This window comes from Arthrobacter sp. R1-13, assembly GCF_054161475.1.
Map to the genome: position 1 here is coordinate 1,769,462 of NZ_CP096420.1, position 56,641 is coordinate 1,826,102.

The following is a 56,641-nucleotide window of genomic DNA, read 5'->3' on the forward strand; positions in this document are numbered from 1 at the left end:
TGAGGGGATCGTTGAACGGCGTGATGGCCGCAATGATTCCTACCGGTTTCCGGCTGTACCAGCCGATCTTGTTCCCCCCAGCCACGCTGTCCTCAAAGCCCAGTGTCCGGCCCGCCAGCTCGGTCGAAGCCGCCGCGGAAAGCCGCAGGGTTTCAGTGCAGCGGCGGACCTCATGCTCTGCTTCGGTGATGGTCTTGCTGCTCTCTGCCGCAATGATGTTTGCGAAGCGCTCAGACTGTTCAGCCAGCAATTGTGTTGCCTTTTCAAGCGACTGTCGACGGGACCGCAACGGCCAGTCGTCTGCCTGGAGGTGGCGGTGAATGTGGTCTATGGCACGCCTCACATCCTGTGGCGTCGAGTCGCATACCCGCCCGATCAACCGGCCGTCTTCCGGATCCCTGACCTCAAGGGTCAGGCCGGCGGTCTGCCACTTGCCTTCGAAGAAGGCTCCTCCGGGAACGTCGGCATATCTGGAGCGTTTGTCCGGGCGTGCTGCCACTGGTTCAGTGTTCGCTCCGGAGACGGTGGTTGATGAAAGCATGAGGTCCTCTGTCCTGCATAACTGAACTTGGTCTTTGGATGGGCCGCCACCGCTGATGGGCAGCGGCAAGCACGGATGGTCGAAGAGCTAGTCAGCCGGCTGGGCTGGGAGGTCCTGAACAACCGCCATCTTGCGCAGGGTTTCATGAACAGTCCAGCTGCCCCGCCAGCCGGCTGGAGTGACGAACAGCGAGCCCGGTCCGATGTCGAAGCTGCCATTCTCGTCGGTGATGGTTGCCGTTCCACTGAGGATCTGGCAGATCTCGTTGTATCCCTCGCGCGTACTGGTGAATGTGCCCGGCGTGGCCTCCCACACCCCGGTGCGAAGACCATTGTCTTCCCAAAACTTGAAGGACACCTCGGTCTGTCCCGGTGTTGAACTGGTCGCTTTTGCTACATGCTCTCCGAGATTTACCGATGTCGTGTCGTTCAATACTGTCGCCTTGACCATGATCACTCCATATTCCGGGCAGCTTTGCCCGCGCAGATGTACGCCAACCTCTGTTGGCCTGAGAAAAAGTTTTGTAGCACCAGGAATCTCCTGAGCCCGCTGACGCCCTCAATGGGGGCGTGCCCGCCTCTTCCGGTCGCCCGTTCCGAATCCAACTGCAAGGTGCTACAGTGACGATCATACACGTTGTCCGACAATAATGAAGGACAATGTTTGAATGCCAGGTTCTGATCTGCGATCACAGGAGGAAGTCAAAGCATGATCACCCCACCCCTAGTCACGTTCCATGCCCGGACAGCGGAGCGAGGATGCAAGCCAACCGCCGGTTGGTGTGAAATGTCCGACAGCTCTTCACGAAAGGGGCTGTAAAGCCATGACTACCCTCGAAACGGACGTTGTCATTGTTGGAGTCGGCTCTGTAGGGAGCATGGCAAGCTGGCAGCTTGCCTCTCGCGGACTGAAGGTCATTGGCGTGGACCGCTTTTCGATACCCGGGCCCTTTTCTGCCTACGCCGGGGAATCGCGCCTCTTCCGCAAGGTGTACGCGGAAGGCGGGCATTACACACCGATTCTGCAGAGGTCGCAGGATTTGTGGCGCGACCTGGAAAAAATCGGCGGAATGCCCCTGCTCAACACCACAGGCTTCGTCACAATGCTTGATGAAGACCATCCTTTACTCGAATCGCTCATCGAGGCAGGGAAAACCAGTGGCCTAGATTATGAATCCCTCCGGGGCGATGAGGCGAGGGCAAAATATCCCGAACACGTGATCAGGGACACAGACGTGGCACTCTTTGACCCTGAGGGCGGCTACGTGTATTCCGAGAAAGCAGTGGCCACCGCGCTGGTGGAATCGGCCAGGCTCGGCGCGCAGTTCCTGGGAAACCGTAAGGCGCAGTCAGTTGAGCCGTATGGTGACCGGTACATCGTCCGGACCGATCAGGAAGAGATCGTTGCCTCCAGGGTGATTATCTCCCAGGGCACCGGAGCCGGAGCCGTATGCAAGGAACTTGGCGTTCATCTCTCAGTTCGGCCGCAGGTCCTGACATGGTTCCCCATCTCGGATCCGTCTGCAATCAGCCGGGAAGGTTTACCGGTGTTCATGCGCAGAATCCACGACGCTGGTTTCTATGGGTTCCCAAGTGCAGACGGTTGGACGGTTAAAGTCGCCGGCAGCGTCTACATGGACGAAGTCGAGTCCATGGAGAAACCCCTCTCTTGGGACCCGAAGTATTTGGATACCATACGAGCATGGGTAGCAGAGTACATTCCGAGTCTCGTTCCGGAACCGGTACGGGTTGCCCTGTGTGCTGACGGCTATACTCCCGATGGGACAGGCCTGCTGGGGAAGGTGCCGGGAATGGAAGGTGTCATAGCGGCAGTAGGCTTCTCGGGCCACGGCTTCAAGATGGCCTCCGCGCTGGGTGCCATCGCCGCGGACCTGGTGATAGACGGAACGACTGCCACTGACGTCAGCTTCATGAATCCGGCCCGATTCCTTGGACCAGATTCCCAACTAACCTCCTTGCCACTGAGCTAAAGGCCCGACATTTACTGGAACCGACATGAATAATGCACATGAGGCCTTCAGCGTAGGGGCCGTGGTTGCTGACCCAGGAACCACGGCGGCGGGCTACTGTTCAGTCGAGATCCACGGAAGGACACTTCGCCTTCCGGTAGTCATTGTGCATGGGGAACGGCCCGGCCCCGTCCTTGCTGTTACCGCAGGCATCCACGGGGGCGAGTACGTGTCCATGGTGGCCGTGCGGGAGTTCGTTTTTGGCTTAAATGCTTCCGCTATTCAAGGAACGGTAATCGCCTCGCTTCAGTCCAGTCCCCTTTCCTTTCAGGGCAGGAGTGCATTCGTCAACCCGATGGACGGCAAGAACCTCAACCGTGCTTTCCCCGGCAACCCGGACGGCGGCAGCACCGACCGTCTTGCCTTCTGGCTGTGGTCCAACGTCATTTCCCGCGCAGACTACTACGTCGACTGCCACAGCGGCGATATTCCCGAGGCTCTGGAAAGCTTTGCCGGCGTGAGCCCGGTGGGAACTGCGGATGTGGACGATCTGTCACGTGAACTGGCTGATCAGTTCGATGTGCCGCGCATTGTGCTGTTCGAAGCCGAGGGCTCGAGCATTCGGGCCGCTGCCAAAGCGGGGATCCCGTCCACACTGATTGAAGTGGGCGGAGAGGGCCGATGGTCTGCGGCAGAAGTGGCGATCCAGCACGAGGGCCTGCGTCGAACTGCGGGCTTCGCGGGATTGCTGGAACTGGGCCGAGAAGAGAGGAAGCCGCTGCCTGTTTTCGAGAATCAAGCCGTGATGTGTGAGGTCCCGGGCCTGTGGTACAGCAACGTCAAGCCGGGTTCATTCATCGACGCCGGGGCGTTACTGGGGGTCGTTGAGAATCCGTTCGGGACCGTACTTCAAGAGGCGAGGTCTCCCATTTCAGGAGTCCTCCTGTATGGGCTGTCCAGTCTCGCGGCGAACGAAGGGGATCTGATCGCATGTATTGCACGCCCTAAGGATGTGGACGCGTCAGCGACGCCGATAAGTTCCGACCAGGGCCGGGAACTCCCTTGGCCGGGAAATCCTCACGACTGCCTCAGCAACTGGGAGCAGGATGGAGAAGGGACAGCGAAACAACTGGTGTAATTGGTGATGCAGGCCGCGGTTGTACCGAGTCGTGTCCGTATCGTAAACAGACTAGGAGTGCCGACAATGACCGACGTACTGCGTGCAGGAATCGATTCCCGCACGGCTAAGCCCACCCGGGTTGAGGCGGTGGCTATCAGCCTGCGAAATGAGATCCTACTGGGGTTGAGGTATCCCCGCGAAAGGCTCGCGGAAGTCGCCCTGGCGGAAGAGCACAAGGTGTCCAGAGGCACCATCCGAGAGGCCCTGCAGCGCCTTGCCGCAATGGGATTCGTCGTTGGAGAACCTCACAGAGGATTCTCCGTACGGGAATTCACTTATGACGATGTCATAGGGCTGGGCGAGGTGTTCGCCATGCTTGAACTCCAGGCAACAAAGAGCATTCAATTCCCAGTCAGCACCGCGACTCTGGACGTCATGCGCGAAAGCGCTGAAGCGATGGAAGAGCTCGAGCTTCCTCGTGATTGGGACGCCCTCTGGGAACTCGATCGGAAGTTCCACGGCTCGCTCGTGGCTGAAAGCAAAAATCCCTGGCTTCTGGATACGTGGCAACGACTGCAGCCCTTTCTTAGTGTGATTACCGTCCCGCTCTTGCGTCCGGGCGTGCCGTACCCCGGCCAATTAGCCACCGCACGCCATCTTGAGCTCCTGGAAGCCATAGCGGGCGGTGATGTTTCGGTTGCACGGCGAGCGATCGAGGACCATTACCACCAACACGACGAGCACATGATGGTCCCGGAACAGCGGGCGGTGACAGTCCCGAAGAGAGGCTGAACGGCTGCTCAGAGTCTGCTTCACAGCGGGCCTAGTCTACAACGCCTGCAATCCTGTGGTGACCCACCGACAGCACGTCCAAAGTTCCACACCTGCCGGAGACCACCAACAGGTCCCTCCCAAAGCCCTGCAGATCATCAGTCCACCTGCCGGGTATTGCCCTGGCCTATCGCATCCGGTTGACGGGCGAAATTCCCGCCATCGGACCGACCTTCCGCCCCTGGGATGGCCTGCAACTTGAGGTCTGGCAAGCGATGGCAAGCAAGCGTAGCGTCTATCAAAGGATGCTAGTGGCTTGACCACAGGGCCAAGGCACGCTGTATGTGATGTGTGGGAGGCGCTGGAATGGCCGGATGGAATGCTGATACTGCCGCCGGTGCGATCGGGGTAGGTACTGTCACCTTGGTCGAGGGTTCGTCCTTCTGCATCTCCTTGCAGAACGGGGACATGCACTCCGAACAACCACACGGTCTTTTCGTCCAGGACACCCGTATCCTGTCCGGTTGGAGCCTGACCATCAACGGCCTGCCGCTTGAGCCGCTGACAGCCCTGACCCTGGAGCCCTATCGCGCGCTGTTTGCCGGGCGCGTTCACCGTTCCGACGGATATGCAGACAGCCCGCTGATCGTGGAGCGGCTACGTGAGGTGGGGGCCGGCGTCCAGGAGCAGATCACCCTCCGCAACCACTCCCGCGAAGAGGCTGAATGCGTGATCGCCCTGAGAATCGAAGCGGACTTCGCGGACCTCTTCGAGGTAAAGGAGGCTCGGATCCAGCGGCGCTGGAACAAAACCAGCCAAGTCGACGCCGACAATCTCACCATCCGGGCCGCCTGGCAGGACGTCCGGAAGGGCATCACCGTCCACGCACCCGGAGCAAGCCTTGCACCGAGCACCCTCACGTACCGGCTGTCCATTCCGCCGCACGGTTACTGGAGCACGGTCCTGACCGTGGTGCCCAACAACGAGGGAGCATTTTCCGCAGCGACGTTTGTCCACCCTGACGGGGACGGATTGTCCCCCCGCGATCTACGCCGACAGGAATGGGTGGCGAAGATTCCCGTGCTGCAGATGGGAAACCAGTCCATCCAACGGACACTGCGGCGCAGCTACGACGATCTGGGCTCCCTGCGAATAGAGGACCCGGACCACCCGGACCGCGTAGTGGTGGCCGCCGGAGCGCCCTGGTTCATGACCCTCTTCGGCAGGGACGCGCTGTGGGCATCCGAGATGGCGATGCCTGTCGATCCATCCCTGGCCCTGGGCACACTGCAGACGCTCGCTGACCGCCAGGGCAGCCTGGTGGATCCGGTGAGCGAGGAGGAACCGGGCAAGATCCTGCACGAGGTACGGCTCGATGTTTCCAGCGGGTTGTCCCTGGGCGGGAAGTCCGTTTACTACGGAAGCGTCGACGCCACTCCCCTGTTCGTCTGCTTGCTCGGGGACGTCAGCCGCTGGGGGTTTGCCCCGGACACCATCGCCGCTCTCCTGCCCCACGCGGACAGGGCCATGGACTGGATCCGGGACTACGGGGACAAGGACGGAGACGGGTTCGTCGAGTACGAACGCCTAAACCCCCAGGGGCTGATCAACCAGGGTTGGAAGGACTCCTGGGACGGCATCAACTTCGCCGACGGCACCTTGGCCGAGCCGCCGATCGCCCTCTGCGAGGTGCAGGCCTACGTCTACACTGCCTACATGGCGCGGTCGTGGATGGCGTACGACGCCGGCGACACAGCTAGAGGCAATGAACTCGCCGCCAGCGCGGCGGAGCTGAAAAAGCGGTTCAACGAACAGTTCTGGATGCCGGACCGCGGATACTATGCAGTGGCCCTCGACGGGAAGAAGCGGCAGGTCGACGCGTGTGCGTCCAATATGGGCCATTGCCTGTGGCACGGCATCGTGGATGAGGACAAGGCACCGCTCGTCGCCGAACGGCTTATGTCTCAGGAAATGTTCAGCGGCTGGGGCGTCCGGACGTTGGCCAGCGACATGGGCGCGTACAACCCAGCCAGCTACCACAACGGCTCGGTCTGGCCACACGACAACGCAATCATCGCAGCCGGCCTGCTGCGCTGCGGCTTTGTCAAGGAGGCACAACGGATCTCCACCGCCCTGCTTGAGGCCGCCGATTTCTCCGACGGCCGGCTGCCCGAACTGTTCTGCGGATTCAGCCGGCACCAGTTTCCCGAGCCTGTGCCCTATCCAACGGCGTGCTCACCGCAGGCTTGGGCAGCGACAACACCGATCATGCTTGTAACCAGCCTCATGCGGTATGACGCAGATGTTTCCAAAGGGGGCCTATGGATGGACCCGGTCCTCCCGGAGTCCTATGGCGACCTCCACATCGGCAACGCTCCCATGGCAGGCGGCCGCATCACCATCGGCATCACAAATTCCGTGCCAGGAGTACAGGGGCTGCCTGACGGGATGGTGTTCCATCAGGGGCACCGCCCATGGCTGACCGAACTGGTGGATCAGGCGGGCCGGAGCCCAAAGCGCTAGCAGGACTATGCGCTCAGCTTGCGCTGGGATCGAAACAAAAGAAAAAACATGTCCGACAATCTTGTCGAACCAAGTGGTCTGTGAGTACCATTACATAACGACGCTCCGCCGCCCCAGAACCTTCGGCGCATGAGCAATGCAAGCGATCAAAGCAAGGTATGGGGCCTCGGGTTTGCGCGCTTCAATCGGAGATAGGCGCACTGATGTGACAGCGACACCCACGCTGCATCCCCTTGGTCATTTGAGCTGGAACAGCAAAAAGGAATGTTATGCATACGGAATTCGACGTTGCCGTGATCGGCTTGGGGGCCATGGGGAGCATGGCGCTCTGGCAGCTCGCTGAGGACGGCTTAAATGTCGTCGGGTTTGAACAGTTTGGGATTGGCCATGATCGGGGTGCCGTTGGAGGCGAGTCACGATTGTTCCGGCGGATGCAGACCAGCGGTCCGGAGTACAACCCCGTGATAGATATGGCTCGCAGTCGCTGGGAGAACCTTCAGGAGTTCTCGGACGTCCAAATCCTAACCGAAACTGGAGGCCTCATGATTGGCCGTCCGGGTGATTCACGGATGGTTGCCGCTCAAGTAGCAGCGGAAAAGGCCGGTCTTGAGATGGAGTACCTCAGCGGGCTGGACATGGAGAATCGCTTCCCCGAGCACCTGCTTGACCAGGGCGAGATTGGAATGTTTGATTCCACCCAGGGATACATTCGTTGCGAACAAGCAGTTCTGACGGCAGTCGCTCGCGCAAGACATCTCGGAGCCCAGGTCCGGGACTATTCAAAGATCTCCATTAAGCACGCTTCGGCGGAGGGTGTGGTGATGACGGATGGGCAAAACGAGTGGACTGCCAAAAAGGCAATCGTGACCACCGGTTCTTGGTCCCGGGACAATCTCCCCTCTGAGCTTCGGGACAAAAGCCGTGCCGGCCGTATCAAGTTGACTTGGTTCAGCCCCCTGCCCGGGCATGACTTCAGCGCAGAAAACTTTCCTGTCTTTCAGCGTTTGGTTGATGACGGGACCCTTTATGGAGCGCCGAGCCTTGATGGTGGAGGTTCAGTAAAGATCGCTCCCGGCGGCGCGCCCACGCATATGGCCGGACCCGATGACTACTTCCGCGGCCAGACTGTGGATGAGATCCAAGACATGGAAAGACACGTCGCAAGGTATTTTCCGGGACTCAGCAAGAGTCCGATAAGGGCATGTGCCTGGACAGATTTCTATGTGGATGACTGGATTCCTTTCCTCGGCTTCCTGCCCCGCAGCGAAAGTGTTCTTCTGGCAAACGGCTTTGCGGGATTCGGGTTCAAGATGTGCCCGGGAATCGGACGAATCGCAGCGGACATGGTTCAGGGGAAAAAAGATAGAAAATTTCAATTCATGGAGCCCACGCGCTCGATCGGCTCCCACGCAGGTAAGGCATGATAACTATGCATAGTGTTCAAAGCAAAGAAAATAATCGCAGCCAGGAACCGGCGCATCGGAGCGAGGTTCCCGAAGACTCATTTCCCATTGTCCGTCAACGCCATGTCGGGAAAATTGTGGCTTCGATCATTGTGGCGGGGTTGGCCCTCGCAATGCTTATTTCCGTCCTGCTGAATGAGAATCTTCGCTGGGATGTAGTGGCTGAGTATTTCACCGCCCAGACTATTCTTGAGGGCATATTGCTGACTCTTTGGCTGACAGCGGTCTGCATGGTGCTGGGGACCGTGCTCGGTGGCGTCATCGGTGTTATGCGAATGTCAAAGAACAAGCTGCTCAATTCAATAGCAGGCTTTTACGTGTGGTTCTTCCGGGCCACGCCCGTTCTTGTTCAGCTGATTTTTTGGTTCAATTTGTCTGCACTCTACCCAACACTTGGCGTCGAGCTTCCGTTCGGTCTGACTTTCCTGCAGGTGGACACGAATGTGGTCATGACGCCCATTGTTGCTGCCATCCTGTGCCTGACCCTCAACGAGGCAGCCTACATGGCTGAAATTACCAGGGGCGGATTCCTGGGCGTCGATTCCGGCCAAACCGAAGCGGCGAAAGCCCTCGGCATGGGAAGGCTCAATACGCTCAGGATTCTCATACCTCAAGCCATGAGAATGATCATTCCTCCCACCGGTAACCAGGTCATTTCATTGCTCAAGGCCACCTCCCTCGTGAGTGTGGTGGGTATCGCTGATCTCCTGCACAGTGCGCAGCTGATCTACGCCTCCAACTACCAAACCATTCCGCTGTTGACCGTCGCCGGACTGTGGTACCTGATCATCACTTCGATCCTTAGCTATTTCCAGAGCCGAATCGAACAGCGTCTCGCACGAGGATTCACGCCCCGGAATGCTGTGTTGAAACGGGAAACAGCTCAGCCAATTGTGGCCCTACAAGAAAGCAACAACAACTGATGACTTACGATAAAGTTCTCGAAGTCAAGAATCTGCGCAAACACTTCGGTGACAATCCGGTATTGTCAGGAATCGACTTCTCAATGAACCGCGGAGACGTGGTCTGCCTTTTGGGACCCAGCGGCTCAGGCAAATCAACTCTTTTGCGCTGCGTGAATCTCTTGGAAAAACCTGACGGCGGAAGCATTTTCGTCAACGGTGAACGCATGGGTTACGAACTCAAAAATAACAAGTACTACGAACTGAATGAGAGCGGAATCGCCCGTCAACGGGCCCGAATCGGAATGGTGTTTCAAAAGTTCAACCTCTTCCCTCACATGACCGCTCTCGAAAATGTGTGCGTTGCCCCTGGCTGGGTTAAAAGGGAAAACAAGAGCGAGATAGTGAAACGCGCCCACGCTCTCCTGAAGCGGGTGGGCCTCGAAAACAAATCTGACTACTATCCAAGCCAGCTCTCCGGCGGGCAACAGCAAAGGGTCGCCATAGCCCGAGCCCTGGCCATGAACCCCGAAATGATGCTTTTCGACGAACCAACGTCCGCCCTTGACCCCGAACTCGTCGGTGAGGTTCTGGAGGTCATGAAGGAACTGGCCACTGGAGGAACCAGCATGGTCGTCGTTACTCACGAAATCGGCTTCGCCCGGGAAGTGGGTGATGAAATCGTATTCCTCGACGGCGGAGTCGTCGTCGAAACAGGTAACCCGGCCGAAGTGCTGCTACATCCCAAAAATAGCCGGACCAAAGAATTTCTCAGTCAAGTTCTCTAAAACGTTCGCTGGGAAGTCACCGAAGACTCCCAGCCGGCGCTCTAGCAATATTCCAATCCCCATTTTCGTTAGTTAGGTGCAAGATCACTATGAAACTTCAAACGACCAAGAATCGCCCGCTCCTGTTGAGTGCAGGGCTGGCCGCTGTTGTCCTGGCTCTGACAGCATGCGGAGGCACCGCGGCATCGACCGAGTCCGGCGCGTCAAAGAAACAAGTTGAGGTTCAAGGGGCGATGCCGGAACCAGCCGATCCCAAGTCCGTGAAGGAGTACACCAGCGTTGACGGAATCAAGGCCTACGAGCCTGCTGCCTCGCTGGTACCCAAGGACCTCCGCGAAAAAGGAGTTATCGTTTTCGGCGTAAGCCCAACGAATGCCCCCACCTCGTTTACCGGCTCAGACGGGAAGACGTTTGTCGGAATGGACGCGGACATATCACGCGCACTGGGAAAGATCCTCGACATCCAGATTGCCTACAAGAGCTCGACCTTCGATGCACTCATCCCAGGACTGCAGGCCAAACGCTTTGATGCTGTCATCGCCGACATGGGTGTGACCGTGGACCGTTTGAAAGTAATCGACATGGTCGGCTACGCCCGCGGCGGGTACGGCATTGCCACCAAGCCAGGAAACCCACTCAACATTGGTGAGAAGAGCATGTGTGGGCGCAAGATCGCGGTGACTTTGGGAAGCATCCAGCAAGTAACAAAGGGACCGGCCTACAGCGCCGACTGTGTTGCAAGAGGGGAAGCCCCCATCAACCTCATTTCCGTCCCCAATGGGCAAGAGATGTTTCTTCAGGTGCGCAGCGGCCAGGTAGATGCCGCCTACGCTGATGGACCGGGTGCGGCCTGGGCGAGCAAACAGAATCCGAATGAGATGGAACTGGGGGCCACAATACCGGGAACCATTCTTTCCATGGCGCTGCCAGGTGGTTCTGAACTGACCCCGGCCCTGGTACAGGCCATAAAGCACCTCGCCAGCTCGCCCGAGTACAAGGAGATCCTTAAGAAATGGGGCCTGGACTACGCCATCCTCGACGCCCAGTACCTCGACTCCTACAAAGCCGTCCCGACACCTCCCCCCGCAGCGGTTCCCACTAAGTAATCGCATAGGACAGGAGCAATACTTTCTCCAGCCCTCATGAGTATGGACATCCGGTGTGTCAGTTGACATGCCGGATGCTCATTTAAGGATCCTTCTGCTCACCACCTGGCAGGTTAGGCAGTTTCGGTAAGCGACGCTCGTGGAAGAGGTGAAGCCTCACATACATGGTTTAGGACATACCCCTGGAGGGCCGACGAAGAGCAGGTGATGCCCTCCTGCGCCTCCTTGAGCGCAGAGCTCGGCAGGCCCCAGACCATGAAAGCTCGGCAGGGTCTGCTGGATGCCGGCCCCGACATCAATCAGGTAGCCGTTGAGGCCCAGGCCCAGCGCTCGCCCGCTCATGCCACACCCTGCAGGTGCCGGGGGGGGGGGGGTGGCAAATAGTCCTCTGACTCGCGGTTCGCCTCAGAAACCAGAATATTCTGGCCTAGTATTTGCCTTTGACACCGCGGTCAGATGGTTGCAGTCACGCTCAGCCGCTACCTGGTCGCATAAAACGCAACAGCCGACGAGGCAGCGACGTTGAGCGAGTCGACACCGTTCATCATCGGAATTGTTACGCGCGCGTCGAGCATGTGGTCAGTCTCCGGCTTCAGCCCATCGCCTTCAGTTCCGAAGACCAGCGCCAGGTTCGGATGGTCCTGGGCGACCAGCTCATCGAGTGTAATGGCCCCTTCGCCAAGCGACATGCCGGCCACAAAGTAGCCTGCCTCCTTGAGGACCTGAAGATCGCCAGGCCACGACTCGATTCGCGTCCACGGCACCTGGAACACCGTGCCCATCGACACCCGGATGGAGCGTCGGTACAGCGGGTCGGCGCACTCGGGCGAGACCAGTACAGCGTCGACACCGATGGCTGCCGCGCTGCGGAAAATCGCTCCTACGTTCGTATGGTCGGTAAGGTTTTCAAGGACCGCGATCCTCGATCGTCCTCGAAGATGAGCGGTTTCCTGCCTTTGTACTTTGTATCCACTCACGTTGGTGTGGTCCACGATGTCTTCAAGGACGGCCACTCGCCGTGCGCCAGCGAGAAGCTCAATGAGCGGGACGGGCGCAGGACGTTCCATGGCAGCCATGGCGCCGCGGTGCAGGTGGAACCCGGTGATCTCTTCCAGCAGGGCCGCGCTTCCGATGAAGGCTGGCACGTCGGGATACTGCTCGAAGACGTCGCTGAGATCGGCAAGCCATTTCTCCGCCAGGAAAAAAGATCTGGGACGGTGACCGGCGGCCAGAGCCCTTCTCAGAACCCGCGAGGACTCCGCGATGTACATACCCTCGGCAGGCTCCCGGATCTTGCGGAGGTGGACATCCGTCAATTGGGTGTAATCGGACACCAGCGGGTCATCCGCGGATTCAAGGTAATGGAAAGTCACTGCCCGATTATTCCAGCAGATTCGCGATCATGAAGCCCAAGGCAACCAGCCCCAGGGTGAAGATAACCCCTCGAAGGACCGTAGGGGAAAGCCTGCGGCCGACTTTTGACCCGAAATAGCCGCCGATGACCGAGCTGACGGCGATGATGCCGACGGCCGTCCAGTTGATCCTGTCGAAGGCGAAGATCAGATAGGAGACTGCGGCTATCATGTTCACCCCGAGTACCAGGATGTTCTTCATGGCGTTGGCGTTCTGTATTGTGCCCGTCAGGAAAATTCCCAGAATGCCCACGAGCAGGATGCCCTGGGCTGCAACGAAGTAGCCGCCATAGACGCCGGCAAGGTAGACCAGCACCAGAAGGATGACGCCGTGGCTTTTGTCGCGGAGGGCGTGCTCCGGATTCTCTTCACGCTCCCGGACCCACCGCTGGAGCCGCGGCTGGAACACAACCATCAGCAGCGCGAGGATTATCAGCACGGGGGCGGCATAGTGGAAGACCTGCTCTGGAAGCTGCAGCAACAACCAGGCCCCGGTGATTCCTCCGAGGAGCGAGGCAGGTAAGAGCCTAAGCAGCTGCTTTCCGCGGCCTACCAGTTCCTTGCGGTAACCCCAGGCCCCGGCGGCATTTCCTGCCACAAGACCGGTGGCATTACTGATGGATGCTGTCACAGGGGCCATCCCCAGGGCGATCAGCACGGGGAACGTAACCAGCGTGCCTGAACCAACAACGCTGTTGATGGTTCCCGCCCATAAGCCGGCCAAAAAGATAAAGATACCGCTGAGAAACTCCACGCTGTGACTGTTAACCGCCGCTTAGCGGCGCGCGGTCGCGGTGTAGCGCCCGGCGTTCACACTCACATCCAGCGGCAATCCGAAGGTCTTGCTCAAGTGCTCGGCGGTGAGGACCTCCTGGATGGGGCCGGAAGCCACCACAGCTGCGTCCCGCATCAGCATGGCGTGAGTAAATCCGGGAGGTACTTCCTCGAGGTGGTGCGTGACCAGCACGATGGCTGGCGCGGCGTCGTCCTTGGCGAGTTCGCTGAGGCGGTGAACCAGGTCCTCACGTCCGCCCAGATCCAGGCCCGCTGCGGGCTCGTCCAGGAGCAGGAGTTCGGGGTCTGTCATAAGGGCGCGGGCAATCTGGACCCGTTTCCGCTCACCCTCGGACAGCGAAGCAAAGGGGCGGTTAAGCAGGGGGCCCATCCCCCATTCGTTGAGCAAGGTGAAGGCCCGGCGTTCGTCATCCTTCTCGTAGCCTTCGCGCCACCGGCCGGTGACACCGTAGGCCGCGGTCACCACCACGTTGAGGACTTTTTCGTGTTCCGGGATCTGGTTGGCCAAGGCAGCGGACGACAACCCGATCCGGGGGCGCAGTTCAAAGACGTCTACTGCACCGAGGATCTCCTCGAGGATCCCGGCCATGCCGCTCGTGGGGTGAAGCCGGGCTGCCGCGATCTGGAGCAGAGTGGTCTTGCCGGCTCCGTTTGGGCCCAGAATGACCCAGCGCTCGCCTTCCCTGACCTGCCAGTCGACTTTGTTCAGAAGCGTTTTGGCTCCACGGACAACGCTGACAGCAGCCATTTCAAGAACATCACTCATAGGAGTAGACACTAGGACAAAATGGGGGGCGACTGATAACCGGACCTTGAACGAAACGAATTCGGGCTGTGCACCGGCGCTGACTAAGATTACAGGCATGACTCCGAACGTGACTGCGGTCAGCTACGGCCTGAAATTGTCCTCCGACAGCCTTGAGCAGCTGCGTTCGGTATTGGTTGAATCGGGAGCGACTCTGGCTGCCGAATCCACCGCGGGAGATGGCCGGTACGAAGTCCATACGATCGACTTCACTATGGAGCAGGGCATGGCCTCGGACATCGCCGAACTTCGGGAAAGCATCGCCGGCTCCAGCGCGGAAACCATGGACATTGCGATCGTTCCGGCGTCATTGCGGAACGCGACGCGGAAGTTCCTGATCATGGACGTCGACTCCACGTTGATCCAACAGGAGGTCATTGAACTCCTGGCCGCCTACGCCGGAAAACGGGAGGAAGTGGCTGCAGTGACGGAAGCGGCCATGCGGGGAGAATTGGACTTCGCGCAAAGCCTTCACGCCCGGGTGGCTGTACTCACCGGGCTGCCTGCCGCCGTCGTCGATTCCGTGCGGGCCGAAGTGAAGCTTAGCGAGGGTGCTGCCGAGCTGGTTGCCGCGTTCAAAGCAGCTGGCCATGCAGTTGCTGTGGTGTCGGGGGGATTCAACCAGATCCTGCAGCCGATCGCCGAAGAGTTGGGCCTTGACCACTGGATCGCCAACGAATTGGAGATCGTGGACGGCGCGCTGACCGGGAAAGTCCTCGGCGCCGTTATCGACCGTGCAGCGAAGGAAAAGTACCTGCGTGAATGGGCTGCGGCGGATGGTGTGGCGATGGAAAATACTATCGCAGTCGGCGATGGAGCCAATGACCTGGACATGCTGGGTGCTGCAGGGATCGGCGTCGCCTTCAACGCAAAGCCCGCCGTACGGGCCGTCGCTGATTCCGCGATCAACATGCCCTACCTTGATGCAGTCCGGTACATAGCCGGAGTGTGAGAATCCTTGCGGCGAGGCTGGCACTGCAAACGGAAAACCAGCCCCGCCGTAGAGATCAGGAACTTCCTGGGATCAGCTTAGGGTCTTGCCGAAGTAGTCGGCGCCGCCGACATATTCCGTGTGACCGGATTCGACCTCGGCTGTCACCATTTTGGCAACCTCAGCAGCGAATTCCGAGACGGAGTACAGCTTGCCTGCCTCGGCGCGGCGGGCCTCAATAGCACCGGGGTTTGAGCGGTCCAGGAGGGTCGCCGTGACGGTTCCCTCAATCATGTCCCCCGATACCACTACGAGGGAGATACCCTTCTCAGCCAGGTGCGGCACCAGCTCGCGCAGTGCATCTTCGCCGGCACGCTTGCTTCTGGCCACAGGTTCGTATTCAGGCATGGTGGCGACGGAGTCGATGAAGTGCGCCTGGTGGCTTGTAACGAAAACCACACGGGAACCCTCGGCCATGAGCGGTGCAGCTGCGTTGAGCAGGTTGACCTGTGCATCGCGGTTGAGCTTCAGCGCGTAGCCCTCCTCCATGCCTGACTCCATTCCGCCGGAGGCGTTCAGGACAAGCACGTCAAGGGAGCCAAAGTTCTCCATCGCGGCTGTAACTAGGGCCTGCACACCCTCCTGGCTGGTCAGATCCGCGCCTACAGCAACTGCCCTCCCGCCGGCAGCCTCGATTTCAGCCACCACTTTGTTCGCCCTGGGAGCCTTTTGCCGGTAGTTCACTACGACGGCGGCACCCTCTGCCGCCAAGTACTTGGCAACCTCAGCACCAATACCCCGTGATGAACCCGTCACGATGGCGGTCTTATTGTCCAGCAGTCCCATACAAGCTCCTTTTGTCACAAATGTCTGAAGTCAGTTCGTCCGCAGTCCATCATGCCAGCGGCCCGCATGAATTCGCTTGTGCGACCTCGACAAAGAAGGACGCCCGCCCTAGTTTCAGAGCCAGGCTCTCTCTCCGGCTTTCACGGACACTGGCTGGCGGCAGGAAATGGCGCAGGCAGGCTGGACCGCCCGCCCGCGCCGTAAGTCCTGTGGCACCCGGACCTTTTCCCTGTCCAGAGGGGGGTCAGCTGTGATCGATGCGGATCTTGCGCTTCTCCCCGCCTTCCGACGGCTCCTTGGCAGGTGCCCGCACTTCCAGCACACCATCCTTGTACTGGGCAGTGATGTCTTCCTCCCTGGCGCCGGGAGGCAGTGCGATGCTCCGGTTGAACGAGCCGTAGCGAAATTCAGAACGGTAGCTGTTTTTGGACTTGTGCTCAGACTTCTCCTGGCGCTCAGCCTTTATCTGCAGCATGCCGTCGGCAACTGACACGTCAAGGTCCTGCTCGGGATCGATGCCTGGCAGTTCAGCCCTGACCACCATGCTGTCGCCCTCCATATACTGCTCCACCCGAATGGATGAGAATGTGAGATCGCCGTCAAGGAACCGCCGGATGGGTTCCATGACGTCTGACGGCGCCCACTTGAGATCGGCCATTGTCTTCCTCCTCGGGATCCGGCCTGTGCTTTGGGGGCCGGTCGATACGCCCATTACACACCCGGAGAGACGCGGTGCTTAGAGCAGAAAGTCCCGGTAGGAAAGGCGGTCAGAAGTCCTGGTCGGAAGGGGTCCGGGCTAGTGTCCCATTCCCAAGCCGCCGTCGACCGGAATCACAGCACCGGAGATGTAAGCAGCCTCATCCCCGGCGATCCAGCGGACCACGTTGGCGACTTCGGCGGCTTCAGCAAAACGACCGGCGGGAACCTTGGTCAGGTAGTCCTTTTGGGTCGCCTCAGGGAGTTCAGCGGTCATATCGGTGTTGATGAAACCGGGTGCGACCACGTTCGCCGTGATGCCTCGGGAGCCGAGCTCCCTGGTGAGGGAACGGGCAATGCCAACGAGCCCGGCTTTCGAAGCGGAGTAGTTGATTTGGCCTGGCGCACCATAGAGGCCGGAGACGGAGGAAATGAGCACCACACGACCCTTCCGCATTTTTATCATGCCTTTTGAAGCCCGCTTGATGACGCGGAAGGCGCCGGTGAGATTGGTATCAATGACAGAAGTGAAGTCGTCCTCGCTCATTCGCATCAGCAGGGTGTCCCTGGTGATGCCGGCGTTAGCGACCAGCACCTCAACAGGTCCGTGGGCGGCTTCGACTTCAGTGAAGGCTGCATCCACCGAGGACTCGTCCGTTACGTCCGCCTTGACCCCGAGGATCCCCGCCGGAAGGTCTGACTCGCTGCGGAAGGTCACGGCCACCCGGTCACCATTAGCCAGGAACGCTTCGGCTATGGCAAGGCCAATTCCGCGGTTTCCCCCGGTGATGAGGACGCTGCGGCCAGCGGGTACTGCTTCAGTCATGTGGGTCTCCGGTTTTCTGCGGCGCACGGCACCGCGGTGGGGGCTGGGTTTACCGCCTCCGATCTTAGCCCCCGTTTGGGTGGTCCTTCCGATGGTGAGAGAATTGAAGCAAGCCTTTGGAGTGTGATTATTCAGCCGTGACACTTGAACACCGACGGGCCTCCCGGGCATCCAGGGAGCCGGACAACGCCTCAGGTGACGCCGAGGTACACAGCATCACCGATGCCGCCACGGCACATTCTGAAGAGATGCGTCAGCGGATGATCAAGTATGCGGTGGCGATGGGTATCCGTATGGTCTGCCTTATCCTCGTCTTCGTTCTGGACGGCTGGTTGAAGATCATTGCTGTTGCCGGTGCGGTGTTCCTCCCTTGGATTGCTGTTGTCATTGCAAATGGCGGCGACAAGGCGGAAATTCATAGCGATTCACTATTGGAATCAGCTCCCTTGGCGGAATTAGACATGCCGGAACCGACGCAAAAGGCTGCGGACGGTGATGACCAGGTTGTGGTGCTGCAGGGAGAACTCCTGGAAGACAACGGGGACAACGTAGAGGGCGAGGACCGCGGAGCTTCATGAGTATTTTTGATCTTGCCGGGAGCGACACCGTTATCCCCGAGGCCAGGTGTTCACGGAAGGGTTGCCGTAAAGCAGCCTCGTGGCAGCTGCTTTGGAACAATCCAAAAATTCATACTCCGGAACGGCGTAAGATTTGGCTGGCGTGCGAGGAACACCGGATTTGGCTTGAGGAATACCTGCAGACGCGGGGACTTTGGAAGCAAACCCTGGAACTTGGTGAACTTCCTTCGGGTCCCGGAAATCTCCCGGCAGGCAGGGACCACTGAATGTACCGCTTTCTCTTTTCCAGCAAGTGGCTGGGCTACTTGGTGTTGGCTGCAGTCTTTGCATCGGCTTGTGTCTTTCTGGGCCGTTGGCAGATGGACAGGCGGGCCGAGACCCTGGCAGAGATCAACAGGGTGACGAGCAACTACTCGGCAGAACCCCTGGCCTTCTCAGAAGCCCGGGACCAGTTTGAGCACCTTGATCCGGAACGTGAGTGGGCGCAGGTTGAGCTGAAGGGCTCCTACGACAATCAGGGCCAACGGATTGTGCGCAACCGGCCTCTCAACGGGCAGCCCGGTTATGAGGTGCTCGTCCCGTTCCGGCTTGAGACGGGTGAGACGGTGGTGGTGGACCGCGGCTGGCTGCCCATCGGGAACAACAATCCGGGCAGACCGGATGCCATACCGGCCCCTCCTGCAGGAAAGGTCATAGTGGTGGTGCGCCTCAAGGCAGGTGAACCGCAACTTCAACGTGGCGCCCCGGAAGGCCAGCTCGCCAGCATCGATCTCCCCACTTACGCAGCAGAGCTCGGTTATCCCCTGATGACGGGCGCTTACGGCCAACTCGCCAGTGAAACTCCTCCGACAGCAGACATGCCAGTCGCCTTCCCGAAACCGTCTGTGGAGGAGGGCACGCACCTCTCTTACTCCCTGCAGTGGTTTGCGTTCGGCATCCTGATGTTCGTCGGTTTCGGCTACGCGGCGAGACAGCAGGCAAGAAACGCGGCGCTTGACGCCGAAGACGATCTGGCAGGACACTCAGGGACCGAAACCGACGTCGAGCACGCCGCCGTATCGCAGCACCGTCGTCGTCCGCTCCCCCAAAAAGCCAGGAAAGCAACCTCAGAGGAAGAGGAAGATGCCATCCTGGACGCGCAAGGCTACTGAGAGGAAGTAATTGCGATGAATCCGGACGCCGTTGCCAATGTGCAGCGAGCCCTGGTTGAAGCCGGCGTCCGGGACACGGTGAAGGTCTTTGAGACTAAGGTGCCCACGGCGTCCGCTGCAGCATGGGTGCTGGGTTGCGAACTCGGGGCCATCACCAACAGTCTGGTATTCGAACTCGACGGCGGCCCACTCCTGATCCTTGCCAGTGGAGCCGCGCGGGTGGACACGGACTACGTCGCATCACAGTTGGGCTCCGAGCGGATACGACGTGCCACAGCCCGCTTCGTCCTTGAACACACAGGGCAGGAAGTCGGCGGAGTAGCGCCGCTGGGCCACCCCCGCAAGATACGGACCCTTTTGGACTCCACACTCGAGCAGCACGAAATCCTTTGGGCCGGAGCCGGAGACCACAACTCCATGTTCTCCATCACCTACCGGGACCTGCAGCGAATCACTGACGCGGAGGTTATGGACGTCCGCTGAGACCGCTGCCAACGCTGTCAGGGCTGGTTTGCGTCAAAGAACCGGTGCTCCGACGTGACCGAACCGGCACTGCTTGATTTCTCCCGAATGAAGTCCAGGTCCTCCCTGGAGAGCGGGATCTGGCCGTGCCGGTCACATTCAATCTTCCCGGTGGCGTCCCTGCGGATCCTGGCTGACATGGTTCGCGGGAGGATTACGCATCCAGGATTCTCCAGCAGCCACGTCCGTGTCTCCGAATCAAGCCTTTCCCACTCATCTTTGAGGTTCATTACACCTTCCATTTTCGTCTTTGATCCAAGGACAAATTCGCTCCGACGATGAGGCCCGTTCCGGCGATCTCGCGGACCTTTGCTATTCCGGCGGCGGCCCGTGCTTTATCTGCATACAGGACGGAGGCAGCCAGAATTTCGCGATTCTCCGAAAGGAGCACCACCCGGAACTGGCCAGTGTCGTCGGTCAGGAGTTCAAATGTTGCGCTCACGTCTGTCCGTCTGGGGGCAGCACGGCGCGACGCCTTAGTGTTATGCGCAGGATTCGGTGGGATGGGTCAACACACAGTTCACGGTCCATGTTTCTTACCCCTGTGAGGAAGAGTCATGGGCCGCTGCTTGACCTCCGCCCCAGAATACCGGGGCAGACTTCAGCCCACAATATCCCGGACGCTGCGCTTCGGTACCAGTGCTGGTTTGAGAGCGAGGCCCTGCTAGGCCAGCGTGATCAGATCCAGGTAGTCCTCGTTCCAAAGGTCCTCAACGCCATCCGGCAACAGAACCACACGCTCAGGGTTGAGGGCTTCGACTGCCCCCTCATCGTGGCTGACGAGGACGACGGCGCCACTGTAGTTGCGCAGCGCACCCAGAATTTCGGCGCGGCTGGCAGGGTCCAGGTTGTTTGTGGGCTCGTCAAGGAGCAGTACGTTCGCGCTGGACGCCACGATGGTGGCCAGGGCGAGGCGGGTTTTCTCGCCGCCGGAGAGGACGCCTGCCGGTTTGTCGACGTCATCCCCTGAGAACAGGAACGAGCCGAGGATGCCGCGCACCTCGGCATCCTGCATGTCCGGAGCCGAAGAGCGCATGTTCTGCAGGACCGTGCGTTCGACGTCGAGCGTCTCATGCTCCTGGGCGTAGTAGCCCACCTTCAGCCCGTGCCCGGGGACAATTTCACCGGTGTCGGGCTTGTCGACGCCAGCGAGCATGCGGAGCAGTGTGGTTTTGCCCGCGCCGTTGAGGCCGAGGATGACGACCTTGGAACCGCGGTCGATGGCAAGATCGACGTCGGTGAAGATCTCAAGTGAGCCGTAGGACTTGCTGAGGCCTTCGGCGGTAAGCGGAGTCTTCCCGCACGGCGAGGGGTCGGGGAACCGGAGGGCAGCCACGCGGTCGTTTTCACGCACAGCCTCCAGGCCTTTCAGTAAGCGCTCGGCCCGCTTCGCCATGTTCTGCGCGGCGACAGCCTTAGTTGCCTTGGCCCGCATCTTGTTGGCTTGGTCAAACAGGACCTGGGCCTTCTTCTCGGCGTTGGCTCGTTCGCGCTTACGCGCGCGCTCGTCCGTCTCACGCTGGAGCAGGTAGCGCTTCCAGTCCATGTTGTAGAAGTCGATCTGCGCCCTGTTCGCATCCAGCAGGAAGACCTTGTTGACGGTGGCTTCCAGCAATTCGGTGTCGTGGCTGATCACGATCAGCCCGCCCTGGTGGTTCTTGAGGAAGTCGCGCAGCCAGGAGATGGAATCGGCGTCAAGGTGGTTTGTCGGTTCGTCAAGGAGCATGGTCTCGGCGCCTGAATACAAGATCCGGGCCAGCTCAACGCGACGGCGCTGGCCACCGGAAAGCGTTTTGAGCGGCTGATTGAGGATGCGGTCCGGCAGAGCGAGGTTTGAGGAAATCGACGCTGCCTCCGCCTCGGCTGCATAGCCGCCGCCCGCGAGGAACTCGGCCTCCAGACGGTCGTAACGGTTCATGGCCTTGCGTTGGATGGTGGCGTCATCGCTGGCCATATCCTCGTGGGCCTGCTTGAGTTTGCCCACCACGACGTCAAGGCCACGGGCGGACAGGATACGGTCGCGCGCCAGCTGTTCCATGTCCGGGGTGCGCGGGTCCTGCGGCAGGTACCCGATCTCACCGCTGCGCGTTACTTTTCCCGCAGCCGGCAAGCCCTCCCCCGCCAGGACTCGGGTCAGAGTGGTCTTTCCTGCACCGTTCCGGCCTACCAGGCCGATCTTGTCTCCCTTGTCGATCCGGAAGCTCACCTGGTCCATAAGGAGACGGGCGCCGGCGCGCAGTTCAAGATCCTGGACGGTAATCACAGCAGGTAATGCCTTTCACAACAGGGAACGCCGCAGCACAACGGATAGGATCTATTGGGGCCGGGGCAGGTAGCCGAGAGAACGGCCTCTACCAGTCTACCGGCAGGGCCAGCGCCGCCTGAAATGCAGAGGTCACCGGAAACAATCCTCCTGGGTGCCCCATGCTCGGCGGATGCTCTCACAAAGAACAATGCCGCGCCCCGGGATTAGTAGACCCCCTACAAAAAACGCGCAGTCGGCGGGACGTATCGTCAGAATCCAGACGTAGTTTTGTGCCGGCGGCTTCTGCCTGCACCCGAGAACAGGATTCACCATGACCCAGACTGACAATGCCGTCACCACTCATTCGCCCGTGCAACGCAAGCGCTGGAACGCGACGGATCTCGGTCTCATCGCTGTTTTCGCCGCGCTCGTTGCCGGCTCGGCTCTGATTGCCGCTATTCCCGTCGGCGGGCTCGGCGTACCCATTACCCTGCAGACGTTGGCGGTCATGCTCACCGGACTGGTGCTGGGCCCGGGACGTGCGTTTGCCGCAGTCGGGCTCTACGTGCTGTTGGGCCTGGCCGGGCTGCCCATCTTCAGCGGCGGGCGCAGCGGCCTGGGTATTCTGGCGGGGCCTTCGGCGGGCTACATCATTGCCTTCCCGCTGGCTGCCGCCGCGGTGGGCTGGCTCGCCGTCGTGATCATCCAGCGCACAGTGAAGTACCGGGGTGTCCTGCTGTTTGGCGCTTGCATGGTCAGCAGCATCGTGCTGGTTCACGCCCTGGGCGTGCTGGGAATGGTGGTCAACGCCAAGCTCGAACTGTCGAAGGCTGTCCTTGCCGACCTTGCCTTCTACCCCGGTGACATCATTAAGAACGTCCTCGCTGTGACCATCGCCCTCGCCCTTCACAAAGCCTTCCCCGACCTCCTCGTGCGTCCGGCCAGGAGCAAGAGCCGCCTGCCGTGAACTCGATAGTCCTGGACCAAGTGAGGGTCGAGGTCGTCGTCGATGGGGCCGAGAGGTCCAAGGTGCTGCTCAGCGGGATATCCCTGACGCTGGCTGAGCAGCGCGTGGGTGTGATCGGAGCAAACGGTTCGGGGAAGTCAACCCTGCTCCGGCTTCTGAATGGCCTGGTGGAGCCCAGCTCGGGCAAAGTGACCGTCAAGGGCAAAGACACCCTGCGAGACGTCCGCTCTGTTCGCCGGGAGGTAGGTTTTGTTTTTACCGATCCGCTCTCCCAGCTCGTGATGCCGACCGGGCGGGAGGACGTGGAGCTGTCACTTAGGCGTTCCATCCGGAACGCACACGAACGCCGCCTCACCGCTGAGTCAACCCTGGAGCGCTTTGGATTGCTGCCCCTTGCTGACCAAAGCATCTATGAACTCTCCGGCGGGGAACGGCAACTTCTTGCCCTCGCAACGGTGTTGGCTGTTGCGCCGTCTGTGCTGGTACTGGATGAACCGTCCACCCTGTTGGACCTTCGCAACCGGGAGCTCCTTCGGCGCACGATTGCCGGACTGGAACAGCAGGTGGTGATGTCCACCCATGACCTGGACCTGGTTCAGGACATGGACCGGGTCCTTGTGGTGGATGACGGAAGGATAGTGTTCGACGGCGCCCCAAGTGCCGCCGTCGCGCATTACCGTCAGCTGTCCGCAGCTTCCCTTCCCCCGCTGCCGCCGGCAGCACCGGCTGGGGAAGAAGCCCGGGAACCGCTCGGGGCTATCCGTGAGGGGAGTATCCGTGAGCGGTTCTAACTTCCTGCTGGTGAATTACGTGGCGGGGACCTCTCCGATCCACCGGGCACCCCTCTGGCTGAAGTTCTTGGGCGTATTTGCCTGCGGCCTGGCGTCATTCCTGATTGTGGACTGGGCGGTGTCGGCAGGCGTGCTGGCGCTCATGTGCGCCCTGTTTTTGGTCAGCGGCGCGGGCGTCCGGAGACTTGTCCGTGCCGTGCGTCCCGTCCTGCCGGTCCTGCTGGTGATCGGGTTGTTCCAGTGGTGGCAGTTGGGGGCACCGACAGCGGGGCGGATCGTTCTGAATATTCTGGTATGCATTGTGGCTGCCTCGCTGCTGACGGCAACCACACCCATTCAACGGCTCCTCGACGGTGTGGTCAGCGCGGCGCGTCCGTTCCAGCGCTTCGGGGCTGACCCTGAACGCTTCGCCCTGACCATTGCCATCATGCTCAGGAGTATCCCGTACATCGCCGGCGCCTATTCAGATGTTCGTGACTCTGCCCGGGCGCGGGGGCTTGAACGGGACCCGAGGGCACGTATTCTTCCCGTCTTCATCACCACCGTGGCCTTCGCACGCCAGACGGGTGACGCCCTTGCAGCGCGCGGCCTGGGCGAAGCCGACCACTGACGCCCGCTGCAAGCAATCAGGGCCAGCGGCATTGCCCCTGCCTGTCAGCTGATAGCCCCATAGCGGAACAAAGCCGCTGTTCCCATGCCTCCGGCGATGCTGATCATGGCAAGGGCAAGCCTCTCCTGTCCTGGACTCCGGCGGGACTGGGCCAGCAGCCTGGTCACGAGGACGGCCCCGGAAGCACCATAGGCATGGCCCAGCGCGAGTGCGCCCCCGTCCCGGTTCACCTGACCCGGATCCAGGCCCAGCAGATCGAGGCAGGCCAGCGTCTGCGAGGCGAAGGCCTCATTGAATTCCACCAGGTCCAGGTCCTGGGCTGTGACGAATTGAGCCGCCAGGAGCCTGGCAGCCGCGGAAGCCGCCCCAATCCCCAATAACTCCGGATCCACGCCTGCCGTATCCGTTCCAAGCACCAGGAGTCCGTCCCGGGCCCCCAGCTCACGTGCCCGTTGGAGGGAGGTGATGACGACGGCGGCTGCTCCGTCGGCGTCGAAGCATGAGTTGCCTGCAGTTACAGTTCCCTGGGTGCTGAAGGCCGGAGGGAACCTTGCAAGCACGCCGGCGGTGAGCCTGGGGCGCGGCCCGTCATCGTCCTTGACGATGCCGGTGCCGGTCCTGCCGCCGGCGCTCTGGAGGGGTTGGATTTCGGACTCGAAGAATCCGGCCTTTGCCGCTTCCAGTGCGCGGCGGTGGCTTTCCAGCGAGAAGGCATCCTGGCGTTCCCGGCTGATGCCATAGCGCACTGCCACATTGTCCGCGGCAACGCCCATATCCGGGTCCCCGTAGCTGTGCGGCACAAACTGTGCCCGACTGAAAAATTCAGGCTCACCCGCAATCCCGCGGTGGGCCCGCAGCGGCGCCGTGCTGATACTCTCAACGCCGCCAGCGAGGTAGGCACCGTTGCCGCCCGCCGCCACCATGCGGGAGGCGAGCACGATCGCATCCAGACCCGAACCGCATTGGCGGTCAACGGTGACTCCCGGCACTGACACAGGCAGTCCGGCCTCCAGCAGGGCCAGCCGGGCAACATTTCCGTTCCCTCCTACAGCGTTGCCCACCACCACGTCAGCGACAGCGTCGGCGCTCAGCCCGGATTCCGCCAGCAGGGCGGCCAGCACGGGCGCCAACAGTTCGTGAGCACGCAGGGAACTGAGTGCTCCTCCTGAGCGGCAGAGCGGTGTGCGCCGGGCCTCGATAATCACCGGCTGACGATCGTCAGGAAGAGCGGTCACACCGCGGGAATCGTCGTTTCCGGTTTCAGACAAGGCGTCGGGCCTTCCGGTCGCCCTCGCCAATCCAGTCGAGCAGAAGCTGCCGGCTGACCTTGCCGCGGTCAGTCAACGGGAGCTCGGGCAGGATGTAGTACTGAATGGGCCGCTTGTCGCGGGCCAGTACCTCTTCGAGCCCTGTTTTCACCTGCGTGGCAGTGACGCCGCCGTGGGAGGGAACAATGCCGGCCACAACACGTTGACCGCGAAGATCGTCCGGCATCCCCGCAGCTACCGCGGCTGCGACTCCCGGCACGGAAGCCAGAGCCAGTTCCACCTCATGCGGGTAGACGTTTTTGCCTGAGGTGATGATCATGTCCGAGCGGCGGCCCAGGATGTGCAGCTCCCCGTCCGCCAGGTAGCCCTGGTCGCCGACCGTGAACCAGTCGCCGAAGCGCCGAAGTGCCTGGCCGTCGTCTCCCCACAGATAGCCGTTGCTCACCATGCCGCTTCGCACGCAGATGTTGCCGTCGGCGCCGTCGGGCAGGATTCCGCCGTCGTCGTCCATGATCAGGACTTCCACCCCGGGAAACGGGCGCCCGATTCCGGACCCGCCCGGCGAAGGGGTCTGACCTGGAGCGAGGCCCAGTCCGGAGACAAAGCTCAGTTCCGAGGCACCGTAGTACTCGAAAAGGGTGGCGTTGGGCGCCCACCTCCGGGCGGCTTCAAGGGTCCGGGCGTCCAGCTTGGACCCGGCGCAAATGATGCTCCGGACTCCGGAGGCATCTACGCCTCCTAGGAGGCCGCGTTCGCTCAGGAGCCTGAGCATCGTGGGTACCAGCACCAGGCGGGTGATTCCGTCGTGGGTGATGGCGGCGTGGACATCCCCGACGTCAAAGCTTTTGAGGGTATGGAACTCGGAACCCGAGTAAAGGCATTCGGACAGAGCGTAGAGGTTCAGGCTCGATGCCAGCGGTCCGGGGGCCATGGTTTTATCCGCTGCGTCGAGTCCAAAGAAGGCCATGGAGGCCTGGAAGGAACGAACCCAGGATTGCCGCGACCGCGTAAAGGCTTTGGGAACAGACGTGGTGCCGGAAGTCATGCCGATGAGGAAGCTGGAGTCTGCGGGGCCGTCGGCAAGCGCCATTCCTAACGACGCCGGGGCCGGTGCGCCGAGGCGCGACCGGACCTCGCTCCGCAAATGCTCCGGCCAGGACGGATCCAATACGGCGCACTGCCGCTCCCCCGCCACCGCCGCCGCGAAACGGGCCACAAATTCAACAGAATTCCCCTCCGTCAGCACAGTCACTTGTGCTGATTCCGGTACCAGGTCAGCCGCCAGCTTCTGCAGGGACTCCCAGGTCAGCCGTTGGCCGCCAACAACAATGGCGGTTTCGTCGGGACGTTCATTGGCCCAGCGCTGGAGTTGGTCGAGAAAAGGCATCAGAGCCACTTTACCGCCACAGCAAGGTTCCCTCACCGCCCGGCCGGACTATTGTGACGTTATGAGTTTCAATGACGATGTCCCTTTGGATCCATCACAGGTGCAGGACCGTAGGGGCATGGGGCGAGGCACCAAAATCGGCGGAGGCATAGGCGGGGGAATCGTTCTTCTGCTGGCGCTTCTGTTCGGTGTTAACCCTCAACTGCTGGAGGGCCTCGGGGGAACCGTACAGGACCCCTCAGCCCAGAGCCAGGGAACCGCGCCGGCCTGCCGGACCGGAGCGGACGCGGACCAACGTCTTGATTGCCGGATCGTCGGTACGGTGAACAGCCTGAACGCTTTCTGGCCGTCCTACCTTGCCCAGTACAACCGGCAGTACCCGCAACCTGAAACTGTCATCTTCCGGGATGCCACAGACACCGGCTGCGGGGCGGCCACGTCAGCTGTGGGGCCGTTCTATTGCCCGGCGGACACCACGGCGTACTTCGACCCGGGTTTCTTCCAGGAGCTCGTGGACCGGTTCGGTTCATCAGGCGGCCCGCTTGCCCAGGAATATGTTGTGGCCCATGAGTTCGGCCATCATGTCCAGAACGTGCTGGGTTACCTGGACCGCGCCCAGCAGGATCCGCAAGGGCCTGAATCAGGGGCTGTCCGTGTGGAGCTGCAGGCTGACTGCTATGCCGGCCTCTGGGCGCACCACGCCACTCAGCCGGACCCTGTTTCCGGCCAGCCCTTCCTGGACCCACTGACCGAACAGGACCTGAAGGACGCGCTGTCCGCCGCTTCTGCCGTCGGCGATGACCGAATCCAGGAGGCCGCAACGGGAAGGGTCACCCCCGAAGCCTGGACTCATGGCTCCAGCGAACAACGCCAGCGGTGGTTCTACACGGGCTATTCCACGGGCGACATCAACCAATGCGATACCTTCTCGGCCGCAACTCTCTGAACGCTAACTAAGCGTTAAGCACGACGGCGGCCCGTCACCTTCGCGGGAAGGTGACGGGCCGCCGTCGAACTCCTCAACAGGGGCCTCCGCCGCCGAGGGTTCCCTGGCGGAGCTAAGCGAGGTCAGGGAGGCGGTGGGAACCTAGATGTTGAACCCGAGGGCGCGCATCTGGTCCTTGCCGTCATCGGTAATCCGTTCCGGACCCCATGGCGGCATCCACACCCAATTCAGGCGCCATTCGTCCACAACACCGTCCAGTGCCTTGCCGACCTGCTCTTCGAGCACGTCCGTCAGCGGGCACGCAGCGGTTGTGAGCGTCATGTCGATCAGCAGTGCGCCGTCGTCGTCGGAGTATTTCAACCCGTAGAGCAAACCGAGGTCGACAATGTTAACCCCGAGCTCCGGGTCAATGACGTCCTTGAGGGCCTCTTCGACATCCTCAAGGCCCGTCCGGGCGGTATTGATTTCGGTCATGACTGGTCCTTACTAGGCCTGTGCTGCTGCTGCCGCGGCTGCGATGCTCGCTGCCCCGGCGCCTTTAGCGTAGCGGTCGTAGCCTTCTTCTTCGAGTCGGTCGGCCAATTCCGGGCCACCCTCTTCGACTACCTGTCCGTCAACGAACACGTGGACGAAGTCCGGCTTGATGTAGCGCAGAATCCGTGTGTAGTGCGTGATGAGCAGGGTACCCATGTTGCCCTCGGCGTGAGCCCGGTTGACGCCCTCTGACACAACCTTGAGCGCGTCGACGTCGAGGCCTGAGTCGGTTTCGTCGAGGATGGCGAAGCGCGGCTTGAAGAGTTCCAGCTGGAGGATCTCGACGCGCTTCTTCTCGCCACCGGAGAAGCCCTCGTTGACGTTGCGCTGCGTGAAGTCAGCATCGATGCGGAGCTGGGCCATTGCAGCCTTGACGTCCTTGGTCCAGTGACGCAGGGACGGTGCTTCGCCGTCGATGGCGGTCTTCGCGGTGCGCAGGAAGTTGGTCATGCTGACGCCGGGGACCTCCACGGGGTACTGCATGGCGAGGAAGAGGCCTGCCCGGGCGCGCTCGTCAACGCTCATGGCCAGCACGTCCTCGCCGTCGAGGGTGATGGTGCCACCCGTGACGTTGTAGCGGGGGTGGCCGGCAATGGTGGAGGCCAGCGTGGACTTGCCCGAGCCGTTGGGCCCCATGATGGCGTGGGTCTCGCCGGTCTTGATGGTCAGGCTAACGCCCTTCAGGATCTCTTTGGTGCCCTGTTCGGTGTCAATGCTGACGTGCAGGTCCTTGATCTCAAGAGTAGACATGTGTCTTGTTCTCCTCTGCACCATGCCCTCCGGCGGCGGTGCGGTTTCTTGGCTTGAAGTTTTTGATGTGCGGTTGGCGGTTAGCTGAAGTTGGGGGCCTCAGCGCCATTGAGTACGTTGGTGAAGTCCACGTAGACGTCGTCGCCCTCGATGGTGACCGCGAAAACCGGTACCGGGTCGTAGGCAGGCAGCTGAAGGGGCTCTCCCGTGCGGAGATCGAACTGGGATCCATGGCCCCAGCACTCGATCATGCAACCCTCGACTTCACCTTCCGAAAGAGAGACGTCCGCGTGCGAGCAGGTGTCACCAATTGCATGGATGTCACCCATCGAGTCCTTCACGATGGCGACGGGGTAGTCGTCGATCAGGATCCGCAGTGCCTGCTTGAGTTTGATCTCACTGGCGCTGCAGACGAGCTCACCCTTCGGCTGTTCAATCATGTGGTGGTTTCCGTACTCGTTCAGTTATTGGTAGCGGCGAGTTCGCGCTCAACCGCGGCAGTGAGGCGCTCCTCGAGCGCCGGCACCTTGATCTTCTGGATGATTTCGTTCAGGAAGCCCCGAACCACCAGCCGGCGGGCAACCTCTTCGGAGATTCCGCGTGCCATCAGGTAGAACAGGTGCTCGTCGTCGAAACGTCCGGTGGCGCTTGCGTGCCCGGCACCCTCGATCAGGCCGGTTTCAATCTCCAGGTTCGGGACAGAGTCGGCGCGGGCGCCGTCCGTCAAAACCAGGTTGCGGTTGGCCTCGTAGGTGTCCGTGCCTTCTGCTTCCTTACGGATCAGGACGTCGCCTACCCAGACGGTGTGGGCGTTCTTGCCCTGCAGCGCACCCTTGTAAAGAACATTGGACTTGCAGTTGGCCACGGAGTGGTCAACGAACAGCCGCTGCTCAAGGTGCTGGCCGGCGTCGGCGAAGTACAGGCCCAGGAGCTCAACTTCGGCGCCGGTGGCGGTGAAGCGTGCTGAGGGGGTCATGCGCACCAGGTCGCCACCAAGGCTCACCACGATGTGCTTGAACTTCGCGTCGCGGCCAAGCTTTGCCTGCTGTGAGGACGCGTGCACGGAATCGTCATGCCATTCCTGGAGGGAAATGACAGTGAGGTCAGCGCCGTCCCCTACCAGGATCTCGACGTTCTGCGAGACGACGGCGGTGCCCTGGTGGTCAAGGACCACCACAGCCTTGGAGAACTTCTTCGCCTCGATGACGATGTGCTGTGCAGAAGCCTCGGTACCTTGGCCGGTGATCAGGACACTGATTTCATCCGTTACCTGGGCTTCAGCAGGCACGGTGATGACAGTAGCCTCAGTGAAGTTCTCCCAGGCATTGGCCGAAACCCTGTCTTCAGGAATCGCAGCGGAACCGATGCGGTTGTCGTTGCGGTCAACCGTTTCCACCAGGACTCCCAAGGGTGCTGTGACAAGCACCTCAGGGGCAGTTCCGGTCAAGGCGTCCGTGTGGAGCCCGCGAAGGCGCTTCAGTGGCGTGAAGCGCCAGTCTTCCTCCATGCCGGTAAGCGGCTTAAAGTCGGCGAGGTTGTAGGACGTCAGGCGCCCGGCCCGTGAGCTGTCGGGAATCCCGACGCCGCCGCCATGGGAGTGGCTCTTGGCGGAAGCTCCAGCCAGCGGCGCCTTCGATTCAGTGGAATTGATGGGCGAAAGGCTCTCGCCCTCCTCGGTGAAACCGTTGATGAACGGCTGGGCTGAGGGCGCGCCGATTCGCGCTTTTTCGGTGGTGATTTCAGTCATCGTTATCCGACGGACCCTTCCATCTGCAGTTCAATCAGGCGGTTCAGCTCGAGTGCGTACTCCATCGGGAGTTCGCGGGCAATTGGTTCGATGAAGCCGCGGACGATCATCGCCATGGCCTCGTCTTCGCGCATACCGCGGGACATGAGGTAGAAGAGCTGTTCTTCGCTGACCCGGGACACCGTTGCTTCGTGTCCCATAACAACATCGTCTTCGCGGATGTCGATGTACGGGTACGTGTCAGAGCGGCTGATGGTGTCCACCAGCAGCGCGTCACAGCGGACCGTGTTAGCGGAGTGCTTAGCACCTTCGCGCACCTGGACCAGGCCGCGGTAGGCCGCGCGGCCTCCCCCACGGGCCACAGATTTGGACACAATCGAGCTCTTGGTGTTCGGCGCTATGTGGACCATCTTGGAGCCGGTGTCCTGGTGCTGGCCTTCGCCGGCGAACGCGATGGACAGGGTTTCACCCTTGGCGTGCTCTCCCACGAGGTAGACGGCAGGGTACTTCATGGTCACCTTGGAACCGATGTTGCCATCGATCCACTCCATGGTGGCGCCCTCTTCACAGATGGCGCGCTTGGTGACCAGGTTGTACACGTTGTTGGACCAGTTCTGGATGGTCGTGTAGCGGACGCGGGCGCCCTTCTTCACGATGATCTCCACAACGGCTGAGTGCAGCGAGTCGGAGGTGTAAATCGGCGCGGTGCAGCCCTCGATGTAGTGAACGTAGGAGTCTTCGTCCGCGATAATCAGGGTGCGTTCGAACTGGCCCATGTTTTCCGTGTTGATGCGGAAGTATGCCTGCAGGGGGATGTCTACGTGGACGCCCTTGGGCACGTATACGAAGGAACCGCCGGACCAGACAGCCGTGTTCAGCGATGCGAACTTGTTGTCACCCACAGGGATGATGGTGCCGAAGTACTCCTGGAAGATCTCAGGGTGCTCCCGCAGCGCAGTATCGGTATCAAGGAAGATAACGCCCTGCTTTTCAAGGTCTTCACGCAGCTGGTGGTAGACGACCTCGGACTCGTACTGGGCGGCGACGCCGGAGACCAGCCGCTGCTTTTCGGCCTCGGGGATGCCGAGCTTGTCATACGTGTTCTTGATGTCGTCCGGCAGGTCCTCCCAGCTGGTGGCCTGCTTCTCGGTGGACCGCACGAAGTACTTGATGTTGTCGAAGTCGATGCCAGACAGGTCCGCACCCCAGGTGGGCATGGGCTTGCGGTCGAAGTACTTCAGGCCCTTGAGGCGGAGGTCCAGCATCCACTGGGGCTCGCTCTTTTTCTCCGAAATGTCCCGGACAACGTCCTCATTGATCCCACGGCGGGCGTTGGCGCCGACGTCGTTCTTGTCGGACCAGCCGTACTCGTAGGTGCCGATTCCGTGGAGCTCGGGATTCTTTTCCAGAATCTCCGATATCACAGTAGAGTCAGCAACCTTTTTCTCTGATAGTTGGTCCGTCATCACGGCCTTTCTTGCAGATGGTTGGATACTTCGTCCGGGTTTTCCGGCAATACTTCTGAGGTTCCGGGTGTTGCGGGTGTTTCCCGCCCCTGAACCGCCGGTCGACCCGTAGGTATATGGGTAGTACAGACATGCCCCCCGCGGGCCAACGTGGAGAGGCGGCGCACGTCAACGCCTACCAGCCGGGAAAAAACTTCGGTTTCCACGTCGCAGAACACCGGGAACTGGGCAGCGAGCTGTTGAATCGGGCAGTGGCCCTGGCAGAGCTGGACGCTGGAGAGCGCGGCGGGAAGGGGCGCCTTGGCTTCAACGGAAGCTGCGGATGAAACGTAACCGTCCCTGGAGAGGGCCGCGGACAGGGCCCGCGCCCTTGCAGTGATATCAGCCCCGGCTGCTTCAACTTCCGGCGCATAGCGGCGTTCCATATCGGAGAAACGCTCGACGGCGAACTCGCGGACCGCTTCGGAGCCGGCCATGTTCTCAAGCTGCTTGAGTGCAGAGCTTGCAATGTTCAAGTAGTCGTCACCGAGGCTTGATTGGCCCTGTGAGCTCAGAACATAACGGCGGGCGGGACGGCCTGCACCGGCGCCGGCCCTGGCCACGCGCTTTACTTCGATCACTCCCCTGCGGGCGAGGTGATCAAGGTGGCGGCGGACCGCAGCCGGGGTGAAGCCCAGGAGATCACCAAGCTCAGCGGCGCTCACCGGTCCATGCTCCAGAACGGCGTTCAGAACGCGGTCGCGGGTACGGTCCTCAGCCTCGGCGATTGCCGAAGCCGGAACAGCTTGGAGCACCGCCGGCACGCCTGCTGGCGCGCTGCGGCTGATCAAGCGCGCAGAAGTGGATGAGCTCATGGAATACACAACATAATAATGTCGTAATTTAGTCCCGGCATCCAGTAAGGCTAGGCTGGCCTGCTCGCCGCCTCAGTGTGACCTCGGACACCCCGGAACCTGAACTGAGTGCACTGCTACTACATCACGTAGAATGCTTTGGTGCAATCCCCCCAATCCACTGTTCTGTCCATAGACGGGTTAGTCAAGGACGTTGGTCCGCTCCCGGCCCTCGATGGCAAGATGCTCCGGGTAGTGGGTGGCCTGTCCCTCGTGGCCGAGCGCGGCAAGGTCACTGCCCTCCTGGGCGCCAACGGCGCAGGCAAAACCACCACAATTGAATGCGCACAGGGCCTTCAAAAACGCACTGGTGGAACTATCACCCTGTTGGGGCAGGACCCCGATACGGCTGATGCCGGCCTTCGCTCCCGGGTCGGTGTGATGCTGCAGGACGGTGGACTGCCGCCGTCGGCCCGTCCCATCCCGTTACTCCGCCATATAGCGGGAATGTACCGGAACCCCTGGCCTCTGGACGAGCTGATTCAGCGGCTGGGAATCGATACCTTCAGCAGAACCAGCGTACGCCGGCTCTCCGGGGGGCAGAAGCAGCGCCTCGCCCTCGCGGCCGCGCTGGTGGGTCGGCCCGAGGTGCTTTTCCTTGACGAGCCAAGCGCCGGCCTGGATCCGCAGTCCCGCAACATTGTCTTTGAACTCATCACCGAACTGCGTTCGGCCGGGATGGGAATCATCCTGACAACCCACCTTATGGACGACGCCCAGCGGCTCGCCGATTACGTCTACATCATTGACGCCGGCAGGAACGTCGCGGAGGGAACGGTGGCGCAACTGCTGCAGCGGAACGTTTCACCCGACCCGGCCCAGCCCCACATCCGAACCCTCCTCTTCGAGGCGCGGCCAGGCCTGGACTTCACTGGTGTTTTTCCTGCCGGAATCGACGTCAGGGAGAGCAGGGCCGGGAGCTACTCCGCCACTGGTGCGCTCACCCCCGAGGACCTTGCCGCCCTCACCGCCTGGTGGGCAGCACGCGGCATCATGCCCGGCTCCCTGAACCTGGAAGCCCGCAGCCTCGAGGATGTATTCCTGGACATTTCCGGAAGGGATATCCGATGAGCGAGACGCTCAGAGGCGCCCCCGCGCCTCTGTTCAAACGGATCGCGCTTCAAGGCGGCTATGAGGCCCTGACCATGATCCGCAACGGCGAACAACTGATACTTGCCATCGTGCTGCCGCTCTTGGCCTTGGTGGGCCTGACCGTCACGCCACTGCTGGACGGGCTCGGCGGGAACCGGGTCGACGTCGCAGTGCCGGGCATCCTCGCCCTCTGCGCCATGTCCACAGGCTTCACGGGTCAAGGCATTTCCACAGGATTCGACCGCCGTTACGGCGTACTGCGGTTCCTGTCCACCACGCCGCTCGGCCGGACCGGGCTCATCGCTGGAAAGATCCTGGCGGTGCTGGCAGTCCTCGCCCTGCAGGTGCTGGTGATCGGTTCAGTAGCCGCGATCCTGGGCTGGCAGCCCAACCCGGCAGGCCTGCTCCCGGGCCTTGTCCTGCTGGTGGTGGGCGGAGCAGCTTTCACTGCCCTTGGCCTTCTAGTAGCCGGCACTGTCCGTCCTGAAGCCACCCTGGCTATCACCAATCTGCTGTGGATTCTGCTCGGGGCACTCGGCGGCATCGTCATCCCGGCGGAACGGCTGCCCGGCCCGGCCCAGCACCTAGTGCACTTCCTGCCGTCCGGCGCCCTCGGTGAGGCCTTGCGGGACGCATTGCTGCATGGGCGCGTCAACACCGCGGCCGTTCTTGTCCTGCTGCTGTGGACGGCCGTCGCCGGCGCAGCAGCGGCCCGTTGGTTCAAGTGGAATTGAGAAACCTGTGAGTACGGCATCGCGCCTCCCCGGGATCGTGTCCCGGTTTACTTCCAAGCTCCCCGTGTCGGTGGACAGGACGGTGCTCCGCCTTGCGGTCCTGTCCCTCATCGGCCAGACGATTCTGGTGGTGACCGGAGGTGCCGTACGGCTCACATCCTCGGGCCTGGGCTGCCCCACCTGGCCGCGTTGCACCGAGGATTCCCTGGTCAACACCCCCGAGATGGGGCTCCACGGCTTCATCGAGTTCGGCAACCGGCTCCTCACGTTCGCTCTGGCGGCCGTTGCGGCCCTGATGCTGGTGTACTTGTGGAACCTGCGCAAGGAGCGTCGCGATCTGTTCCTCCTGGCTCTCGGACTGTTGGCAAGCATCCCGGCGCAGGCCATCATCGGCGGAATCACCGTCCTCACCCAGCTCAACCCGTGGGTTGTGGGCCTGCATTTCCTCGTCTCCATGGGGTTGGTGGTGCTGGCAACATTGCTGGTTAACCGGGCCTATGGCAGGACGGGCAGGTTCCGCTCAATACAGCTGGCCCCTCTGCCTGGCGTGGCGCGCCCGCTGATGGCCGCCGTCGCCCTTTTCTCTGCTGTTGCTGTGTGCCTGGGAGTTGTGGTGACGGGGGCCGGGCCACACGCCGGCGATGCCGATGCCCCCCGCAACAACCTCGACTGGGATTTGTTCTCGCACATCCATGCAGTGCCGGCGTACCTGATTACGGCGGGGTCCCTGTTGGCCCTGTATCTCGTCTTGCAGGGAAAGATCAACGGCCCGTTCCGCTCCGCCGTTTTCCTGTTGCTCTCGGTAACTGTGCTGCAGGCTGTCATTGGCTTCAGCCAGTACTACAACGGGATCCCAGCGCTGCTGGTTGGCATGCACATGCTCGGCGCGGCACTGCTGATGATCGCAGCAACCAACGCCGCGGACCTCGCCCGCTCAAGCCCAGTTAAATAACCCGACGCTCCTTCAGATCCTGCGCCTAAATGCCGGACGCTCCTTCAGATTCTGTGCCTGAGTGCCGGGCGCTCGCTCAGATTCTGTGCCTGAGTGCCTGACGCTCGCTCAGATTCTGTGCCTGAGTGCCGGACGCTCGCTCAGATTCTGTGAGGGAGCGTTTGGGGTTAGGCCGCGAAAGGTGAGGGAGTGTTTGGTGTTAAGCCGCGGGACGTGAGGGAGCGTTTGGGGTTAGGCCGCGAGACGTGAGGGAGCGTCTGGGAGGGCTAGCCGGACATCAATGCTGTGCCAACGAACGGATCAATGGCGAGGGCGATAAAGAGCAGGGTGAGGTAGCTGATGGAGCCGTGGAAAACCTTCATGGCACCCTTGTTCGAAACGTCTCCGGCCTGCGCCCTGTTGTAGAGGGCGTGGGATTCATAGAGGAACCATGCACCTGCGAGCACGGCGGTTGCTGTGTAAACCCAACCCGCGCCGCCGGCGGGGACCATCAGCAGTGAACACACCACCATGGCCCACGCATAAAGGACCACCTGGACAGAAACCACCCTGGCGCCGGCGATGGCACCAAGCATGGGCACATTGGCGTTCCGGTAGTCTTCGCCATACCGCATGGAAAGCGGCCAGTAGTGCGGCGGCGTCCACAGGAAAATCACCATGAAGAGAACGACGGCGGGCCACTCGACGGTGTTTGTCACGGCAGCCCAGGCGATCAGGACGGGAAAGCATCCCGCGGCACCGCCCCACACAATGTTCTGGGCAGTGCGCCGCTTCAGGATCATGGTGTAAATGACCACGTAGAAAAGGATGGCGCCGAGGCCCAGCCAGGCGGACAGCGGGTTTGCTCCGAACCAGAGGATGGCAATCGCCGCGGCGCCAAGGAGAGACGCGAAAACCAGCGCTTCACGGGGGGTAACCTCGCCCGTGACGAGAGGCCTCTTCTCGGTGCGGTGCATCAGTTTGTCGATGTCCCGGTCAATGTAGCAGTTGAAAGCGCCCGCACTGCCCGCGGCGAAGGCTCCGCCAACCAGTGTCGCGAGGATGAGCCCAACCGAGGGGAAGCCGCGCTCTGCGTAGATCATGGTGGGAAGGGTGCTGACGAGGAGAAGTTCAATGACCCTTGGTTTGGTGAGGGCCACATACGCCTTCGCTTTGCGGGCGATGCCTGCCTTCCCCGGAAGCCGGGCAGCGTTGAGAGGCGTATCGGTTGTACTCACGGTGCAGTCACTCTGTTCTGTCTGGCGGTTTATTTCCGGTGGACCTCAATGGCGGGACCCGCAAAACGGGCCTGCGCACCCCTTCGGCGGCCTTCGATTATCATACCGTGGAGCTACCGCCGGCATTGTTCACTTGCCATTCCGTCGGCGTCGTTTGTTTTGCCTGTGGCTTCGCCGGAGGGTTTTTCCTGCGACTTTGCCAATGATTCAGGGAGGTTAACTGATTCTCACAACCTCCCTGCTATACGGTGATTCATATAAGGAAAATTCAGTCCACTTAGTGAGATTCACGCTGACCAGGGTGTGGATTAGGGCTAAGCTGTCACCAGATCAGCACGCAAGGGGTAGCGCTGGAAAGCGTATTCCCACCTCTGCCATGCGACTGAAGATAGATCAACGTTTCAATGGTGAACGGCTGGTACACACTGCAGCAGGCGCCATCATGTGCCCTGTTCCGGCCTGGCCGTACCAATTGCCGTCAGCACAGAGAGGGGCCCGGTTTTCGTGCCACATTTGGAAGAGCAAGAACTGTCATGGACCAGCTTGGACCAACGCGCCGTGGATACCGTGAGGGTATTGGCCGCGGATGCCGTGGAGAAGGTGGGCAACGGCCACCCCGGGACGGCCATGAGTCTGGCGCCTGCCGCATACCTTCTCTTCCAGAAGCTGATGCGCCACGATCCCCGGAATCCTGATTGGCTGGGACGCGACCGTTTCATCCTGTCCCCGGGCCACACATCACTGACCCTGTACATCCAGCTGTTCCTTTCCGGCTACGGCCTGGAGCTGAAGGACCTGGAGGCGCTGCGCACTTGGGGTTCACTGACCCCCGGGCACCCGGAGTACAAGCACACCGCCGGCGTGGAGATCACCACCGGCCCGCTGGGCCAGGGCCTGGCATCCTCTGTTGGGTTCGCTTACTCGCAGCGCCGTATGCGCGGCATGTTCGACGCCGATGCTGCCGCCGGCACCAGCCCGTTTGACCACACCATCTGGGTTATCGCATCCGACGGCGACCTCCAGGAAGGCGTGACCTCTGAGGCTTCCTCGCTGGCGGGTCACCAGGAACTGGGCAATCTTGTTGTTATCTACGATGAGAACCACATCTCCATCGAGGACGACACCGACATCTCCTTCACGGAGGACGTGCTGAAGCGTTACGAGTCTTACGGCTGGCACACCCAGCGCGTGGACTGGACCAAGACCGGCGAATACAAGGAAGACGTGCAGGAGCTGTACTCGGCACTGCTCACCGCCAAGGCCGAAACGTCGAAGCCTTCCATCATTTCCCTGCGTACCATCATTGGTTACCCCGCCCCGAAGAAGCAGAACACGGGCAAGATCCACGGTTCCGCCCTGGGCGCGGAAGAAGTAGCAGGGCTAAAGAAGGTTCTGGGCTTCGACCCGGCCAAGTCATTCGACGTTGACCAGGAAGTCCTCGCCCACGCCCGCTCCGTAGTGGACCGCGGCGCGGAGGCCCGCAAGGAATGGGAAGAATCCTTCAACGCCTGGCAGGCAGCCAACCCGGAAAACGCCGCGCTCCTGGAGCGTGTGGAAGCCCGCGAACTGCCCGAGGGCCTGGATGGCGCACTTCCGGTTTTCCCGGCCGGCAAGGACGTTTCCACACGCGCAGCCTCCGGCAAGGTGCTCAACGCGCTTGGCCCGGTCATGCCGGAACTGTGGGGTGGCTCCGCAGACCTTGCTGAATCCAACAACACCACCATCGAGGGCTCGCCCTCGTTCATCCCCGCGTCCAAGCAGACTGACGCCTGGTCCGGGAACCCGTACGGCCGCGTGCTCCACTTCGGTATCCGCGAGCATGCCGCGGCGTCAATCGTGAACGGCATTGCCCTGCACGGCAAGACCCGTGCGTTCTCCGGTACGTTCCTGATCTTCAGCGACTACCAGCGTCCGGCCATCCGCCTCGGTGCCCTCATGGGCGTTCCATCGCTGTACGTCTGGACTCACGACTCCATCGGCCTGGGTGAAGACGGTCCCACCCACCAGCCTGTAGAACAGCTCGCCTCACTGCGCGCCATCGTTGGCCTGGACGTTGTCCGTCCCGGTGACGCCAACGAGGTGGCTGCGGCATGGAAGACCATGCTGGAGAACCACGAGAACCCGGCCGGCATCGTGCTGACCCGCCAGAACATTCCCACCTACGCCCGCGGCGAAGGCACCGCTGACGGCGACACCTTCGGTTCGACGGCGGGAGTCGCCAAGGGCGGTTACGTCCTGGCCGAGGCCTCGAAGGACGGCGCAACGGTCCCGGCCGACGTCATCCTCATCGGTACCGGCTCCGAGGTCCAGTTGGCCGTCCAGGCCCGCGAAGCCCTTCAGGCAGAAGGCATCGCAGCCCGCGTTGTCTCCATGCCTTGTGTCGAGTGGTTCAACAAGCAGGACGCGGCCTACCGTGAATCCGTGCTGCCCGCCGCCGTCAAGGCCCGGGTATCCGTTGAAGCCGGGCTCGCCCTGGGCTGGAGGGAGTTCGTCGGCGACGCCGGCCGCTCCGTCTCACTCGAGCACTACGGCGCTTCCGCTGACTACAAGCGCCTTTTCCAGGAGTTCGGCATCACCGCGGAGGCTGTTGCCGCCGCCGCCAAGGACTCCCTCGCTGGCCTGCAGGCCTGAACACGAATTCCAGGAGATAAAAAAATGACTACCCCCACACAGCAACTGTCCGAGGCCGGCGTTTCCATCTGGCTTGATGACCTTTCCCGCGGACGTCTGGAAACAGGCACCCTGCAGAAGCTCATCGACGAGAAGAACGTCGTCGGCGTCACCACGAACCCGTCCATCTTCCACGCCGCCATCACCACCGGCACGGACTACGACGCCACGATCGCCGCGCAGGCAGCGGCCGGCGCGTCAATCGAAGAGACCATCTTCGAAATCACCACCACCGACGTCGCCGACGCCTGCGACCTCTTCGCCCCTGTCGCGGCAGCCAGCAAAGGTGTTGACGGCCGCGTCTCCATCGAGGTAGATCCCCGCCTCGCCTGGGACACCGCCGGAACCGTGGCCGAGGCCCAGCACCTGTACAAGAAGGTCAACAAGGACAACGTCCACATCAAGATCCCGGCAACCCTCGAGGGCCTCGAAGCCATCACCACCACCCTCGCCGCGGGCATCAGCGTGAACGTGACCCTGATCTTCTCCCTCGAGCGCTACCGCGCCGTCATCAACGCGTTCCAGTCAGGCCTGGAGCAGGCCAAGGACAACGGCCACGACCTCTCCAAAATCCACTCCGTGGCATCGTTCTTCGTCTCCCGCGTCGACTCCGAAATCGACAAGCGCCTCGACGCCATCGGTACCGACGAGGCCAAGGCCCTCAAGGGCAAGGCCGGCGTCGCGAACGCCCGTCTGGCCTACCAGGTCTACGAAGAACTCTTCTCCACCGAACGCTGGGCCCTGCTCGCCGACGCCGGCGCCCTCCCCCAGCGTCCCCTGTGGGCCTCCACTGGCGTGAAGGACCCGGCCTACCCGGACACCCTCTACGTCACCGAACTCGTCGCTCCCGGCGTTGTTAACACCATGCCCGAGAAGACCCTCGACGCCACGTTCGACCACGGAGTGATCACCGGTGACACCATCACCGGCCGCTACGAGGAAGCCAACGCCACCCTTGACGCCCTGGATGCCTTGGGCATCTCCTACAACGAGGTCGTCGCGCTCCTCGAGTCCGAAGGACTGGACAAGTTCGTCGCCAGCTGGAAGGAACTGCTGGCCGACGTCGAGGGCGCCCTCGCCGCTGCACGGAAGGCTTCCTAGTCCATCATGAGCACACTCAGCTACGACGCCACCGGCGCAGCACGCCAGGCCCTTGAACAGCACGTCCCCACCCTCGTTGAGGATCGGATAGCGAGCCGCATTTTTGCAAAGGACCACACCCTGTGGGGTCCTGATGCGGAAGCCGAATCTGCTGTCCGCTTGGGTTGGGTCGAGGCCGCCACCGTTTCACAAGCACTGGTCGCCCCGATCCTGGAACTCCGGGACGCACTTCGTGCAGAGGGCATCACCCGGATCGTTCTTTGTGGGATGGGCGGCTCCTCGCTGGCTCCGGAGGTCATGGCAGGAACTGCAGGCGTCGAGCTGAGTGTGCTCGACAGCACCGACCCTGAACAGGTCAGTGCTGCCCTCGCCGACAGGCTCACCGAAACCGCAATTGTGGTGTCTTCCAAATCAGGTTCAACGCTTGAGACAGATTCCCAGCGACGCATTTTCGAACAGGCCTTCACCGAGGCCGGGCTAGATGCGAAGAGCCGGATCATTATCGTCACCGATCCGGGTTCCCCTCTTGATAAGGCTTCCCGCGAAGCAGGCTACCGGCAGGTGTTCAACGCGGATCCCAACGTGGGTGGGCGTTACTCTGCCCTGACTGCGTTCGGGCTCGTGCCCTGCGGACTTGCCGGCGTCGATATCCAGGCGTTCCTCGACGAAGCTGAGGAAGCCGCGGAAATCCTCAATGACGACGCGCCTGAAAACATCGGCCTTGCACTCGGCGCTGCCCTTGGTGGCACCACACCTCTGCGGAACAAAATCGTCATCGCTGAGGACGGCTCAGGAATAGTCGGTTTCGCAGACTGGGCAGAGCAGTTGATCGCCGAGTCGACGGGCAAGCTCGGGACGGGCGTCCTTCCCGTGGTTGCTGGACCGCAATCACCTGAGGTCACCGGCGGTGCCGAAGACGTTCTGGTGGTGCGGCTCGTGGCCGCGGACGCCGACGTCGAACTTGGGGAAAACGAAGTTGCCATCGCCGGCGGTCTCCCCACCCAGATGATGGTGTGGGAGTTCGCAACGGCAGTTGCCGGCCGGCTCCTGGGGATCAATCCCTTCGACCAGCCCGACGTTGAAGCTGCCAAGGTTGCTGCCCGCGGTCTCTTGGACGCCCAGCCCGAACCCACTCCGGCCAGTTTTGTGGACGGGGTTATCGAGGTTCGCGGCGGGGAGTGGCTTGGCGATTCTGCCACGGCCGCCGATGCTGTAACGTCCCTGCTTTCCCAGTTGGGTGAAGACGGCTACCTTAGCGTGCAGGCATATTTTGACCGCCTGGCCTTCGCGTCCCTCGAGGCTGTCCGGGACCAGTTGGCAGCCGTCAGCGGCCGTCCCGTCACGTTCGGTTGGGGACCCCGGTTCCTGCACTCCACGGGCCAGTTCCACAAGGGCGGGCCGGCGATCGGTGTCTTCCTGCAGGTTACGGCTGCGGCGGCAAAGGATCTCCCCATTCCGGAGCGTCCCTTCACGTTCGGCGAACTCATTGCCGCGCAGGCTGCCGGTGACGCACAGGTCCTGAGCGAGCATGGCCGCCCGGTCCTTCGCCTCCACCTCACTGATCGTGCAGCCGGTGTGCAGCAGCTGCAGGAGATCATTGCTGCGCTGGCCGGCCAGGCCGCGTCCCGACTCGAAAGCTAAGGCACCGAGCTACCATGCCAGAAACTGAAAACGGCGGCAGAAGGCCGGCTCCATTCTCGCGGGGGGCCCTGCGGAATCCTCTGCGGGACCCGCGTGATCGTCGTCTGAACCGCATTGCCGGGCCCTCCTCCTTGGTGCTTTTCGGAGTTACCGGAGACCTCGCCCGCAAAAAGCTGATGCCGGCCGTCTACGACCTCGCCAACCGCGGGCTGCTCCCGCCAAGCTTCGCCTTGGTGGGGTTTGCCCGCCGTCAGTGGGAGAACGAGGACTTTGCGGCGGAAGTAAAGGAGTCAGTCAAGGCCTACTCCCGCACTCCATTCGATGAAGCGGTCTGGAACCAGCTGTCTGAAGGCATCCGCTTCGTACAGGGTGAATTCGACGATGACGCGGCCTTTGAGCGGCTCGGCGACGTCATTGACGAGCTCGATGCACAACGCGGAACCCGCGGCAATCATGCGTTCTACCTCTCGATCCCGCCGAAAGCCTTCGAACAGGTGTGCCGGCAGCTGTCCAAGCACGGACTGGCCCAGGCCGGCGGGGACAACTGGCGTCGCGTGGTCATTGAGAAGCCGTTCGGGCACGATCTCGAATCCGCGCGTCAGCTCAATGACATCGTGGAGTCCGTGTTTCCGCAGGACGCCGTTTTCAGGATCGACCATTACCTCGGCAAGGAGACGGTGCAGAACATCCTGGCGTTGCGTTTCGCGAACCAGCTGTTCGAGCCGTTGTGGAATGCGAACTACGTGGATCACGTCCAGATCACCATGGCAGAGGACATCGGTACCGGCGGCCGGGCTGGATATTATGACGGCGTCGGGGCAGCCCGGGACGTCATCCAGAACCACCTGCTGCAGCTCCTTGCTCTGACGGCCATGGAAGAGCCCATTTCCTTCAACGCCGATGATCTGCGTGCCGAAAAGGAAAAGGTCCTCGCCGCCGTCAAACTGCCGGACGATCTCTCCACGCACTCCGCGCGTGGTCAGTTCGCCGGTGGCTGGCAGGGCGGGGAACAGGTCCTCGGGTACCTCGAGGAAGACGGCATCCCTGCAGACTCCACCACTGAGACCTACGCGGCCATCCGCGTGGACATCAACACCCGGCGTTGGAACGGCGTTCCCTTCTATCTTCGTGCCGGCAAACGCCTGGGCCGGCGCGTGACCGAGATCGCCGTCGTCTTCAAACGCGCGCCGAACCTGCTGTTCCGCGACCATGCCGAGGACGATTTCGGTCAGAACGCCGTAGTCATCCGCGTCCAGCCGGACGAGGGCGCCACTATCCGGTTCGGCTCCAAGGTCCCGGGCACGCAGATGGAAGTCCGGGATGTCACTATGGACTTCGGCTACGGCCATGCCTTCACGGAGTCCAGCCCGGAAGCCTACGAGCGCCTGATCCTGGACGTGCTGCTGGGCGAGCCGCCGCTCTTCCCGCGGCATCAGGAAGTGGAACTGTCCTGGAAGATCCTGGACCCCTTCGAAGAGTACTGGGAGGGCCTGAACGAACAGCCTGAGCCGTACGCCCCCGGGAGTTGGGGACCTGCTTCGGCAGATGAACTGCTTGCCCGCGACGGACGAACCTGGAGAAGGCCATGATCGTAGATCTTCCCGACACAACCACCTCGAAAATCTCCAAAAAGATCATGTCCCTGCGCGAGCAGGGGGGCGTCATCGCCTTGGGCCGGGTGCTGACGCTCGTCGTCGTCACCAAATCCGGGCTCGAGGAAGAAGCCATCGAGGCGGCCAACGAAGCCAGCCGGGAACACCCCTGCAGGATCATCGTGCTTGCCGACGCAGGAGCCTCCGCCCCGACCAGGCTGGACGCCCAGATCCGTGTCGGCGGGGATGCCGGAGCCTCCGAGGTTATTGTGCTGCGGGGCTTTGGAGAACTGGCTGAGGAAAGCGAATCCCTCGTGGCGGCCCTGCTGCTGCCGGACGCCCCCATCGTCGCGTGGTGGCCGCACGGTGCCCCCAAGAGCGCCTGCGACACCTCCATCGGCAGAATTGCCCACCGCAGGATTACTGACTCCGCCAACGAGCCCGATCCTGCTACGGCCCTGGAGAACATCCGCAGAACCTATAAGGCAGGCGACACGGACCTCGCGTGGACCCGCCTCACCAACTGGCGGATCCAACTCGCGGCAGTCCTGGACCAGGTGGACTCCTCTCCGGTTACGGCCATCGCCGTCGAGGGAGCCTCCGACTCCCCCAGCACGCTGCTCCTCGCCGCGTGGCTTACGCTGGCGCTGGACGCACCCGTCACCATAGTTGCCGATCCCGCGGGCACGGGCATCCGACGCGTACGCCTCAGCAGGGCAAGCGGGGACGTACAGCTGTTCAGGCCGGGACTTTCCGTTGCGGAACTCACCCAGCCAGGGCAGCCCGCACAACGGATCTCCCTCCCCCGCCGGAGCCTGAAGGACTGCCTCGCCGAGGAACTCCGCCGCCTGGATCCAGACGATGTGTTCGGTGAAGTGATTACTATTGGACTTCCACTTACTAATCCAAGGAGTGTCCATCCAAGTGAGGCCTGAGCCCAGAGTAAGTATTCATCCTGACTCCTCCGTATTGATGGCGGCGATCGCTGCGCGCCTGATCACCAAGCTTGTGGACGTTCAGGACCGATACGGCGAGGCGACTGTCGTCCTCACCGGAGGCACAGTGGGAATCGGTACCCTCAAGGCCGTTGCCGATTCCGCCGCTGCCCCGGCAGTCAACTGGTCCAAGGTCAACTTCTGGTGGGGCGATGAGCGCTTTGTGGCCGCCGACGACGACGACCGGAACACCCGCCAAGCGCACGCTGCCCTGTTATCGCACATAGGCGTGGATCCTGCCAGGGTTCACGAGCCGGGGTCCACTGGGCAGTTTGCGACGCCGGAGGAAGCGGCTGAAGATTATGCCAGAAGGCTGGCAGAAGCCGCTGCAGCTGAGCATGCGGCAGATGCCTCGGATGACCGTCCGGAGACGCCAGGGAAGCTTCCGAGGTTCGATATCCTCCTTCTGGGGGTAGGACCGGACGCGCACGTTGCGTCGTTGTTCCCCGAACAGGCAGGAATCAGGGAGAAGGAACTCACCGTGGTGGGTGTCCGGAATTCACCCAAGCCGCCGCCGCAGCGGATTTCCTTGACTTTGCCTGCCATTAACACAGCAGCGGAAGTCTGGATGGTGGTTGCAGGCGAGGACAAAGCCGGAGCCGTGGGCCTGGCCTTGGCCGGCGCTAATCCGGTGCAGGTCCCGGCAGCTGGTCCTGCCGGCCGCTCCCGGACTCTCTGGCTCATCGACGAGAACGCCGCCTCGCGGGTCCCGGAGCAGCTAATCCGGAAGAGTCCCGCCAGCGCGTAGTCTTTCAAGCGCTCCAGCCAGGACGTCTTCGGCGTCCTGGCTGGAGCGTCTTTCTTTAACGTACTCCAGGTGGCTTTTGTAGCCGTCCTCAGGCTCTTCCAATGGGGCTTCCTGCTGCGACTGTCCCCGACTCGCCGTTCCGCCGCATCGGCGGCAGTCCCAGACCACAGGGATCTGATCCTCCGGGAGCTTAACAAAAACAGGCCGCGTTTCGTGTCCTTTGGAGCACCAATAGGAGACACGAATACGCGGCAAACTCTCGCCGACGGCAGTTCCGGGCTGATTCTTGGGAACGAAGCCCTCTGCGGCACCGGCACGGGTGCCCCTGAAGCCTGAAGCAGCATGCACCATCGGGAACTCCTGGTTACTCGGCTGGGCGACTCATAAAAACGTCAACAGCCATAGTTTAGGCGGAGTTCCCGATGGTGTCAGTGCCGGCGGGTGGTGAAGATGCGGAAAGAGGCGCGGGCCTGGCTATGCCTAGGAGTCGCCACCCGCGGTGAACCGCATGAGCAGGCCCAAAGCGATGATGACGATTCCCCAGGTGACGCCAAGGATGACGGTGAACCGGTTCAGGTTACGTTCCGCCACCCCAGAGGAGCTGAGTCCGGAGCTCATACCGCCACCGAACATGTCCGACAGACCGCCGCCCCGTCCTTTATGGAGGAGGATGAGCAACGTCAGCAGGAGGCTGGTGATGCCCAGGAGGATCTGCAGAATGACATGAAGAACGTCCACGACGGCCTTTCAGAAGATGGAAATTGCGGGAGCCTGACCTGTGTCCGGACTAATCCGTCAGCAGGTGACTCTCGAACCTGACAATATTAGCAAACTCGGCAGGATCAAGGCTTGCGCCGCCCACCAACACGCCGTCGACGTCGGGTTCGTTCAGGATGGCTGCAACATTGTTGGCCTTGACCGAGCCGCCATAGAGGAGCCGGATCTTGGCGGCGATCTCGTCCCCGAAGATGGTGGCAAGTTCGGCACGGATGGCCGCACACATTTCCTGTGCGTCCTCCGGCCCGGCAACCTCGCCTGTTCCGATGGCCCAGACGGGTTCGTAAGCGACAACCAGTTCGGCGGCCTGCTCCGGCGAGAGGCCCTCCACGTTCGCACGCAGCTGCTGAAGCGTGTGGCTTACGTGGGTGCCCGCTTGGCGGATTTCAAGTCCTTCACCCACGCACAGGATCGGAACAAGGCCATGCTGGTAAGCAGCCTTGACCTTGGCGTTCAGGACGTCGTCGGTTTCGTTGTGGACGGTCCGTCGTTCACTGTGGCCCACAAGGACATACTTGCAGCCGAGCTTCTTCAGGAACTGGCCGGAGATATCGCCGGTATAGGCACCCGATTCAAACTGGGACAAATCCTGGCCACCGTACACGACGTCCAGCTCGTCGCCCTGGACGAGGGTCTGGACGCCACGAAGGTCGGTGAATGGAGGGAACACTGCCACCTCGACCCGGTTGTAGTCGTGCTTGGCATCGGAAAGAGTCCACGCCAGCTTCTGCAGCAAGGTGATGCCCTGGACGTGGTCCATGTTCATCTTCCAGTTGCCAGCAATCAAGGGCGTACGGTCGAAGGTGCCGTTCATTGACGTTGTCACGTTTTCTCCAAAAGTCATGGTCATGTAAACGGCCGGCAGGGCACCCACAGGTGCCCTGCCGGCCGGAGCAAAATCAGCGGTCCAGAACGCTCAGGCCGGGGAGTTCCTTGCCCTCAAGGTATTCCAGGCTGGCGCCGCCGCCAGTGGAAATGTGACCGAACTGGCTGTCCTCGAAACCGAGGGTACGCACGGCGGCTGCGGAGTCCCCGCCACCGACAACTGTAAAAGCGTCCGTGATGGTCAGGGCCTCGGCGATCGCCCGGGTACCCGCGGCAAACGCCTCGAACTCAAAGACGCCCATAGGTCCGTTCCAGAAAACGGTCTTGGCGGCCTTGATGCGATCGGCGAATGCAGCTGCAGAGTCAGGGCCAATGTCCAGGCCAATACCCTGGGCCCCGAAATTGCTGCTTTCGATGGCATCAGCAGGCACGGTCTGGTGCTCGGCGTCAGCGGAGAATTTGCTTGCCACGACAACGTCGCTCGGCACCACAAATTCGGTTCCCGCGTCTGCCGCCCGCCGCAGGTACTCCTGGACAACCGGGATCTGGTCTTCTTCCAGAAGGCTGCCGGCGACCTTGTGCCCTTCCGCGGCCAGGAAGGTGAACAGCATTCCGCCACCCACCAGGATGGTGTCGGCCTTGCCGATGAGGTTGTCGATCACCGCAAGCTTGTCGGAAACCTTCGAGCCGCCCAGAACCACAACGTAGGGCCGCTGGGTGTCAGTGGTGAGCTTCCGGAGGACTTCCACTTCGGTGTGGACGAGGTCGCCCTGATACGACGGGAGCCGGGTGGCGACGTCGTAAACGCTCGCGTGCTTACGGTGCACGGCACCGAAGGCGTCATCGACGAACGCGCCGTTGGTTCCCGTAAGCGCCACGAGCTCGTCCGCGAAGGCTCCGCGCTCGGCATCGTCCTTACTGGTCTCGCGGGCATCAAACCGGACGTTCTCCAGGACGAGGACTTCGCCGTCCTGCAAGGAGCCAGCCAGCTCCTTGGCGGACTGCCCGACAGTGTCTTCTGCAAGGGTGACGTTGAAGGAAGCAAGCTCGGCAAGCCGCGCTACGGCTGGCTTAAGCGAGTACTTCTCTTCGGGAGCGCCCTTGGGGCGGCCAAGGTGGGCTGTTACCAGCACGCGGGCACCGGCGTCCGTGAGCTTTGCCAGGACCGGAAGGGAGGCCTTGATACGGCCATCGTCAGTCACTGTAGAGCCGTCGAGCGGCACATTCAGGTCACTTCTGACAAGAATGTACCGCCCGCGGACACCTTCAGCGATCAGTTCGTTGAGGGTGTGAAATGTCATGTAGCTAACCCTAGCCCAGCTTCGCTGCCACGAGCTCCGTCAGGTCCACGAGGCGGTTGGAGTAGCCCCATTCGTTGTCATACCAGGAAACAACCTTGACCTGGTTGCCAATGACCTTCGTCAGGCCGGAGTCGAAAATGGAGGAAGCGGGGTCGCCAACGATGTCCGAGGAAACGATCGGCTCGTCGGTGTAGGTCAGGATTCCCTGCAGCTCATCGGACTCAGCTGCCTTCTTCAGAGCCGCGTTTACTTCCTCGACCGTGGTCTCGCGGGAAACCGTGACGGTGAGGTCGGTGGCCGAACCTGTGGGGACCGGAACGCGGATGGCGTAGCCGTCGAGCTTGCCCTTGAGTTCCGGCAGGACAAGGCCGATCGCCTTTGCGGCACCGGTGGAGGTCGGAACCATGTTGACGGCGGCGGCGCGGGCGCGGCGGAGGTCGTTGTGGGGGCCGTCCTGCAGGTTCTGGTCAGCGGTGTAGGCATGGATGGTGGTCATCAGGCCGCGTTCGATGCCGAAGGCGTCGTTGATGACCTTGGCCAGCGGGCCAAGGCAGTTGGTGGTGCAGGAAGCGTTGGAGATGATGTTGTGGTTTGCCGAGTCGTAGAGCCCGTCGTTGACACCCATCACGATGGTGATGTCCTCATCAGAGGCCGGTGCAGAGATGAGTACCTTCTTGGCACCGGCATCAATGTGCTTCTGTGCGGCGGCGGCTTTCGTGAAGAAGCCGGTGGATTCGATAACGATGTCGACGCCGAGTTCGCCCCAGGGCAGGTTGGCGGGATCGCGCTCGGCCAGCACCTTGATGGCGTTGCCGTTGACGATGATGTTGCCGTCCTTGACCTCAACGGTTTCCTTGAGCCGGCCGCCGACGGAATCGTACTTGAGCAGGTGGGCCAGTGCTTCAGGGCTGGTGAGGTCGTTGACTGCAACAATCTCGAGGTCAGCGCCCTGCGCGAGGGCTGCGCGGAAGTAGTTGCGGCCAATGCGGCCAAAGCCATTAATACCAATACGGGTCGTCACTTGTAGTCTCCTTGGTGCTCTTGCAAGCACACCTAGTTGAGTCGGGCGTTCAAAGCCAACTAACAGATCCCGCACGCCATTGGGCAGAGATGATTACCAGATCGGAGGGCGACCAGCCACATTGCTGAAGGCTAACCGCCTTCCGTGATCCATCTTACGTTTAAGAAGGTCGGCCCCCGCAAGTGCGGGGGCCGACCTTCCACGATTCGGTCAGAATCAACCTAAATGTGAAGTTTGTTACAAGCGCGTGTAGTCCTGATCACACGCCGAGGGTGATGAGGCCGGTTGCGTTGGCGCGGGCGCCCTCGAACCGCTTAGCCACATCGGCCCAGTTGACGATGTTCCAGAATGCCTTGACGTAGTCAGCCTTGACGTTGACGTAGTCCAGGTAGAAGGCATGCTCCCACATGTCCAGCATCAGCAGCGGGGTGGTGCCAAGCGCAACGTTGCCCTGCTGATCGTAAAGCTGCTCAATGACAAGGTTGCCGCCAACGGGTTCGTAGGCCAGGAAACCCCAACCTGAGCCCTGGAGGCCCAGGGCTGCGGCGGAGAACTGGGCGCGGAAGGCGTCAAAGGACCCAAAGGCGTCGTCGATTGCTGCTGCCAGCTCGCCCTCAGGCTTGTCGCCGCCGTCCGGGGAGAGGTTGTTCCAGAACACGGAGTGGTTGACGTGCCCGCCGGTGTGGAAGGCCAGATCCTTGGAGAGCCTGTTGATGTTGGCGAAGTCACCCTTGTCCCGGGCGTCGGCAAGCTGTGCCAGGGCGTTGTTGGCGCCAGCCACGTAGGCGGCGTGGTGCTTGCTGTGGTGCAGCTCCATGATTCGGGCGGAGATATGGGGCTCCAGCGCTGCATAGTCGTAGCTGAGTTCGGGCAGTACGTACTCGGTCACAAAATCCTCCAATGTCGTGGACGGGTTGTCCGGTTCGGTAACTCTCGGATTGTGCATCCGGATGGCTGAGCACCCGGAAAACTGCGGTGGCTGAACCCTGACGTTCCGGTGGCCTCCCGAGGGGCATAACCTCCGGTTGGTTCAGGGTATTTCCATCGTCCGTTCTAGATTCTAGGGGCGGGCCTACTCGTCCAGCATTTCAGGCGTCACATTGGCTTCCGTCCCGGGAATACCCAGGTCAAGCGCTTTTTTGTCCGCCATAGCCAGCAACCGGCGGATTCTTCCGGCGATGGCGTCCTTCGTCATAGGCGGATCGGCAAGCCGGCCAAGCTCGTCCAGGCTGGCCTGTTTGTGAGCGACCCGGAGTTCGCCTGCGTACTTCAAATGGTCCGGAACATCGTCCCCGAGGATCTCCAGAGCGCGGTCTACCCTTGCCCCCGCGGCGACGGCTGCCTGGGCGGAACGGCGCAGATTTGCGTCGTCGAAGTTGGCGAGCCGGTTGGCAGTGGCCCTGACTTCCTTCCGCATCCGCCGTTCTTCCCACACCATCAGGGCGTCGTGTGCGCCCATGCGGGTGAGCAACGCTGCGATCGTATCGCCGTCGCGGATCACCACCCGGTCCACTCCCCTGACTTCGCGGGCCTTGGCCTGGATGTTGAGGCGCCGCGCTGCACCAACAAGCGCCAATGCTGATTCCGGTCCAGGACACGTCACCTCCATGGATGAGGACCGGCCCGGTTCCGTAAGCGAGCCGTGGGCCAGGAAGGCACCCCGCCACACCGCTTCCGCGTCTGCGGCCGAGCCGTTGACCACGGCTGAAGGCAATCCCCGTACGGGACGGCCCCGGGCGTCCAGGAGGCCGGTCTGACGTGCGAGGGCTTCGCCATCGCGCACCACGCGGACGACGTAGCGGTTCCCGCGGCGGAGGCCGCCGCCGGACACGACGATGATTTCACTCTGGTGGCCGTAGACCTCCGCGATAGCCGCGCGCAGTCGCCGCGCAGTGGATGCGAGATCCACCTCCGCCTCGATCACAATGCGGCCGGAGATAATGTGGAGTCCCCCGGCGAAGCGCAGCATTGCTGACACTTCGGCCTTGCGTACCGAGGACTTCTTGATGTCCAAACGGGACAGTTCTTCTTTGACCGATGCTGTCAGTGCCATGAGGCCTTCCTAACTGTTCCCGAAAATATCGTTATACGCCGTTGCCAATCGCAGGGGATCATGGATCGGACGGCGGCTCGACGCCCCTACTTTACCCAAGACCACCTCGGCTCCCAGCATCCCGGCCGCTTGCTCAAATTCCTTGACATCGGGCACTGAAGCGGGGTCGGCGAGCACAACATCAACGGTGAACTCAGGAGCGTAGGCACGCAGGACCTTTAAATGGTCAGCAGCGGACATTCCCGATGTTTCCTTCGTGTCCGTTGCCAGGTTCATGGTCAGGCACCGCTTGGCTGGAGTATCACACAGTGCCTGGCGCATTTCGGGCAACAAGAGATGGGGAAGGACAGAGGTGTACCAGGACCCGGGCCCGAGGACCACCCAATCAGCGAGTTCAATGGCCATCAGTGCCTCCGTGCAGGCGGGGGCGCCTGCGGGCAGCAAACGGACCCGGTCCAGTGAACCGGCGACGGCACATTTGGCCTGGCCGTGAACGGTGTGCAGGACGGTGCTGCCATCCGGAGCCTGAACCCGGACATCACCTTCGATAGTCAGGGGCACGCTTGACATGGGAAGAACCTGCCCCCGGGCACCAAGCAAGGCACCCGCCCACTTCAGCCCGGCCACGGTGTCCCCGAGGAGTTCCCACAGGGTCACGATGAGCAGATTTCCCATGGCATGGCTGTCCAGCGAACCGCCGGTGCCGTTGACGGGGCTGAAGCGGTGCTGCATGACGTCGCGCCAGGTCCGGCCCCAATCTGTATCGTCGCACAGGGCTGAGAGGGCCATACGCAGGTCTCCGGGGGGAAGCACGCCGTATTCCTCTCGGAGCCGCCCGGAGGATCCGCCGTCGTCCGCGACGGTAACGACGGCCGTGAGCTCCGAGGTCAGAAGCCGGAGTGCGGATAGCGAGGCGGACAGCCCGTGGCCGCCGCCCAGTGCGACCACCGTGGGGCCTTTCTGCTGGCCTCCCGTGCCGCCGGTTGGCGGCACCAAAGGCAAGGGACCGGTAAGAAGACCCATTATTCGCGACCCAGGTCCCGGTGCGTCGTGGTCACGGTAACCCTGGGATACTGGGCAAGTTTTTTGGAAAGTTCGACGGCGACCGCTACTGAACGGTGTTTCCCTCCTGTGCAGCCCACGGCGATGGTGGCATAGTGCTTGTTCTCCCTCCGGTAGCCGTCCAGGACGGGCTCCAGGGCCAGAACATAGCGATCAACAAAGTTTTTCACGCCATCCGCCTCCAGGACGTAGTCGCTCACGTCTTCGTCGAGCCCGGTATGGGGCCGCAGATTAGGAATCCAATGGGGGTTGGGAATGAAACGGGCATCGGCCACGAAATTGGCATCCACCGGGAGGCCGTACTTGAATCCGAAGCTCATGACGTTGAGGCGGAGGGCCACCGGACCCGTTTCGCTGAACAATTCTGTGATGGCCGTCGCGAGCCCATGGACGTTGAACTCCGAGGTGTCCAGAACGACGTCGGCGGAGTCCCGCAGTTCCTGCAGAACCTCCCGCTCGGCGGCGATGCCGTCAAGGATCCTGCCTCCGCCCTGGAGGGGGTGGGGCCGCCGTCCCTGCTCAAAACGCCTGACGAGCACGTTGTCATTCGCATCGAGGAACAGCACGCGAAAGGTGACGCCGCTCGCCTCCAGCGCACCAAGGGCACTGCGGATGTTCGCGAAAAGGGCCTTGCTGCGTACGTCCATGACTACAGCGAGCTTAGGGATGGACTGGGGTGCATGCGAGACGAGCTCAGCAAGGGTTCCGAGCATCTGCGGAGGCAGGTTCTCCACCACATACCAGCCGTGGTCCTCCAATGCGTCAGCTGCGGTGCTCCTCCCCGCCCCTGACATTCCGGTGACTACAAGCAACTCCGCTTCCACAGGCTTGACCGGCGAGGATCCGTCCTGATCAGCTTCAGATCCTGTCGTCGACTCTGCCATCAGTTCAGCCCCATTTCTGCCGCGCCGTTCAAGCGCAGCTGCACGTATCTTTGTCCCGTTCCTTACCCTAGCCAAGATTCCTTGGCCGGGCTAAGTTTCCAGGATCTCCCCGGTGGTCATGTTCACTGCGGGCGCAACGGCGTCGAGGGACCCGTCAACCCCGGTGAAGTGCGTGACTATCGCTTCAGCCAACGACGGACCGATCCCCTTGGCGGCTGTCAGTTCCATAGCCGTTGCCGCCTTGATCTTCTTGACGGAACCAAACTCGGCCAGGAGCGCCTTGCGTTTGGACTCCCCCAGGCCCGGAACACTGTCCAGAGCGGAAACTGTCATGGCCTTGCCGCGCTTCTGCCGATGGAAGGAAATTGCGAAGCGGTGCGCCTCGTCACGGATCCGCTGCAGCAGGTACAGGCCTTCTGAGGTGCGGGGAAGAATGACCGGAAAATCGCTGTCCGGAAGCCAGACTTCTTCGAGCCTCTTCGCCAGCCCGACGACGTAGACGTCATCGATGCCAAGGTCGGAGAGGGCGCGCGCGGCAGCATTGACCTGGGGCTTTCCGCCGTCGACCACCACCAGGTTAGGCGGGTACGCGAATTTCGCCCGCGGCACGGGCGTGGTGGTATCCAGGACTGCAGCATCAGCCATCGCGTTGACGGCGGCCTGGTGCCCGGGAAGCTCAGCAGCTTCCACCTGGGCGGTCTTGTCCTGGAGGTAATGCCGGAACCTGCGGGTCAGGACGTCATGCATTGCTGCGGTGTCGTCAGCAGCTGCAGGGCCGGTCACAGCGAACTTGCGGTAGTCGGACTTTTTCGGCAGACCGTCTTCCACCACCACCATTGAGGCCACAACATTAGTCCCCTGGACATGGGAAACGTCAAAGCACTCGATGCGCAGAAGGGCAACCGGCAGATCCAGGGCTTCCTGCAGTTCCTGCAATGCCAGGGAACGGTTGGTCAGGTCCCCGGCACGGCGGGTCTTATGCAGCTTGAGCGCCTGCTCTGCGTTCTCCCTGACGGTCGACATCAGCGCAGCCTTGTCGCCGCGCTGGGGAACGCGGATATCGACTCTGGCTCCGCGAAGACCGCCCAGCCACAACGCCAGCTCCTCGCTGTTGCTTGGCGCTTCGGGTACCAGCACTTCGCGGGGGATCCGCCCTTCGCTTTCGCCGTCTTCGCCGTAGACCTGCTGGAGGAGATGCTCCACCAGGTCAGGAGTTGTGGAATCCTCGACCTTGTCCACCACCCAGCCCCGCTGGCCACGAACACGCCCTCCACGGATGTGGAACACCTGGACAGCGGCCTCCAGTTCGTCTTCATGGAGGGCAAAAATGTCGGCATTGGTGTCCTCCGCAAGGACAACGGCGTTCCGCTCGAAAACTTTCCTCAGGGCGATGATGTCATCCCGCAGCCGGGCCGCGCGCTCGTAATCCAGCTCTGCGACCGCCGCGGCCATGTCCTTTTCAAGCCGGGAAATAAACTTCTTCGCTTCGCCGCCCATGAAGGCGCAGAAGTCCTCCGCCAGCGCCCGGTGTTCCTCGGGAGTGACGCGGCCGACGCAGGGCGCAGCACATTTATCGATGTAACCAAGCAGACAAGGACGCCCGCTGGCTTTGGCACGTTTGAAGACACCTGCGCTGCAGCTGCGCACCGGAAAGACGCGCAGCAGCGTGTCCATCGTTTCGCGGATTGCCCCGGCGGTATAAGGCCCGAAATAGCGGGTCCCCTTACGCCTCTCGCCCCGGAGGACCTGAACGCGCGGGTACTTTTCCCCCATGGTGACAGCGAGGTAGGGATACGTTTTGTCGTCCCGGAAGACCACGTTGAACCGGGGCTTGAACTCCTTGATCCAGGTGTATTCAAGCTGCAGGGATTCAAGTTCGCTGGCCACCACGGTCCACTCGACGCTGCTCGCCGCATAGACCATGGCATGGGTCTTTGGAAGCAGGCCACCGGGATTCGCGAAGTACGAATTCAACCGTGAACGCAGATTCTTGGCCTTGCCGACGTAGATGATCCGCCCATTGGGGTCCCGGAACCGGTAAACGCCGGGATTCGTCGGAATTTCGCCCGTTTGGGGACGGTAACTTGATGGATCTGCCACTGAACCAGTCTACTGAGGCGCCGCGACAACTAAGTCAAACGCACGTTCGCGAGAGGCTGCTACGCCAACGGCTTAAGGATGGAGCCGGTAGGGCCTGCCAGCTCAGTCGGTGATCTTGCTCTGGTTGTACCCGGAAGCCCGTTCCTGGCCGCTCAGTGCGGCGATGGCGTCCATGATGGTATCGGTGACCTGCCTCCGTGCCGGAAGGGAGTGGTCCGGGCCCGTCTTTTCGAAGTACAGAGGTTCCCCCACCTTCATGGTGAAATGCTGGGGCTTGACCGCGTTGCGGCCGGCAGGTTGAAGGTGTTGGGTTCCGATCAGCCCCACCGGAATAACGGGAGCGCCGGTGGTCAAAGCCAACCAGCCCACTCCTGTACGTCCCCGGTACAAAATGCCGTCCCGGGAGCGTGTTCCCTCCGGGTAGATGCCGATTCCTTTTCCGGATTCGAGGATGTCCAGCAGGGTCTTCAGCGCCTGGACACTCGCGGCCTGTTCGCCACGCTCGACCGGGATGGAGCCAACGGCTT

Annotated in this window: 56 protein-coding genes and 1 pseudogene (2 of these 57 cut by a window edge); 26 read left to right on the plus strand and 31 right to left on the minus strand. The window is 61.7% G+C overall.

Features of this window, described 5'->3' with window-relative positions; all coding sequences use genetic code 11:
* Positions 1–541 carry the beginning of an aldehyde dehydrogenase family protein gene (locus M1D88_RS08080; protein ID WP_458114011.1) on the minus strand. The gene continues 1,040 nt to the left of window position 1, outside the view, so only the first 541 of its 1,581 coding nucleotides appear in the window; it begins with the start codon at positions 539–541; its stop codon lies beyond the left edge, outside the window.
* Positions 542–628: 87 nt separating this feature from the next.
* The gene (locus tag M1D88_RS08085) at positions 629–991 is read right to left on the minus strand and encodes a cupin domain-containing protein (protein ID WP_457967230.1); all 363 of its coding nucleotides are present in this window, start codon (positions 989–991) and stop codon (positions 629–631) included.
* Positions 992–1,364: 373 nt separating this feature from the next.
* Here M1D88_RS08085 and solA point away from each other — a divergent pair, with 373 nt between their 5' ends.
* From solA to M1D88_RS08125, 8 genes are all read left to right on the plus strand, one after another.
* Positions 1,365–2,531, plus strand: a complete 1,167-nt coding sequence (gene solA / locus M1D88_RS08090; protein WP_458114012.1) for an N-methyl-L-tryptophan oxidase — start codon at positions 1,365–1,367, stop codon at positions 2,529–2,531.
* 25 nt (positions 2,532–2,556) lie between these two features.
* On the plus strand, positions 2,557–3,648 hold the full coding sequence (locus M1D88_RS08095; protein WP_458114013.1) for a succinylglutamate desuccinylase/aspartoacylase family protein: 1,092 nt from the start codon (positions 2,557–2,559) through the stop codon (positions 3,646–3,648).
* Positions 3,649–3,714: 66 nt separating this feature from the next.
* Positions 3,715–4,422, plus strand: a complete 708-nt coding sequence (locus M1D88_RS08100; RefSeq protein ID WP_458114014.1) for a GntR family transcriptional regulator — start codon at positions 3,715–3,717, stop codon at positions 4,420–4,422.
* Positions 4,423–4,767: 345 nt separating this feature from the next.
* Positions 4,768–6,924: an amylo-alpha-1,6-glucosidase gene (locus M1D88_RS08105; protein ID WP_458114015.1), complete on the plus strand. Its 2,157-nt coding sequence runs from the start codon at positions 4,768–4,770 to the stop codon at positions 6,922–6,924.
* A 269-nt stretch (positions 6,925–7,193) separates the two neighbouring features.
* Positions 7,194–8,348 carry an FAD-dependent oxidoreductase gene (locus tag M1D88_RS08110; RefSeq protein WP_458114016.1) on the plus strand — a complete coding sequence of 385 codons (1,155 nt, stop codon included), beginning with the start codon at positions 7,194–7,196 and terminating at the stop codon, positions 8,346–8,348.
* A 116-nt stretch (positions 8,349–8,464) separates the two neighbouring features.
* Positions 8,465–9,310, plus strand: a complete 846-nt coding sequence (locus M1D88_RS08115; protein ID WP_458114017.1) for an amino acid ABC transporter permease — start codon at positions 8,465–8,467, stop codon at positions 9,308–9,310.
* A complete protein-coding gene (locus M1D88_RS08120; RefSeq protein ID WP_457967218.1) occupies positions 9,310–10,077 on the plus strand; it encodes an amino acid ABC transporter ATP-binding protein in 768 nt (255 codons plus the stop codon). The genes M1D88_RS08115 and M1D88_RS08120 overlap by 1 nt, the downstream gene beginning before the upstream one ends.
* An 89-nt stretch (positions 10,078–10,166) precedes the next feature.
* On the plus strand, positions 10,167–11,183 hold the full coding sequence (locus tag M1D88_RS08125) for a transporter substrate-binding domain-containing protein (RefSeq protein ID WP_458114018.1): 1,017 nt from the start codon (positions 10,167–10,169) through the stop codon (positions 11,181–11,183).
* A gap of 479 nt (positions 11,184–11,662) precedes the next feature.
* Here M1D88_RS08125 and M1D88_RS08130 read toward each other — a convergent pair whose 3' ends face one another.
* Genes M1D88_RS08130 through M1D88_RS08140 form a run of 3 tightly spaced genes read right to left on the minus strand, consistent with a single transcriptional unit; the run spans position 11,663 to position 14,156 of the window.
* Positions 11,663–12,556, minus strand: a complete 894-nt coding sequence (locus tag M1D88_RS08130; RefSeq protein WP_458114019.1) for a TrmH family RNA methyltransferase — start codon at positions 12,554–12,556, stop codon at positions 11,663–11,665.
* 7 nt (positions 12,557–12,563) lie between these two features.
* Positions 12,564–13,349, minus strand: coding sequence for a sulfite exporter TauE/SafE family protein (locus M1D88_RS08135; RefSeq protein WP_458114020.1), 786 nt, complete (start codon positions 13,347–13,349; stop codon positions 12,564–12,566).
* 21 nt (positions 13,350–13,370) lie between these two features.
* Positions 13,371–14,156, minus strand: coding sequence for an ABC transporter ATP-binding protein (locus tag M1D88_RS08140; protein ID WP_458114021.1), 786 nt, complete (start codon positions 14,154–14,156; stop codon positions 13,371–13,373).
* A 97-nt stretch (positions 14,157–14,253) separates the two neighbouring features.
* Here M1D88_RS08140 and serB point away from each other — a divergent pair, with 97 nt between their 5' ends.
* Positions 14,254–15,147, plus strand: coding sequence for a phosphoserine phosphatase SerB (gene serB, locus M1D88_RS08145; protein WP_458114022.1), 894 nt, complete (start codon positions 14,254–14,256; stop codon positions 15,145–15,147).
* A gap of 72 nt (positions 15,148–15,219) precedes the next feature.
* Here the strand turns inward: serB and M1D88_RS08150 are convergent, their stop codons facing one another.
* From M1D88_RS08150 to fabG, 3 genes are all read right to left on the minus strand, one after another.
* Positions 15,220–15,972: an SDR family oxidoreductase gene (locus tag M1D88_RS08150; protein ID WP_458114023.1), complete on the minus strand. Its 753-nt coding sequence runs from the start codon at positions 15,970–15,972 to the stop codon at positions 15,220–15,222.
* A gap of 244 nt (positions 15,973–16,216) precedes the next feature.
* On the minus strand, positions 16,217–16,630 hold the full coding sequence (locus tag M1D88_RS08155) for an Hsp20/alpha crystallin family protein (RefSeq protein ID WP_458114024.1): 414 nt from the start codon (positions 16,628–16,630) through the stop codon (positions 16,217–16,219).
* A 138-nt stretch (positions 16,631–16,768) separates the two neighbouring features.
* Positions 16,769–17,494 (minus strand): 3-oxoacyl-ACP reductase FabG, encoded by a 726-nt coding sequence (gene fabG / locus M1D88_RS08160; protein ID WP_458114025.1) that lies wholly within the window; start codon positions 17,492–17,494, stop codon positions 16,769–16,771.
* A 137-nt stretch (positions 17,495–17,631) separates the two neighbouring features.
* Between fabG and M1D88_RS08165 the strand changes: the two genes are divergently transcribed.
* From M1D88_RS08165 to M1D88_RS08180, 4 genes are read left to right on the plus strand one after another with little or no spacing between them, the layout of a single operon-like run.
* On the plus strand, positions 17,632–18,072 hold the full coding sequence (locus M1D88_RS08165; RefSeq protein WP_458114026.1) for a DUF3099 domain-containing protein: 441 nt from the start codon (positions 17,632–17,634) through the stop codon (positions 18,070–18,072).
* Positions 18,069–18,338, plus strand: coding sequence for a hypothetical protein (locus tag M1D88_RS08170; RefSeq protein ID WP_458114027.1), 270 nt, complete (start codon positions 18,069–18,071; stop codon positions 18,336–18,338). The genes M1D88_RS08165 and M1D88_RS08170 overlap by 4 nt, the downstream gene beginning before the upstream one ends.
* Positions 18,339–19,223: an SURF1 family cytochrome oxidase biogenesis protein gene (locus M1D88_RS08175; protein ID WP_458114028.1), complete on the plus strand. Its 885-nt coding sequence runs from the start codon at positions 18,339–18,341 to the stop codon at positions 19,221–19,223.
* Between the two features lie 15 nt (positions 19,224–19,238).
* A complete protein-coding gene (locus tag M1D88_RS08180) occupies positions 19,239–19,706 on the plus strand; it encodes a YbaK/EbsC family protein (RefSeq protein ID WP_458114029.1) in 468 nt (155 codons plus the stop codon).
* A gap of 17 nt (positions 19,707–19,723) precedes the next feature.
* On the opposite strand, the gene M1D88_RS08185 is transcribed toward M1D88_RS08180, so the two are convergent.
* The 3 genes from M1D88_RS08185 to M1D88_RS08195 form a co-directional block, all read right to left on the minus strand.
* Positions 19,724–19,975 (minus strand): hypothetical protein, encoded by a 252-nt coding sequence (locus M1D88_RS08185; RefSeq protein ID WP_458114030.1) that lies wholly within the window; start codon positions 19,973–19,975, stop codon positions 19,724–19,726.
* Complete coding sequence (locus M1D88_RS08190) at positions 19,975–20,187, minus strand: YegP family protein (RefSeq protein WP_458114031.1); 213 nt, start codon at positions 20,185–20,187, stop codon at positions 19,975–19,977. The genes M1D88_RS08185 and M1D88_RS08190 overlap by 1 nt, the downstream gene beginning before the upstream one ends.
* A 222-nt stretch (positions 20,188–20,409) precedes the next feature.
* Entirely contained in the window at positions 20,410–22,008 is a 1,599-nt protein-coding gene (locus tag M1D88_RS08195) for an ABC-F family ATP-binding cassette domain-containing protein (RefSeq protein ID WP_458114032.1), read from the minus strand.
* A 313-nt stretch (positions 22,009–22,321) separates the two neighbouring features.
* Between M1D88_RS08195 and M1D88_RS08200 the strand changes: the two genes are divergently transcribed.
* The 3 genes and pseudogenes from M1D88_RS08200 to M1D88_RS08210 all read left to right on the plus strand — a co-directional run bounded on the left by M1D88_RS08200 (position 22,322) and on the right by M1D88_RS08210 (position 24,358).
* Positions 22,322–22,957 carry a biotin transporter BioY gene (locus M1D88_RS08200; protein WP_458114033.1) on the plus strand — a complete coding sequence of 212 codons (636 nt, stop codon included), beginning with the start codon at positions 22,322–22,324 and terminating at the stop codon, positions 22,955–22,957.
* A gap of 98 nt (positions 22,958–23,055) precedes the next feature.
* Positions 23,056–23,748: pseudogene (locus tag M1D88_RS08205) on the plus strand (energy-coupling factor ABC transporter ATP-binding protein); the annotation flags it as partial.
* The gene (locus tag M1D88_RS08210; protein ID WP_458114034.1) at positions 23,735–24,358 is read left to right on the plus strand and encodes an energy-coupling factor transporter transmembrane component T family protein; all 624 of its coding nucleotides are present in this window, start codon (positions 23,735–23,737) and stop codon (positions 24,356–24,358) included. The pseudogene M1D88_RS08205 and the gene M1D88_RS08210, both read left to right, overlap by 14 nt.
* 44 nt (positions 24,359–24,402) lie before the next feature.
* Here M1D88_RS08210 and M1D88_RS08215 read toward each other — a convergent pair whose 3' ends face one another.
* Positions 24,403–25,626: a thiolase family protein gene (locus M1D88_RS08215; RefSeq protein ID WP_458114035.1), complete on the minus strand. Its 1,224-nt coding sequence runs from the start codon at positions 25,624–25,626 to the stop codon at positions 24,403–24,405.
* Positions 25,619–27,013 (minus strand): class I adenylate-forming enzyme family protein, encoded by a 1,395-nt coding sequence (locus tag M1D88_RS08220; RefSeq protein WP_458114036.1) that lies wholly within the window; start codon positions 27,011–27,013, stop codon positions 25,619–25,621. Before M1D88_RS08220 ends, M1D88_RS08215 begins: the two co-directional genes overlap by 8 nt.
* Before the next feature lie 61 nt (positions 27,014–27,074).
* Between M1D88_RS08220 and ypfJ the strand changes: the two genes are divergently transcribed.
* Positions 27,075–27,959 carry a KPN_02809 family neutral zinc metallopeptidase gene (ypfJ, locus tag M1D88_RS08225; protein WP_458114037.1) on the plus strand — a complete coding sequence of 295 codons (885 nt, stop codon included), beginning with the start codon at positions 27,075–27,077 and terminating at the stop codon, positions 27,957–27,959.
* A 141-nt stretch (positions 27,960–28,100) separates the two neighbouring features.
* Here ypfJ and M1D88_RS08230 read toward each other — a convergent pair whose 3' ends face one another.
* The 6 genes from M1D88_RS08230 to M1D88_RS08255 form a co-directional block, all read right to left on the minus strand.
* Positions 28,101–28,433: a metal-sulfur cluster assembly factor gene (locus M1D88_RS08230; protein WP_247045237.1), complete on the minus strand. Its 333-nt coding sequence runs from the start codon at positions 28,431–28,433 to the stop codon at positions 28,101–28,103.
* Between the two features lie 12 nt (positions 28,434–28,445).
* On the minus strand, positions 28,446–29,243 hold the full coding sequence (sufC, locus tag M1D88_RS08235; protein ID WP_247045239.1) for a Fe-S cluster assembly ATPase SufC: 798 nt from the start codon (positions 29,241–29,243) through the stop codon (positions 28,446–28,448).
* Positions 29,244–29,323: 80 nt separating this feature from the next.
* Complete coding sequence (locus M1D88_RS08240; protein WP_458114038.1) at positions 29,324–29,683, minus strand: non-heme iron oxygenase ferredoxin subunit; 360 nt, start codon at positions 29,681–29,683, stop codon at positions 29,324–29,326.
* Positions 29,684–29,703: 20 nt separating this feature from the next.
* Positions 29,704–30,990 carry a Fe-S cluster assembly protein SufD gene (sufD, locus tag M1D88_RS08245; protein ID WP_458114039.1) on the minus strand — a complete coding sequence of 429 codons (1,287 nt, stop codon included), beginning with the start codon at positions 30,988–30,990 and terminating at the stop codon, positions 29,704–29,706.
* A 2-nt stretch (positions 30,991–30,992) separates the two neighbouring features.
* Positions 30,993–32,456, minus strand: a complete 1,464-nt coding sequence (gene sufB, locus M1D88_RS08250; RefSeq protein ID WP_309106837.1) for a Fe-S cluster assembly protein SufB — start codon at positions 32,454–32,456, stop codon at positions 30,993–30,995.
* Positions 32,456–33,310: a helix-turn-helix transcriptional regulator gene (locus M1D88_RS08255; RefSeq protein WP_458114040.1), complete on the minus strand. Its 855-nt coding sequence runs from the start codon at positions 33,308–33,310 to the stop codon at positions 32,456–32,458. Before M1D88_RS08255 ends, sufB begins: the two co-directional genes overlap by 1 nt.
* A gap of 141 nt (positions 33,311–33,451) precedes the next feature.
* On the opposite strand from M1D88_RS08255, the gene M1D88_RS08260 reads away from it, so the two are divergent.
* Genes M1D88_RS08260 through M1D88_RS08270 form a run of 3 tightly spaced genes read left to right on the plus strand, consistent with a single transcriptional unit; the run spans position 33,452 to position 36,127 of the window.
* Positions 33,452–34,420 carry an ABC transporter ATP-binding protein gene (locus tag M1D88_RS08260; protein ID WP_458114041.1) on the plus strand — a complete coding sequence of 323 codons (969 nt, stop codon included), beginning with the start codon at positions 33,452–33,454 and terminating at the stop codon, positions 34,418–34,420.
* A complete protein-coding gene (locus M1D88_RS08265; protein WP_458114042.1) occupies positions 34,417–35,175 on the plus strand; it encodes an ABC transporter permease in 759 nt (252 codons plus the stop codon). Before M1D88_RS08260 ends, M1D88_RS08265 begins: the two co-directional genes overlap by 4 nt.
* A 7-nt stretch (positions 35,176–35,182) precedes the next feature.
* Positions 35,183–36,127 carry a COX15/CtaA family protein gene (locus M1D88_RS08270; RefSeq protein ID WP_458114043.1) on the plus strand — a complete coding sequence of 315 codons (945 nt, stop codon included), beginning with the start codon at positions 35,183–35,185 and terminating at the stop codon, positions 36,125–36,127.
* A 266-nt stretch (positions 36,128–36,393) separates the two neighbouring features.
* Here M1D88_RS08270 and M1D88_RS08275 read toward each other — a convergent pair whose 3' ends face one another.
* Positions 36,394–37,344: a heme o synthase gene (locus tag M1D88_RS08275; RefSeq protein WP_458114044.1), complete on the minus strand. Its 951-nt coding sequence runs from the start codon at positions 37,342–37,344 to the stop codon at positions 36,394–36,396.
* Between the two features lie 513 nt (positions 37,345–37,857).
* On the opposite strand from M1D88_RS08275, the gene tkt reads away from it, so the two are divergent.
* Genes tkt through pgl form a run of 6 tightly spaced genes read left to right on the plus strand, consistent with a single transcriptional unit; the run spans position 37,858 to position 46,091 of the window.
* Positions 37,858–39,975, plus strand: a complete 2,118-nt coding sequence (tkt, locus tag M1D88_RS08280; RefSeq protein ID WP_458114471.1) for a transketolase — start codon at positions 37,858–37,860, stop codon at positions 39,973–39,975.
* A 24-nt stretch (positions 39,976–39,999) separates the two neighbouring features.
* Positions 40,000–41,115, plus strand: a complete 1,116-nt coding sequence (gene tal / locus M1D88_RS08285) for a transaldolase (protein ID WP_458114045.1) — start codon at positions 40,000–40,002, stop codon at positions 41,113–41,115.
* Positions 41,116–41,121: 6 nt separating this feature from the next.
* Positions 41,122–42,756, plus strand: coding sequence for a glucose-6-phosphate isomerase (locus M1D88_RS08290; RefSeq protein ID WP_458114046.1), 1,635 nt, complete (start codon positions 41,122–41,124; stop codon positions 42,754–42,756).
* A 14-nt stretch (positions 42,757–42,770) separates the two neighbouring features.
* Positions 42,771–44,345, plus strand: coding sequence for a glucose-6-phosphate dehydrogenase (gene zwf / locus M1D88_RS08295; RefSeq protein WP_458114047.1), 1,575 nt, complete (start codon positions 42,771–42,773; stop codon positions 44,343–44,345).
* On the plus strand, positions 44,342–45,283 hold the full coding sequence (locus M1D88_RS08300) for a glucose-6-phosphate dehydrogenase assembly protein OpcA (protein WP_458114048.1): 942 nt from the start codon (positions 44,342–44,344) through the stop codon (positions 45,281–45,283). The genes zwf and M1D88_RS08300 overlap by 4 nt, the downstream gene beginning before the upstream one ends.
* Positions 45,284–45,320: 37 nt before the next feature.
* Complete coding sequence (pgl, locus tag M1D88_RS08305; protein ID WP_458114049.1) at positions 45,321–46,091, plus strand: 6-phosphogluconolactonase; 771 nt, start codon at positions 45,321–45,323, stop codon at positions 46,089–46,091.
* Here the strand turns inward: pgl and M1D88_RS08310 are convergent.
* From M1D88_RS08310 to M1D88_RS08360, 11 genes are all read right to left on the minus strand, one after another.
* Complete coding sequence (locus M1D88_RS08310) at positions 46,062–46,442, minus strand: RNA polymerase-binding protein RbpA (protein WP_458114050.1); 381 nt, start codon at positions 46,440–46,442, stop codon at positions 46,062–46,064. The genes pgl and M1D88_RS08310 overlap by 30 nt on opposite strands.
* Before the next feature lie 129 nt (positions 46,443–46,571).
* On the minus strand, positions 46,572–46,829 hold the full coding sequence (gene secG / locus M1D88_RS08315; RefSeq protein ID WP_458114051.1) for a preprotein translocase subunit SecG: 258 nt from the start codon (positions 46,827–46,829) through the stop codon (positions 46,572–46,574).
* Between the two features lie 49 nt (positions 46,830–46,878).
* Entirely contained in the window at positions 46,879–47,694 is an 816-nt protein-coding gene (tpiA, locus tag M1D88_RS08320; protein ID WP_458114052.1) for a triose-phosphate isomerase, read from the minus strand.
* Between the two features lie 73 nt (positions 47,695–47,767).
* Entirely contained in the window at positions 47,768–48,994 is a 1,227-nt protein-coding gene (locus tag M1D88_RS08325) for a phosphoglycerate kinase (protein ID WP_458114053.1), read from the minus strand.
* A gap of 10 nt (positions 48,995–49,004) precedes the next feature.
* Entirely contained in the window at positions 49,005–50,015 is a 1,011-nt protein-coding gene (gap, locus tag M1D88_RS08330) for a type I glyceraldehyde-3-phosphate dehydrogenase (RefSeq protein ID WP_309106852.1), read from the minus strand.
* Between the two features lie 259 nt (positions 50,016–50,274).
* Positions 50,275–50,904 (minus strand): superoxide dismutase, encoded by a 630-nt coding sequence (locus M1D88_RS08335; RefSeq protein WP_309106853.1) that lies wholly within the window; start codon positions 50,902–50,904, stop codon positions 50,275–50,277.
* A 183-nt stretch (positions 50,905–51,087) separates the two neighbouring features.
* Positions 51,088–52,068, minus strand: coding sequence for a DNA-binding protein WhiA (gene whiA / locus M1D88_RS08340; protein WP_247045268.1), 981 nt, complete (start codon positions 52,066–52,068; stop codon positions 51,088–51,090).
* Positions 52,069–52,077: 9 nt separating this feature from the next.
* Positions 52,078–53,091 carry a gluconeogenesis factor YvcK family protein gene (locus M1D88_RS08345; RefSeq protein ID WP_458114054.1) on the minus strand — a complete coding sequence of 338 codons (1,014 nt, stop codon included), beginning with the start codon at positions 53,089–53,091 and terminating at the stop codon, positions 52,078–52,080.
* Positions 53,091–54,014 (minus strand): RNase adapter RapZ, encoded by a 924-nt coding sequence (rapZ, locus tag M1D88_RS08350; RefSeq protein WP_458114055.1) that lies wholly within the window; start codon positions 54,012–54,014, stop codon positions 53,091–53,093. The genes M1D88_RS08345 and rapZ overlap by 1 nt, the downstream gene beginning before the upstream one ends.
* Positions 54,015–54,104: 90 nt before the next feature.
* Positions 54,105–56,114, minus strand: a complete 2,010-nt coding sequence (gene uvrC / locus M1D88_RS08355; RefSeq protein WP_458114056.1) for an excinuclease ABC subunit UvrC — start codon at positions 56,112–56,114, stop codon at positions 54,105–54,107.
* 102 nt (positions 56,115–56,216) lie between these two features.
* Positions 56,217–56,641, minus strand: partial view of a lysophospholipid acyltransferase family protein gene (locus M1D88_RS08360; RefSeq protein ID WP_247045276.1) — the 3' portion only. Its footprint extends 244 nt past the window's final position; the window shows 425 of its 669 coding nt (coding positions 245–669); its start codon lies off the right edge, out of view — the gene reads right to left on this strand; its stop codon occupies positions 56,217–56,219.

What these genes read in the sequence shown, in the direction of transcription:
- M1D88_RS08240 (WP_458114038.1), bottom strand. Translation starts at nt 29,683, where the DNA reads ATGATTGAACAGCCGAAGGGTGAGCTCGTCTGCAGCGCCAGTGAGATC.
- M1D88_RS08140 (WP_458114021.1), bottom strand. Translation starts at nt 14,156, where the DNA reads ATGAGTGATGTTCTTGAAATGGCTGCTGTCAGCGTTGTCCGTGGAGCC.
- M1D88_RS08095 (WP_458114013.1), top strand. Translation starts at nt 2,557, where the DNA reads ATGAATAATGCACATGAGGCCTTCAGCGTAGGGGCCGTGGTTGCTGAC.
- M1D88_RS08255 (WP_458114040.1), bottom strand. Translation starts at nt 33,310, where the DNA reads ATGAGCTCATCCACTTCTGCGCGCTTGATCAGCCGCAGCGCGCCAGCA.
- rapZ (WP_458114055.1), bottom strand. Translation starts at nt 54,014, where the DNA reads ATGGCAGAGTCGACGACAGGATCTGAAGCTGATCAGGACGGATCCTCG.
- M1D88_RS08185 (WP_458114030.1), bottom strand. Translation starts at nt 19,975, where the DNA reads ATGAACCTCAAAGATGAGTGGGAAAGGCTTGATTCGGAGACACGGACG.
- M1D88_RS08200 (WP_458114033.1), top strand. Translation starts at nt 22,322, where the DNA reads ATGACCCAGACTGACAATGCCGTCACCACTCATTCGCCCGTGCAACGC.
- M1D88_RS08290 (WP_458114046.1), top strand. Translation starts at nt 41,122, where the DNA reads ATGAGCACACTCAGCTACGACGCCACCGGCGCAGCACGCCAGGCCCTT.
- M1D88_RS08150 (WP_458114023.1), bottom strand. Translation starts at nt 15,972, where the DNA reads ATGGGACTGCTGGACAATAAGACCGCCATCGTGACGGGTTCATCACGG.
- M1D88_RS08345 (WP_458114054.1), bottom strand. Translation starts at nt 53,091, where the DNA reads ATGGGTCTTCTTACCGGTCCCTTGCCTTTGGTGCCGCCAACCGGCGGC.
- ypfJ (WP_458114037.1), top strand. Translation starts at nt 27,075, where the DNA reads ATGAGTTTCAATGACGATGTCCCTTTGGATCCATCACAGGTGCAGGAC.
- zwf (WP_458114047.1), top strand. Translation starts at nt 42,771, where the DNA reads ATGCCAGAAACTGAAAACGGCGGCAGAAGGCCGGCTCCATTCTCGCGG.
- M1D88_RS08310 (WP_458114050.1), bottom strand. Translation starts at nt 46,442, where the DNA reads ATGGTGCATGCTGCTTCAGGCTTCAGGGGCACCCGTGCCGGTGCCGCA.
- M1D88_RS08180 (WP_458114029.1), top strand. Translation starts at nt 19,239, where the DNA reads ATGAATCCGGACGCCGTTGCCAATGTGCAGCGAGCCCTGGTTGAAGCC.
- M1D88_RS08170 (WP_458114027.1), top strand. Translation starts at nt 18,069, where the DNA reads ATGAGTATTTTTGATCTTGCCGGGAGCGACACCGTTATCCCCGAGGCC.
- M1D88_RS08265 (WP_458114042.1), top strand. Translation starts at nt 34,417, where the DNA reads ATGAGCGAGACGCTCAGAGGCGCCCCCGCGCCTCTGTTCAAACGGATC.
- M1D88_RS08120 (WP_457967218.1), top strand. Translation starts at nt 9,310, where the DNA reads ATGACTTACGATAAAGTTCTCGAAGTCAAGAATCTGCGCAAACACTTC.
- M1D88_RS08230 (WP_247045237.1), bottom strand. Translation starts at nt 28,433, where the DNA reads ATGACCGAAATCAATACCGCCCGGACGGGCCTTGAGGATGTCGAAGAG.
- M1D88_RS08300 (WP_458114048.1), top strand. Translation starts at nt 44,342, where the DNA reads ATGATCGTAGATCTTCCCGACACAACCACCTCGAAAATCTCCAAAAAG.
- M1D88_RS08125 (WP_458114018.1), top strand. Translation starts at nt 10,167, where the DNA reads ATGAAACTTCAAACGACCAAGAATCGCCCGCTCCTGTTGAGTGCAGGG.
- serB (WP_458114022.1), top strand. Translation starts at nt 14,254, where the DNA reads ATGACTCCGAACGTGACTGCGGTCAGCTACGGCCTGAAATTGTCCTCC.
- sufB (WP_309106837.1), bottom strand. Translation starts at nt 32,456, where the DNA reads ATGACGGACCAACTATCAGAGAAAAAGGTTGCTGACTCTACTGTGATA.
- sufC (WP_247045239.1), bottom strand. Translation starts at nt 29,243, where the DNA reads ATGTCTACTCTTGAGATCAAGGACCTGCACGTCAGCATTGACACCGAA.
- M1D88_RS08175 (WP_458114028.1), top strand. Translation starts at nt 18,339, where the DNA reads ATGTACCGCTTTCTCTTTTCCAGCAAGTGGCTGGGCTACTTGGTGTTG.
- tal (WP_458114045.1), top strand. Translation starts at nt 40,000, where the DNA reads ATGACTACCCCCACACAGCAACTGTCCGAGGCCGGCGTTTCCATCTGG.
- M1D88_RS08155 (WP_458114024.1), bottom strand. Translation starts at nt 16,630, where the DNA reads ATGGCCGATCTCAAGTGGGCGCCGTCAGACGTCATGGAACCCATCCGG.
- pgl (WP_458114049.1), top strand. Translation starts at nt 45,321, where the DNA reads ATGGCGGCGATCGCTGCGCGCCTGATCACCAAGCTTGTGGACGTTCAG.
- whiA (WP_247045268.1), bottom strand. Translation starts at nt 52,068, where the DNA reads ATGGCACTGACAGCATCGGTCAAAGAAGAACTGTCCCGTTTGGACATC.
- sufD (WP_458114039.1), bottom strand. Translation starts at nt 30,990, where the DNA reads ATGACTGAAATCACCACCGAAAAAGCGCGAATCGGCGCGCCCTCAGCC.
- M1D88_RS08220 (WP_458114036.1), bottom strand. Translation starts at nt 27,013, where the DNA reads ATGCCTTTTCTCGACCAACTCCAGCGCTGGGCCAATGAACGTCCCGAC.
- M1D88_RS08325 (WP_458114053.1), bottom strand. Translation starts at nt 48,994, where the DNA reads ATGACATTTCACACCCTCAACGAACTGATCGCTGAAGGTGTCCGCGGG.
- M1D88_RS08105 (WP_458114015.1), top strand. Translation starts at nt 4,768, where the DNA reads ATGGCCGGATGGAATGCTGATACTGCCGCCGGTGCGATCGGGGTAGGT.
- M1D88_RS08110 (WP_458114016.1), top strand. Translation starts at nt 7,194, where the DNA reads ATGCATACGGAATTCGACGTTGCCGTGATCGGCTTGGGGGCCATGGGG.
- fabG (WP_458114025.1), bottom strand. Translation starts at nt 17,494, where the DNA reads ATGACTGAAGCAGTACCCGCTGGCCGCAGCGTCCTCATCACCGGGGGA.
- M1D88_RS08100 (WP_458114014.1), top strand. Translation starts at nt 3,715, where the DNA reads ATGACCGACGTACTGCGTGCAGGAATCGATTCCCGCACGGCTAAGCCC.
- solA (WP_458114012.1), top strand. Translation starts at nt 1,365, where the DNA reads ATGACTACCCTCGAAACGGACGTTGTCATTGTTGGAGTCGGCTCTGTA.
- M1D88_RS08085 (WP_457967230.1), bottom strand. Translation starts at nt 991, where the DNA reads ATGGTCAAGGCGACAGTATTGAACGACACGACATCGGTAAATCTCGGA.